The organism is Paenarthrobacter sp. PH39-S1 (assembly GCF_030063245.1).
Taxonomy (GTDB): domain Bacteria; phylum Actinomycetota; class Actinomycetes; order Actinomycetales; family Micrococcaceae; genus Arthrobacter_M.
Window position 1 is genome coordinate 42,570 of sequence record NZ_JASISR010000016.1, and the last position, 57,671, is coordinate 100,240.

Below are 57,671 nucleotides of genomic sequence, written 5' to 3' on the forward strand. Positions count from 1 at the left end.
TTGTTAATCTTTCTGTAAGACAGACTCTCCGACTGCCGGAGGGTCTTAGCCGCGGTGTTCATATTCCGCTTTTACAGAAAAGCGGCTGGCCCTTTTGGGTTTCGCCGCTTGAACTTCAAAATGCGCAACACTACAACTTCCACCAGCATACAGATATTTGGCCTTCGTTTCCACTGCTCGAGTTGATTCACTCGAGTTGATTCACCAGAGATGCCCGTGCAGCCCCATTTTAGGGAGCGGCAGCTTGTCCCGCATAAACGATGGAATGAGCCTCAGCGTTCAGGTTGGGCGGGCTTCCCGACCCGAGGCCCGGCTGCAGCCTCCCGAACGGTGTCGTCGTGACGCCGTACGGGAAGGTTCCGTTCTCAGCCGGCTAGCGGCCGCCATCCCTCCTGCGGCTGCGCTGTTCCTTGGCCGGCAGGCCGTAGGGGTAGACGCCGACGCGGGGTTCGCTGACTTCGGTCAATTTCGCCGTTTCTTCTGCCGTCAGAATAAGATCCGCGGCGGCGAGGTTATCGGTGAGCTGCGCGGTAGTCCGGACCCCAAGGATCACCGATGTCACCCCAGGGCGGTCCGCAAGCCATGCCAATGACACCTGCGGCGCACTCACCTCACGTGCCTTGGCGATTTCTTCCACGGTTCCGATAATCCGCCATGTCTGTTCCTCCGCGTTACGCTGCTTCCACGCTTCCATACCGCGCTCCGGATTCTCCCCGAGCCGCGTGGCGCCTGTCGGAGCCTGATCGCGCCGGTACTTTCCGGACAGCCATCCACCACCCAGAGGGGACCAGGGAAGCAGCCCGATACCGGCGTCACGCGATGCCGGGACAACTTCGAGCTCGATCTCACGCACCAGAAGGCTGTATTGCGGCTGCAGTGTCACCGGGGGAGCCCAGCCGTGTTTTTTGGCAACGTGCACCGCCTTGGTTAATTGCCAGCCCGTGAAGTTGGAAAATCCGTAATAGCCGATTTTCCCGCTGCTGACTGCATCGTCGAGAAAACGCAAAGTCTCCTCGATGGGCGTGAGCGGGTCCCATGCGTGCATCTGGTAGAGATCAATCTGCTCGACGCCCAGTCTTAGCAGGGAAGCATCCAGTGCGCGCCGCAGGTGCCGGCCGGAAGTACCCGCGTCATTGGGACCTGCACCCATGGGGAAGCGGCCCTTGCTGGCAAGGACAACCTGATCCTTTGCCTCGGGACGCTGGGCCAGCCAGCGACCAAGGATCTCCTCTGCGACGCCGGAACTGTAGACGTCGGCGGTGTCAATGAAGTTGCCGCCCGCCTCGACATAGCCATCCAGGATCCGATGCGACGTCTCCTCAGTTGCCTCTGCGCCGAATGTCATTGTTCCCAGCGCGTGCTTGGACACCACCGCTCCGCTGTTTCCGAGATTGCGATACTCCATGGTCCTCCTTATACGTCGGGAACCCGCGGGTCCCCGCCGATGTGAACATTCGATGGGATAGCAGTTGGTGTAACGCGGTTCACTGGTCATTTATTCTCCTGACCGTCCGCGCGCCGAGATCCCCGAGTGCAGCAGCACACGGACTATCGTGCCAACCCAACTCCCGGAAAATGGTCCCTCCGGGCCGTCCCCTTCGGTCGAAACGACGCTTGCCAAGGCCATGAAACGAAGCCTGGCGCTGTCCGCAGGTCTGGTGATGGTTGCTGTTGCTGTCCGCCTGCGATGCTCCCAGCGACATCGGCCACAGAGTGCTGGGCAGGAGGACGAGATTTTCTCGGCTCGCTGTCCTCCACACTGATGGCCTGCGGCTCGGCCGCCGGTCGGCCGCCAACGCATAGGTGACGGGCAATCCCGGGGTCTTAACCGGATTTGAGGCCAGGCGGCCGGCCGATCCTCCCTTGCTGGGCTCCGGGCCGGGCACAGGCCAGCCGTAAACCCGCCGCCCCGAGCGCTGGTTCAGCTCCCGCCGTCGTCGCCCATTCACTGATCACCGCGCCGAGGCTGGCAGCAGCCGTCGACGGTTTGGTTGTCGTTGAGCAGGAACTTGCGGGACGTCCACGCGGTTGGCAGCCAACGGCGGCAGAACCGATGTCCAGCAACGGTGCTGGCGGTGGCCGGGATGGCGATGTTTACCTCGCCGGCTCGTTCGGCAATAGGGTCTCCGTCATCCCCGCGTCGACATTCGCAGTGGGTCTGTACTTCGCCGCACCGGTAGCAAGGACGTTGTCAAACCTGGAAATCCATGCGCGGACGCGGAAAAACCCCGGCGGATCAACGATCCTCCGGGGCTTTTCGTCTGTGCGCGGAAAGGGACTTGAACCCTCACCCCGTTTCCAGGACTAGCACCTCAAGCTAGCGCGTCTGCCATTCCGCCACCCGCGCAGGTGATTTTGCGGCAACGAAACCCCCGTCAAACCGGGTTCGATACGCACAAATGCAGCGAGAAAAACGATAGCACGACTTGGCCGTGAACCTTGAATCGGGACGACGACGGACTCCGCTGTAGTCTGTTCAGATACCCGGAAGTAAGCGAAGGAGCCCGCCGTGAATGCCGTTCGGCCCGAAGATGAAGTCGTCAAAATCTGCCAGGACCTGATCCGGATCGACACCACGAATTTTGGTGACAACGAAGGACCGGGGGAGCGCAAAGCCGCGGAATACACCGCAGCACTGATCGAGGAAGCCGGCCTCAAGACCACAGTCTTTGAATCCGCTCCGGGGCGCACCAGCGTGGTGGCGCGGATGTCGGGCGAAGATCCCGCTGCGGGTGCGCTCGTGGTGCATGGTCATCTGGATGTGGTTCCGGCGCTCAAGGACGACTGGACCATTGACCCATTCGGCGGCGAGGAAAAAGACGGCATGATCTGGGGACGTGGGGCCGTGGACATGAAGGATATGGACGCGATGATCCTCTCGGTACTGCGGGGGATGGCCCGGGACGGTCGCAGGCCCAAGCGGGATATTATCTTTGCATTCTTCGCCGACGAAGAGGCCGGTGGTAACTATGGCGCGTCTTGGGCCGTGGATAACAAACCCGAACTCTTTGACGGAGCCACCGAGGCCATCTCCGAGGTAGGCGGTTTTTCCACCGAGATCGGCGGCCAGCGCGCGTACCTGCTGCAGACGGCGGAAAAAGGCCTGTCCTGGCTCCGCCTGACCGCGCACGGCCGGGCCGGGCACGGCTCGCAGATCAACACGGACAACGCGGTGACCCGGCTGGCTCGTGCCGTCACCCGTATCGGGGACCACCCGTGGCCGGTGGAACTAACCGCCACCACACGGCAGTTCTTGGAAGGCGTTTCCGAGCTCACCGGCGTCGAACTGGATGAAAGCAATCCGGAGAATCTGCTCCGCGAGCTGGGCACGGTGGCCAGATTCGTCGGTGCCACGCTGCAGAATACTGCTAATCCGACATTGCTGAAAAGCGGGTACAAGCACAACGTGATCCCCGGCAGGGCGGAGGCGCTCATCGACGTCCGCACCCTGCCCGGTCAGCAGGAGGAAGTCCTTGAGATCATCAAGGGGCTGGCCGGGGACGGCGTTGAAATCAGCTACGACCATAAGGATGTGTCATTGGAGGTTCCGTTCGCCGGAAATCTGGTGGATTCCATGATTGATGCCCTGCACGCGGAGGATCCCGGTGCAAAAGTGTTGCCCTACACGCTGTCCGGCGGCACGGACAATAAGTCGCTGAGCCGGCTCGGCATCACCGGCTATGGTTTTGCCCCGCTGCGGCTGCCCCCGGAACTTGATTTCACCGGCATGTTCCACGGCGTGGATGAGCGCGTACCCACCGAATCCCTTAAGTTCGGCACCCGGGTGCTGGACCGGCTGCTGAGCACATACTGAGACAGGCTGTCCATGAACATCGACGAATTACTGACCGATGACCTGCTCGCGAGATTCCGGAGCCGCGCGGGCGGTTACGACGAGCGCAATGAATTCTGTCACGAGGACCTGCAGGAGTTAAAAGGCGCCGGATATCTCAATTTGTTTGCCGCGACGGACGACGGCGGTCTCGGCTTTGGTCTGCAGCAGGCCGCTGCTGCACAGCGCCGGCTTGCCACGGCCGCCCCGGCAACCGCTTTGGCGATCAATATGCACCTGGTATGGACCGGCGTCGCCCATTTGCTCGCCGAGCGCGGCGACGACTCGCTGCTCTACGTGCTACGGGAGGCTGTTGCCGGGGAAGTTTTTGCTTTCGGCAACTCGGAGGCCGGAAACGATTCCGTGCTCTTTGATTCCACCACGGTTGCGGTGCCGCACGCGGACGGCTCGTATGCCTTCACCGGCACCAAGATTTTCACCAGCCTGAGTCCGGCCTGGACCCGGCTCGGAATTTTCGGCAAAGACAGCACAGGACCGGAGCCGGTGCTGGTCCATGCCTTCATCAGCCGCGGCACTGCGGGCTATTCAATCAGGAACGATTGGGACACGCTGGGGATGCGCGCCAGCCAGTCCAACACCACGGTTCTCGACGGGGCATCTGCCCCAGCGGACAGGGTATTCCGGAAACTGCCGGTGGGGCCGAACGCCGATCCGCTGATTTTCGCCATCTTCGCGTGTTTTGAAACGCTTCTGGCGGCCGTCTACGCGGGCATCGGCGAGCGGGCACTGCAGTTGGGTGTCGAAGCGGCGCACCGGCGGAAATCGCAGAAATACGGAGGCAGGTCCTATGCTCAAGACCCGGATATCCGCTGGAAGATCGCGGCCGCCGCCATCGCGATGGACGGGCTGTACCCGCAGGTCGAAACGGTGGCGCGCGACGTCGACGAACTGGCAGAGCACGGGGCCCAATGGTTTCCCCGCCTGGTGGGGCTTAAGGTCCGGGCCACGGAAACCGCACGTGACGTGGTGGACCTGGCCGTCCGGGTGTCCGGCGGCGGCACCTACTTCGCAGGGAACGAGTTGGGGAGGCTGTACCGGGATGTGCTGGCCGGGATTTTCCATCCCTCCGACGACGAGTCGGCGCACAATACAGTGGCCAATGCATGGCTTGGACCATTGGACAGCTGACGGGACCGGGGTCCGGACTGCTGGAGGACAGGCGCGCGCAGAGCGCTAAGCCGTCCGCTCCACCCGCAGAATTTTCCTGCGAAGCCAGAACTGCCGTCCGCCGCCAGTATAGATACAGCTGCGCTCCAGCTCCCATTTACCGTATTCGGCGTGCTCGGTCAGCCGCTGCCGAGCCACGGGAAGCGGTTCGGAGGGCGCCACCGTCAGCACAAGGTACTCGTATTGCCGCAGGTAATCGCGTTCCCTGCTGATGGAGCCAGTGCTGAATTGTTCCCTCATAACACTCCATTCTGCCCAAATACGGGACCGAATCCAGCATCCCGACTTGGGATTTTGCGGGGGATTTTCGAGCCTCCGATCGGGCTTACAACTTGTCCAGCGCACTGGTAGCGTTCACCCTATGAGTCTAGATCCTCGCGCCGCCTTGCAGTCCCTTACATCCGCATTCGAGGAACATCTGGTGGCCGCCTCTGCCCGTCGCGGAGACGACGATCCTGCCGTTGAGGCCGCCTACCTGGCGATCGTTGATGCCTTTGAGATCTACGAAGAAGTCCTTTTCGAAAGCTACAACGAAGTTACCCCGTTGGTCATCTACGAGGATGAAGAGGACGCCGAGGAGGACGAGGAAGATTCCGTCGGCGACGACGACGATCTGGAGCCGATCGACGACTGACATCGAACCAGCCCACCGAATCCGCTGCCGATTGGTGAGGCCTGCCCCAGCGCGCATGGCGTTCGCTGCCCTTCGCACGGCCACCTCGGCGTCATTCCGGTGGATATCACCGCCGCCCACCTGTTGATATAGGGCGACCAATAATGTCGGTCGGCGGTGGCAGTGTTGGGGTATGGACGGTTCTACGGGAGCACCGGGCACACCGGGCGGGTCAGGAGCAGAGCCGCCGCGCCTGCATCCGCCGCGCCCGCGTCTGGCGTGCACTCATCCTCAGCGCCCGCGCCCGCGTCTGGCGTGCCTGCGTCTGGCGTACCCGGGCCGGTGGTTCCGGTTTGGAAGGCGGACCGCCCGCGGCGGCCCGAGCCCGTGTTACCGGCCCTGGACCCTCTGTTCACGGCCGTGGTCACGGCAGCCGATGACTGGCTCACCGGTTTGGAGACCATCTACGACAACACCGTCGACGCCCTGACCCAGTGGGCGCGTCTGGAGGCCCGGGTCACGGCCGGGAAAGCCCGTGAGGTTGAACAGTTGCCTTGGCCGGCCACGCAACGATTTACGTGATCGTCAACAAGGTCTTTCGTGCGGCCGGGGTGGAGGATATGAGGGTTGGAACGCGGGTCCTTCGCTACAACGCGGCGTCCAAGCTGTTGCGGGCGGGCACGGCGTTGCCGACGATTTCGGCGATCCTGGGCCATGCCCATTGCGACTCGACCAATGTGTATCTGATCGCCGACACCGAACGATTACTCTCGTGCGTCCTTGCGCTGCCGGAGAGGGTAATCCGATGAGCACGTACGAGTTCACCAGTGTTTTTGCCGGGGAACTGAGGCGGCGTCTCGCCTTTAAACAGGGCATGGGGTGCTACGGAGCATCGCGAATCTGGTACCTGCGCAGCTTCGACGCCTACTGCACGGAACACGGGGTGACGTCTTGCGACCAGCCAGCCGTCGAAGGTTGGGTCATCTTCAAGAAGTCCTCCCAGCCGGGCTCCAGTCCGTCTTGGATGTCATACATCAGGGACTTCGGGCGCTGGATGCGGACGCATAACGATTCGGAAGCGTAGGTGCTTACCGGATCCTGGAAAAGCGGTTTCGTCCGCTCTCAGCCCTACTTGTTGAGCCGCGAGGAAATCTCGTCGTTTTTCTGCTCCGCTACCGAGCTGGAAAACACTTCGCCGTGGAGGTGGCAGTCCGTCGCGTTTTTCGGGCTGATGCATTCGTGCGGGCTTCGGACCTGTGAAACCCGCAGGCTGCGACCCCGGGACGTTGACCTCGTCAAAGGGGAAATCGATGTGCTGTGGTCCAAGGGCAATAGAAGTCGACGTCTGCCGATCAGCGGCCAGGTCATCGATATCCTCGCCGACTGCGACCGCATATCCCGCCGGGAGTTCGGGCAAGAGCCTCCCAGGTTCTTTGTCTCCTCGACCCCAACGCCGGTCTCACCGGCCTCGACCGGGGTTACGTTCAACCGGATCTGGGACCGGGCCGGGTTGCCGCACGCAATCGGTGGCAAACAGCCCCGCCCTACGATTTCAGGCATTAGGCGGACGGCGGGGTTATGTTCCCTGTCTTGGTGTTGTGGCTGGTGGGCGCCATTTCGGGCTGTGGTTTTGGGCACATAATCCCAGCGACCGGCGTCAGCGGGCCAGCGGGCCAGCGGCTCGAGCTGGCCTGCAAGGTACTGTGCGGGGTCCTTTGTATGGTGTCGGTCGCTGCGGGCACCGATGGAGAATCGCTTTGTTAGTTCAGTGCATGAGCAAAGAGTGGGTGATTCTCGTGGGAGAAGCAGATGTCAGATACGCCGTTGAGCGGTTGGCGGCGGTGTTGCTTGAGGCCGGGAGGGCTGAGGCCACGGTCCGGCGCCACAAGGTCATGTTGGAGCGGTTTGCCTTGTTTGTGGGCGGGCGGAGCGTGGAGTTGGTGAGTGATCAGCTGTGTGTCGATTTTATTGCGAAACAGACTGGGGTCAGGTTGGGGTCGTTGCGCGAACCGGTCAAGGACAGTGCCGTCCAGGCGGTTCGTCGGCCGGTGGTGTTGGTGGCGGACGCACTGGCTGGCCGGCCGGTGGAAGTCGACCGGCCGGTGGTGCCGGTGAAGGATGGTTGTCCGACGATGTTTCGTCCGCTCCGGGACGACTACCTCGTTGCCTGTCGTGGGCGTGGCAACGCAGCGGCGACGCACCGACGTAGCGGCTGCGAAAGATCAGCTCAAGGCCGTTGGTTGAGGCCGCGGATGGTCGGAGGCGAACAGGGCCACCGCTGAGGAAACGTGAAGAGCCGGTTAAGTGGCCCCCGCCAAAAATGGTCGCTATTTCCACTCAGAACTGGTTCTGCCTCTCTTGAGCCGAGCAATCGCTACTCCGCCAAATCCATCCTGTGACCGGAAACTGGCACCTTTCAAGGGGAACGAACTGGTCCTGTCGTTGATGGTATACCAGAACTAGTGTTAGCTCCACTTGAGATACGGACTCTGAACAATAGGCAGCCTAACGTTGCTCTTCGTTATGTTTCAGCTCCCCTCATGGCATAATCGCCCATTTTAGGAGTAATTATGATAGGAAGTCGGTGGTCCTTGGCCGTGGCCATGGGAATCCCTGCGCTAGCAATACTTGTCGGAGTTCCCTTAGTCAGCAACAGTCCTCATTCAGTCTTTGGTATACCGGTGGTCTTTGCGTGGTTGTTTGCCTGGCTACCTCTGACAACTCTCTGTTTCTGGATCTCTTGGCGGTACTTCGAAAGCGCCGAATACAATCGGTTGGAAGGAGAAAAGGAATGATTGCGGTTGTCTTTTTCAGTATCATTGCCCTCTCAATCGGTGTGGCTTTGGCCGCGCGGCGCGGATCCACAAGTCGGGGACCGTTGGCTACGTTGATTGCAGGCCGATCCCTGCCGGGCTGGCTGATTTTTTTCCTCGCCGTAGGCGAAATATACAGCGTCGGAACGATGCTCGGATTCCCGGGTGGCATCTACGCCAAGGGAGCGTCATACGGAGTATGGTTTATTGGCTACATTCTCTTGGGCTATGTCTTCGGGTATTTCCTTGCACCTCTGGTCTGGCGTGCTGGCAAGGTGTACAACGCAGTCACTGTGCCGGACGTCATGTACGGCCACTACCGCAGCCGGTCACTCGAAAAGTTAGCCGCTTTGACTTTCGCACTGGCCCTTATACCTTGGGCCGTGTTCCAGTTCGTGGGACTGCAAACAGTCCTCAGCGGGCTCGGACTGCCGGTAAGCCGCCTTGGCATCATTGTCGGATCAGCAGTGATCGCCTTCCTGTACGTAGCTATTTCTGGCATGCGGTCAACTGCTTTTGTTGCAATCGTCAAGGACTTGTTTATGTTCTTGGGTATAACCCTTGTTGGAATTGTTGCCGTAATCGCGGCCAAGGGCGTCCCAGGGGTCTTTGAAGAGGTGGCCACGAGACCAGACATGACCACGATTACTGGCGGGGCTCTGGTATTTGCCATGACGACGATATTTGTACAATCGATCCAATTTTACCTAACTTTTCCCGCGCAGTTCCTTTTCTCCGCAAAATCTGAAAGTTCCATTAAGAAGTCTGTTATTTGGATGCCTTCGTACATGCTCATGTATCCGCTTCTGGTATTCGCGGCATATTACGGCATCAGTCACGCACCCAACCTGGCTAAGCCGGACGGCATCTTTTTAGCGGTCACTCGGGATCTCGCGCCCGAATGGATTGTTGGCCTGGTAGCCGCGGGCGCCGGCTTGTCTGCGCTGATCGTGCTTGCGGGGAACTCATTGATGTTTGGGGGTGTGCTTACACGCAACCTCGTCCCCGCACTTTCCAATTCCAAGACTTCACATAGCGTCAAGTTGGTCATGGGGCTCTTCCTAGTCTTCACAGCAACCCTTTCCACCTTCACTTCGTCAATAATGCTCACATTCCTGAACCTTGCTCTGGCTTTGACGGCCCAGCTCGTACCGGCCTGGTTCGGCGTCATGTTCTTTCGGAAGTTCAAGGCCCCCGCCTTATCGGTGGGCTTGGTCGTCGGGTGTGCCCTTGTGGCGTTCTTTTACTTTTCGAAGCTTGTTCCCGGCAATATCAACACCGGGCTCATTGCGCTGGCAGCAAATCTATCGGTTGTCATCATCCTCAGCATGATCTTCAAGGGAAGCACCTCCGAACACATGCCAGTGGCCAAGCGGGCGAAAGAGATCCTCGGGAAACGCGCTGAAAGTCTGAAAGTTGCCGACCACGATACCGACAAAGTCACTATTTCAAGTACCGGCGCAGCCATGAACGAGGAGGGCTAATGCAGCCAAACACCAGCCTGCTTTTGCGAAATGTCCGTCGCCCATCCGACGCCGACCCGGTGGACATACAGGTCGCTGACGGACACATTGTCACAATCGGGAAGCGACAGCGCGAACAACCCGGGGTAGAAGAAATCGACTGTCAGGGGGCACTCCTTCTGCCTGGACTCATAGACAGCCATTGCCACATCGATAAGACGCTCTGGAGCGGGTCATGGATTCCTCATACCGCAGGTCCAACCGTTGCCGACCGTATATCGGACGAGCGACTCCGCCGTTTCGATGTTGGCTATCCCTCCCGGGAACGCATCACCGCACTGCTGGAGCAAATGTCCAATTGCGGAACGACGAGTATCCGAACTCATACGGACGTTGATCCAGAAGTCGGACTGACTGGAATAGAAGCGGTACAGAAAGCGGCATTCGCTCTCAGAGAACGCATTGATGTTCAGCAGGTGGCCTTCCCCCAGCAAGGAGTCGTAACTCGTCCGGGAACAGCAGCGTTGCTGAAGGATGCAATTGATATGGGGGCTACGGCTATCGGAGGTGTCGACCCTGCCGGATTTGACGGCGACCCTAATGGACAACTGGATGAAATTTTCAACATTGCCTGCAACACCGGTTGTGAAATAGATATCCACCTTCACGACCCCGGCGAACTCGGCGTCTGGCAAATCGTACAAATTATTCAACGGACCAAGAGTATGGGTATGGAAGGCCGGGTCACGGTCAGCCATGCATTCTGCCTTGGTGATATGCCGGCCCCCGTGCAATCAAGAGTATTTAATGGGTTGGCTGAAACACGGATTTCATTGACGACGGCGGCGGTTTTCAGCCGGCCTGTGTTGCCACTGAAAATACTTGCTGATGAAGGAATAAACGTCGGATCTGGAAATGACGGCATTCGAGACCTGTGGTCCCCATATGGAAACGGCGACATGCTCGAACGTGCCATGTTCGTTGCCTATCGCGGCGACCTTCGCCGTGATCAGGACATTGAGTTGGCCCTGGACACGGCCACTCACAACGGCGCGAAAATCTTGGGTCTTGAGAACTATGGTTTGGACGTCGGATGCAAGGCGGACCTTGTCGTGGTCCAGGCACACAACGTTGCTGAAGCTGTGGTCAGCCATCCTCTGCGGGGCTTGGTTATAAAGAATGGACAGGTTGTCATGAGCGGGACAAGTCCGACAAAAGGCTCTGGGGAGGGTAAACAGCAGCTTCAATCACGCCGCTTTAGCACAGCACGGAGCTCAGGACCTAGGGTTGACGCCCTGCTTGCCCCTCCCGAATCCCTGAGAGACGAGTACGTTTTCGCCCACCTACAAAAAGGACCTTGAGATGACACTTATCCGGCTCTTCAGAATTGAGAGTGTAGTCAGCGTTGCCGTGTGAGGAGTCCGGGGCGGGAGGTTGTTTCGGCTGAGGTGAGGGCTTTGGGAGAGAATCGGATTGTCTAGATCGTGATTCCTCGTGCCTCTTGGCCCTCGTGTTCCACGCTACCTTCCATAGCCCTGACCTGACCACATTCTGCCGCATCGATGAGCTCCAGGGCTCTGGACATGTCGGGTTGGGGTTGGGGGGATGTGCTGGCAAATACGGCGTGATGGTACGGGTAGTCCGGGTAGGTGGTACCGCTGGTTTCGGGGACTCGGTACTGGCCAGAAATCGTTGTCCTGGATTTCTGGCCAGTATTCGGGGTGACCGTCGCCGGCAAGGGCGTTGGTGTCTACGGGATGTTGTGTCAGAACGACCCGGTCGTATGGTTTCGCGGCTTCCCGCGAAGTCCATCCCGAGGGAGAAGCCTCTGGCCGGCCGGGAACTCGGGGCCGAGTTGACGTCGCCCGATGAGACTCCTCCGGCCGAAATCGAACCGCCGTTCTAGAAGCACCGCTGGAGGATTTCTGGAAACTCCAATGTCGGCTGGTAGGCGGCATCAGGGTCCTGCCTGCCATGTCGGGACTGCCGGGCCTCAATTGCACGAGCGGGCCCGTCGTGTCGGGTGGCTCCGGACTGCCGGGCCGGGACTAAGGAGCCGGGACTAACGGGCCGGGGTGGAGATTTCGTCGAGAACCGCTTCAATCTGCTCGGGTAAGGGCTCCAGGGTCGCATCGAGGATCTGCTTAAGCTGCCCTGCCGTGCGGGCCCCGACCACGGTTCCCGAGACGGCGGGGCGGCTCAGCAGCCAGCTGAGTGCTACGTCCAGGGGTTGCCGGTCGAGGCCCTTGGCAGCGGTAACAACCGCCTCCGTGACCCGGGCGGGAAGCCCTGAAAGATAAGGCTGGACATACCCGGCCAGCGCATCGTTCGCGCCCCTGGAATCGGCCGGGATCTGGCCCCGGTATTTCCCGGTCAGTGCGCCCCGTCCCAGCGGTGCCCAGCACAGCAGGCCGATGCCCAGATGTTCCGCAGCAGGCGTCACTTCCGCTTCGGCACCTCGTTGCAGCAGCGAATATTCCACCTGATTAGCGACCAGCGGCGTTCGGGATAACGTAGCAGCGCGGGCGAGTTGCCAGCCGCTGTAGTTGGAGACTCCGGCGTAGCGGACCCGACCGGATGTCACGGCGTAATCCAGGGCGCTGAGAGTTTCCTCCAGCGGGACGTTATCGTCCCAGGCGTGCGCCAGCCACAGGTCCAGATGGTCGATGCTGAGCCGGGCCAGCGATGAATCCAGGGCTGTGAGCATCGCCCGCCGGGAGGTGTCCACCATCCGTTTTCCGTTGCGTCGGGTAATTCCGGCCTTCGAGACCAAAACAACCTCGCTGCGGGCTACTACGTCGCCGACCATCGCGCCCAGGATTGCTTCGCTTCGACCTTCACCGTAGGTCACTGACGTGTCGATGGTGGTGCCGCCGGCAGCGGTGTAGGCACGGAGCTGGTCGCGCGCGGTTTCCTCGTCAGTGTCCGTTCCCCAGGACATGGTGCCGAGGGCCACGGCGGAAACACGCAGTCCGCTGGTGCCTACGTATCGTTGCTGCATAACGCCAGCTTACGTGCCGGAAAGACAATGTTTTGTGCGTTACGGGCGTTGCGGCAGGGACCTCGCGATTTGTGCCTTAAGGTCGGAAGGTGAACTGGTTTGAAGCTGCCTTCCTCGGCCTGGTACAGGGCCTGACCGAATTCCTTCCCATCTCCTCAAGCGCGCATCTGTTTGTCGTCGGGAAGTTCCTGCCGACCGGTACCGATCCGGGTGCCGCATTTACCGCGGTGAGCCAATTAGGCACCGAGACCGCCGTGATCGTGTTTTTCTGGAGGGACATAGTCCGGATCATCAAGGCGTGGTTCGGCGCCTTGCGGGGTCGGGTGCCGCGGGACAACCCGGATGTGCGGATGGGCTGGCTGGTGATTGTCGGAACCGTGCCAATCGTGGTCCTGGGCATTCTGTTCCAGAACGCGATTGAATCATCGCTGCGGAATCTGTGGATCGTGGCGACGACGTTGATCGTTTTCGGCCTGATCCTGGCGGTTGCCGACGCGGTCGCGAAACAGGAACGCGACCTGAAGGATCTGAGCGTGAAACACGGCATCCTCTTCGGCTTCGCCCAGGCGTTGGCGCTGATTCCCGGCGTGTCCCGTTCCGGCGGAACCATCACGGCCGGCCTGCTGATGGGTTACACCCGGGAAGCGACCGCCCGGTACTCATTCCTGCTCGCCATTCCCGCTGTCTTTGGCAGCGGTCTCTACGAGTTGTATAGGATCTTTGCCAAGCACGAGGGCGCGCAGGGGCCATTCGGGGTTGGTGAAACGGCCTTGGCCACCGTCATCGCGTTTGCGGTGGGATATCTGATCATTGGCTGGTTCCTGAAATACATCTCAACCAGAAGCTTCCGGATCTTTGTCTGGTACCGGATCGCCCTGGGTCTTTTGCTGTTCGTGCTGCTCGGGTTCGGCGTGATCACTCCCGGCCAGTAGGCTAAAGCGGTGAAGTCTTGGAATTCCCGTCCCGTTCCGCAGCTCGCCGGATCGATGGCCGCCCTTAGTCTGCACGAAACCAGTTCAGGAGCGGTCCGTCCGCTGCCCGTCCAGGATTCGGCCAGCATGTACGTTTGCGGCATCACTCCCTACGATGCGACGCACATTGGCCATGCAGCCACCTACGTTGCGTTCGATCTGCTGAACCGTGCCTGGCGTGACGCCGGCCAAAGTGTCAGCTACGTTCAGAATGTGACGGATGTGGACGATCCGCTGCTGGAGCGTGCGGTCCGCGACGGCGTGGATTGGCGCGAGTTGGCCGTCGAACAGACGGATCTGTTCCGGGCGGACATGGAAGCGCTCAACGTTCTCGCACCGGAACATTACATCGGCGCCGTGGAATCCATTGAGTGGATTGTTCCGCAGGTTGAACGGCTCGTGGCAGCGGGCTTGGCGTACTCCGTGCCAGGGTCGGATGGGGAGCCTTCCGGAGATATCTACTTCTCCGTCGAGGCGGCTTCCACGCCGGCCGCAGGCGGCACTCATGACGGCGGCTCGGTTGCTGTCGGCGGGACCCGTGAGGGCGCAGCGGTTGCCGTCAGGGCAGCCGACGACGGCGCATGGTGGCTTGGGCAGGTCAGCGGGCTGACGCCGCAGGAGATGTTGCCCGTTTTTGCCGAGCGCGGGGGAGACCCCGACCGGGCAGGCAAGCGTAATGCGCTGGATCCGTTGCTGTGGCGCGTGGCCCGCGAGGGCGAGCCGTGCTGGAGTGGTGCGACCCTCGGCGCGGGGCGCCCCGGCTGGCACATCGAATGCACGGTCATTGCCCAGCGTTTTCTGCCCGTTCCGTTTACGGTCCAGGGCGGCGGTTCCGATTTGGTCTTTCCGCACCATGAGATGGGAGCGGGGCATGCCTATGCCCTGAGCGGTATTGAGATGGCGCGGCACTACGTGCATACCGGAATGGTGGGGCTGGACGGTGAGAAAATGAGCAAGTCAAAGGGGAATCTCGTCCTGGTCTCCAAGCTGCGGGCTGGTGGTGTTGACCCTGTTGCCATCCGGCTGGCGATCCTGGCCCATCACTACCGCAGCGACTGGTGCTGGACGGACGGGGTCCTGGCGGAGGCAAAGGAACGGCTGCTGCGCTGGAGGCAGGCACTGGTTGATACACGCCCCGGGTCCGCAGCTGCGCTGGTTTCCGGGGTGCGGGCGGCGCTGGCCGCTGATCTGGATGCTCCGCGGGCACTGGCGGTCGTGGATAGGTGGGCGGCCGCTCAGCCGGCCTCCGGAACGCGACCTGCTGACCGGCATTCCGGGTTGGATTCCGCGGTCGTTACGGACGCGCTCGAGGCGCTGCTCGGCGTCGTCGTCCAGCCTTAAGGCATGTCCTTGCCGCGTCGTTTGAGGTAACGCTCGAATTCGCGGGCGATGGATTCCCCGCTGGCCTCGGGCAGTTCCGCGGTGTCCTTTGCCTCCTCCAGTTGCCGGACGTAGGCGGCGATTTCCGGGTCCTCAGTGGCAAGCTCGTCGACCCCCCGTTCCCAAGCCTGGGATTCCTCTGCCATTTCCTGCGTGTCAAAGGTAATCTGCAGCAAGTCCTCGATCTGGTTCAGCAGGGCCAGCTGCGCCTTAGGTGATGGCGCCTGCGCGACGTAGTGCGGGACGGCGGCCCATAGCGACACCGTGGGCAGCCCCGCGAGCAGGGCCAATTCGGCCAGCACCCCGACAATGCCAATCGGGCCTTCATACTGTGAGGATTCAAGATTCAAGCGGGTCCGCAGCTCGTCGTCGTCGCTGGTGGTGGTCACGGGGATCGGCCGGCTGTGCGGTACATCCGCCAGCAGGGCACCGACCAGCACGACATAATTCACATTCAGTCCGGCGGCATGTGCCAGCAGCTCGGCCGTGTAGGCGCGCCACCGGTACGACGGTTCGATGCCGTGCACAAACACCACGTCCACATTTGATCCCGGCACCGAGGCCTTAGTGAGCTTCGTGGTGGGCCACTTGATTTTGCGCGCTCCGGCGGCGTTGCGTCTCACGGCGGGCCGGGTGAACTGAAAGTCGTAGTACTCATCCGGGTTGAGCGTGGCGACTTTTTTGGCGCCCCACAGCCGGTGCAGGTACTTGAGGCAGTCACTGGCGGCTTCGCCTGCGTCATTCCAGCCTTCGAATGCCGCGAGCATGACAGTGACCCGTTCGCCGTCGGGCACGGACTCGATCAGCCGGCTCACGGGAGACGTGGCGCCTTCGTCGTAACTCATCACGCCTCCACCCTACGACGGCGGGGACTTGACGGGCACCAATTACGGCTAAGAGCTTAGCGGCGCTCCAGGCGGCTGGGTCGGATGCACATTCGCGCTGAGCATAGACGCCACTGGCTTCCCGTGGCGCCCCGTAGACTGGATCCATGCATTCTTCGGCGGTTTCCAGCGTTCAGTCCAGAGATTCGGGGGTGCCCGGTGATGCCGGGCAGAGGCCTCGGACGGCCACCCTCAAGGCTGCGCTCTGGGACATGGACGGCACCTTGGTGGATACGGAGCCGTACTGGATCAGCGCGGAATTTGCTCTGGTCCACGCCCATGGTGGTACATGGAGCCAGGAACAGGCCATGGGCATGGTGGGGCAGTCGTTGGTGCACTCTGCCGGTGTGCTCCAGCAGGCCGGCGTCCGGATGGAGATCCGTGAAATCATCGATCATTTGACCGCCGAGGTGATCCGGCAGGTGCGGCAGGAAATTCCATGGCGGCCGGGCGCGCGGGAACTGCTGCATGGACTCTTCGAAGCCGGCGTGCGCTGTGCGCTGGTGACGATGAGCGAGACCCCGCTGGCGGCTGAAATTGTTACTGGTTTGCCGCAGGAGTATTTCGAATTCATGGTCACCGGTGACGCAGTCACACACGGTAAGCCGCATCCGGAACCCTATCTGACCGCGGTGCAGCGGTTGCGGGTGCTGGATCCGCAGCTGAGTATCCACGAGTGCCTGGCACTGGAGGACTCCATACCCGGCGTCGCCTCCGCGCAGGCTTCAGGCGTGGTGACGCTGGCGATTCCCCACTCGGTGCCGCTGCCCGAGGATGCGGGCCGTACCACCTGGACGTCGTTGGCCGGACGTAGCGTGGAAGACCTGCGTGGATTGGTCTGCGACCGGGCTGTCCAACTCGCCGCCGGATTGATCCCCACAGTCGGGGTCGCCGCCGCTTCCGCACCCGTCGGTTCCACAGCCACTGGTAGCGCAGAGTGAGTACGCCCGCGACCGGTGCGAGGATAGTGCGCGAGGGGATTCCGATGGGCAGGATTGCGGGCATCCCGATCGTCTTGGCCTACTCCTGGTTTTTGATTGCGGCGGTTACCGTGTTCCTCTTCGGCCCGCAGCTGGCCCAGGGCTATCCCGGCTTGGGCGCCGGCGCCTACGGTGTGGCTTTCATTTACGCCCTGCTGCTGCTGTTCTCGGTACTGGTCCACGAGCTTGCACACGCGCTGATGGCAAAGGTGTATCACTGGCCCACGCAGAAGATCGTGCTGAACCTCTGGGGCGGCCACACCCAGTTTGAGAATTTCACAGCCACTCCGGGACGTTCGCTGTTGGTGGCGTTTGCCGGACCGGTGGCCAACATCGCGCTGGCCGGGCTGGGCTGGCTGCTGCTCAATAACCTTGCCGTACCGCAGACCCTGCAGGCGGCAGTGCTGAGCACGCTGGTCAACATCTTCGTGTGGGCCAATCTGCTGATCGGCGCGTTCAATGTGCTGCCCGGTTTACCGCTCGACGGCGGCCGGTTGGTTGAGTCGATTGTCTGGAAGGCAACCGGAAGCCAGGAAAAGGGAACAGTCGCGGCGGGCTGGGCCGGTCGAATCATCGTGGTCCTGCTGGTCCTCGCCGTCGTTGGGTTACCGTTGCTCAACGGTGGCCAGCCGAGCAGCACCAACATTTTGGTTACGGTGTTCATTGCCGGTTTCCTCTGGCTGGGCGCCACCGCTGCGATCAGCAATGCCCGGATGCGGCTGCGGCTGCCGGAGATCAGCGCCGGCCGGCTCAGCGACAGGGCTGTCGGCATGCCGGACGGGTCCTCCGTGGCGCAGGTGCTCGCCGTGGGCGGGTCAAATCCTGGGCTTTCCATTGTGCTGTGTACGCCCGACGGCAGGCCCTCGGCGATCGTGGACCAAAACGTGCTGGCCAGTGTTCCCGGTGCCGTTGCAGTTAACACGCCGGCCACGGCGGTGGCCAGAAATCTTGCTGCCGGTGCGTATGTGCCGCAGTCGGCCTCGGGACAGGAACTGGTCCAGTATCTGGCTCAGCTGGCCGGCAGCGAATACGCTGTGATCGATCAGCGCGGTCAGGTGACGGGGGTGCTCAGCCAGGCCGTGGTGGTCGCTGCCATTACCGGCAAACCCGACCCCCGGCTGAGCAGTTGACCAGCTGACAGCCGGAGGGGCCGACGCGCCCGGCGGGGTGGTGGCATCCGCTGAAGCGCGGGGCGGCCCGGCGGAGTCGGCTGGACCGGGGGTCGCCGGGCGGAATTGGCTGGCCCGGGGAGGGCGGCCGGCAACGGCTGACCGCGGGGCGGGCTGCGGGTCTTCGCTGAAGCAGCGGCCGGTTGGACGACGGTCTTCCGGCCTCCGTCGACGCACAGGAATTGTTCACTTAACTTTCATCAGTAAGGACCTTGAGTATGAGCCAGATCCACGCCAAGCCGGCCCCCGGCGTCCGGGCAGAACCGCACGGTGCCGCGGCCAGGCGCGGGCCCTTCAGAGCCGGTGAGCGGGTGCAGCTGACGGATGAGCGCGGCCGGATGAATACCATCACACTCACCGAGGGGTCGGCCTATCACACGCATAAGGGCTTCCTTAATCACGATGCGGTGATCGGCATGCCCGAGGGCTCAGTGGTGACGAACAACGTCGGCCAGCTCTACCAGACCTTGCGCCCACTGCTCTCGGATTTCGTGCTGTCGATGCCGCGCGGCGCAGCCGTTGTCTATCCAAAGGATGCCGGGCAGATCATTACGATGGCGGATATTTACCCTGGCGCTCGTGTGGTCGAAGCCGGTGTCGGTTCCGGCGCACTGTCCATCTCGCTGCTGCGCGCAGTCGGCGACGGCGGTTACCTGCACTCCTTCGAACGCCGGGAAGAATTTGCCGATATCGCCCGCGGGAACGTGGAGACCATATTCGGCGGTTCACACCCGGCCTGGAAGATCTCGCTGGGCGATTTCCAGGATGAGGTGGTCCGGCAGGAAGCAGCCGGCAGCGTCGACCGCGTGGTGCTGGACATGCTGGCGCCCTGGGAATGCGTCGACGCGGTGGCTACGGTGCTGGCTCCTGGCGGAGTCTGGATCAACTACGTGGCCACTGTGACACAGTTGTCCCGTACGGCGGAGGCCATCCGTGCCGATGGCCGCTTCACCGAGCCGGACGCATGGGAGTCCATGGTCCGCGGCTGGCATCTGGAGGGCCTGGCCGTCCGTCCCGACCATCGCATGGTCGCTCATACCGGATTCCTGCTGATTACCCGCAGGCTGGCCGATGGCGTTACGGGGCTGACGCCTAAGCGGCGGCCCTCCAAGACCGAGTTCAGTGCGGAAGACCTGAATGCCTGGACTCCGGCGAACGTTGGAGAGCGGGCCGTCTCGGACAAGAAACTACGCCGTGCCGCCCGCGAGGCGACCTCCACGGTTCCGGTGCCCGGGAGGCCGGGAAACACTTCCGTGCCGCCGGACGTTGAGAACGGGGAGGGCGCGGAATACCATCACGACGTCGAGCCCAGTGCCGTTGAAATCAGTAAAGAACGCTAGGGTCTTAGACAAGAACCGATGGCAAGCCAGGGAAGAGGCGTTGCCTCCTAACGGAAGGATTTGACCATCGTGGGCGAACCGATGAATGCAGATACTCCTCAGACTCCGGATCTGCAGGCACAGCCGGCGGCGGTGGAGCGTCAGCTTAACCTGCTCCGGGATAAGCTGCGCAATGTGGACCGGCAGTTGGCTGCGGCTACGGCGAACAACTCGCGTCTGGTCACGATGCTCGAAACCGCTAAGGCCGAGATCGTCAAGCTCAGGAGCGCGCTGGAAAAGGACGGCCAGGCCCCGTTCAGTTTCGGGACGCTGCTGCAGATCAACGCTCGCCGGCAGTCCGTCGCAGGTGCTACCGGCGTTGCCCAGACGGAGGAGAGCGTTGACGTGTTCAACTCCGGCCGGAAGATGCGCGTGAGCCTGAGCCCCCTGGTGAATGTCCGCTCACTCAGCGTCGGTCAGGAGGTGCTGCTCAATGAGTCGCTGACAGTGGTGGCGGCGCTGGGCTTTGACCGGGTCGGAGAGCTGGTGACGATCAAGGAACTTTTGGGTACAGACCGTGCGCTGGTGATCGGAAGGTCCGATGACGAGCGCGTGATCCGGCTTTCCGGCGCTTTACAGAGCATGAAGCTGCGTGTGGGGGACGCACTGTCAGTGGACACGCGGACAGGCTACGCGCTGGAGAAGGTTCCCCGTTCCGAGGTGGAGAATCTGATCCTCGAGGAGGTGCCGGACATTTCGTACCAGGACATCGGCGGGCTGGGGCCGCAGATCGAGCAGATCCGTGACGCGGTGGAACTTCCGTTCCTGCATCCGGGCCTGTACCGCGAACACGGTCTAAAGCCACCGAAGGGGATTCTGCTCTACGGCCCTCCAGGCTGCGGAAAGACGCTGATCGCTAAGGCCGTGGCCAACTCGTTGGCGGCCAGGGCGGCGGAGCGTTCCGGGTCGAAGGACCAAAAGAGCTATTTCCTCAATATCAAGGGACCCGAGCTGCTCGACAAGTATGTCGGGGAGACCGAGCGGCAGATCCGGATGATCTTCAGCCGGGCCCGCGAAAAGGCCTCCGACGGCAGTGCAGTCGTCGTCTTCTTTGACGAGATGGATTCTCTCTTCCGCACCCGGGGGACAGGCATCTCCTCGGATGTGGAGACCACTATCGTGCCGCAGCTGCTCAGTGAGATCGATGGAGTGGAACGGCTGGACAACGTCATCGTCATCGGTGCGTCCAACCGCGAGGACATGATCGATCCCGCGATCCTGCGGCCGGGACGGCTGGACGTCAAGGTCAAGATTCAGCGGCCGGATGTTGAAGCCGCGGCGGATATTTTTGCCAAATATGTCACGGTTGATTTGCCCTTCCACGCCAATGACGTGGCCGCCAATGGTGGGGACCGGCAGGCAACCGTGGAGGCCATGATTCAGCGCACGGTGGAGGCGATGTACTCCACCGAAAAGTCCAATGAGTATCTCGAAGTGACGTACGCCAATGGCGACACTGAGATGCTCTATTTCAAGGATTTCAACTCCGGAGCCGTAATTCAGAATGTGGTGGACCGGGCCAAAAAGTACGCCATCAAGGACCTGCTGACCACGGGGGAGCGGGGCATCCGGATCGACCATCTGCTCCGCGCGGTGGTCGATGAGTTCCGTGAGCACGAGGACATGCCGAACACCACCAACCCGGATGACTGGGCAAGAATTTCCGGCAAGAAGGGCGAGCGGATAACCTACATCCGCACCATTGTGCAGGGTAAGGCTGGCCAGGAGCCCGGCAAGACGCTCGAGACCATGTCCAACACCGGGCAGTATCTGTGACCGCTGTCCGGGTGATGGGCGCGGAGACCGAATATGGTATCCACGCGCCCGGAGCGCCCGGGAGCAACGCGACCTGGCTCTCCAGCCAGGTCGTGCATGCTTATGCCCTGCTGACCGGTGAGCGTGCGGCGGGCGGCAGCGAAGCGCGCTGGGATTATACGGATGAGGATCCGTTGGCGGATGCGCGCGGCTGGTCGGTACCGCGGCAGCAGGCACATCCGTCCCAGCTCACGGACCAGCCGGAGGAGTTGACGGCCGCCCAGATTGCTTTGGAAAATGGTGAGCCGGATCCGGATCAGGACGGTGCGGGCAACACCGGCCCGCTGATGATGAACATGGTCCTTGGCAACGGTGCCCGGCTCTACGTGGACCACGCGCATCCGGAGTATTCCAGTCCGGAAGTGACCAACCCGCGTGATGCCGTGGTATGGGACGCGGCAGGGGACCTGGTGGCTCTGGCTGCGGTGCGGCAGATCGCCGGAACCCCAGGGTTGCCCGCGGTGAACCTGTATAAAAACAATACGGACAATAAGTCCGTCTCCTATGGCAGCCACGAAAACTATCTGATGCCGCGGGCGGTGCCGTTCGGCCATATCGTTTCCGGGCTCACACCGTTCTTTGTCACCCGTGCGCTGATCTGCGGCGCCGGACGCGTCGGACTGGGGCAGGACGGAACCGGCAAGGGATTCCAGCTAAGCCAGCGAGCGGACTTTTTTGAGGCGGAGGTGGGCCTCGAAACCACGATCCGCCGGCCTATTATCAACACGCGCGACGAACCGCATGCGACGGCGGAGAAATACCGTCGACTGCATGTGATCATCGGAGACGCAAATCTCAGCCAAATCTCAAATTTCCTGAAATTTGGCACCACGGCGCTGGTGCTGGACATGATCGAGCACGGCACGGCACCCGATCTCAAGGTCCAGCGGCCGGTGGAGTCGCTGCGCCAGGTCAGCCATGACACCGGGATGAGCGCCTTGATCGGGCTGTCCGAGGGGCGCCGCGTCACGGCCCTGGACATCCAATGGATGTATCTTGAGGCGGCGCAGCGACATACGGCGCAGACCGGAGCCGCAGGGCCCTGCGGCGACGGCCATACGGACCAAGTGCTGCAGCGTTGGGAGAGCGTCCTCACCCAGCTCGGGGCAGGCCCGTCGGCGGCTTCGCGATCGGTGGAGTGGGCGGCCAAGCTGTCTTTGCTCCAGCAGTACCGCGACAGGGACTCGCTGGAGTGGGACGACCCGCGGCTGGGGCTGATTGACCTGCAGTGGTCTGATGTCCGCCCCGAAAAGGGACTCTATTATCGCCTGCTGTCCCGAGGTCGGCTGGACCGACTGGTGCCGGAGGCAGACATCACCCGCGCCGTCGCGCAGCCGCCCGAAGACACGAGAGCTTATTTCCGGGGCCAGTGCATCCAACGCTATGGCGCGAACATCATCGGTGCCAGCTGGGATTCGGTGATCTTCGAACTGCCCGGCCAGCGCCGTCTGCAGCGCGTGCCGACCCGGGAGCCTTTGCGCGGGACCCGCGCATTGACAAGCGGACTGTTCGATCGGCACCGGGACGCCGCGGACTTCCTGGCCGAGCTACTCGACCTGCCCCGGTAATGCGCTGCGGCGCAGGAATACGGCTAGGCAGGAAACGGCGCGGAATCCAGCCTCGGGAAACCCGGCACCCGGCACACACCCGTGGCGTGGACAGTTCGTGGCAGGATGAGAGAAGGACGAACAGTTGAAAGGGGATCACGATGGCCGGTCAGGAACAAAAGAACACAACGGGTCGCACTGAGGAGGACGAGGCTCCCGAGGCGCCGGCTCCGCCGGCGGGTGCGCAGACCTCTGCCGCCACCGAGGGCCTGGACGATCTGCTGGATGAAATCGATGGCGTGCTTGAATCCAATGCCGAAGAATTTGTCCGCGGCTTCGTCCAAAAGGGCGGGCAGTAGGACAACCGCATGGGCAATCTGGCACATGAGTCCACGGCCGGGCGCGTAGCCGCAGCGGCGACGTCGTCCTTCAGCGAACACTTGGCCCAATCGCGCCCCGATCTGCTCCCTTATGGCAGGACGCTCCCGACAGGTTCCCTGCCGCCCCTACCGCACGCGACCACCATCGTGGCGCTCTCGTTTGCCGGCGGCGTGTTGATGGCCGGGGACCGCAGGGCCACCATGGGCACCATGATCGCGAGCCGGCACATCGAGAAGGTCTTCCCGGCTGACCAGTATTCGGTGCTCGGAATAGCGGGCACCGCCGGCATAGCGATCGACATCACCCGGCTGTTTCAAGTGGAGCTTGAACACTACGAGAAGATCGAGGGAACGCTGCTGAGCCTCGATGGCAAGGCCAACCGGCTGGGAGCGATGATCCGGGCAAACCTGCCCATGGCGCTGCAGGGTTTGGCCGTCATTCCGCTCTTTGCCGGCTTTGATACCGGCCGCTCCATTGGACGGTTGTTTTCCTACGACGTGACCGGCGGCCGGTACGAGGAACTGGAGCATCACAGCGTCGGCTCCGGGTCTGTCTTTGCCCGCGGGGCGCTGAAGAAACTCTGGAAACCAAATCTGGGCGAATCTGATGCGGTGCGGGTCGCGGTGGAATCACTCTACGATGCCTCCGACGATGATTCCGCCACCGGTGGCCCCGACATCGTCCGGCGGTTGTGGCCGATCGTCTACACCGTCACGCGGGCCGGGGCCCGTAAGGTGAGCGAACGTGAACTCGGGGCGACGGTCGAGATCGTTGTCGCCACACGGACCGCACAGGCACGGGAGGCCTAAAATGACGCAACAGTTCTATGTGTCACCGGAACAAATGATGAAGGACCGGGCCGATTTTGCCCGCAAGGGGATTGCCCGCGGACGCTCGGTCGTGGTCATCAGCTGCGCCGACGGGATCGCACTGGTCGCCGAGAATCCCTCGCCGTCGCTGCATAAGATCGGCGAAATCTACGACAAGATAGCCTTCGCTGCCGTCGGCAAGTACAACGAATTTGAAAGCCTGCGGCAGGCTGGGGTGCGTTACGCGGACGTCCGGGGGTACTCCTACGACCGGGAGGATGTGACCGCCAGGGGACTGGCCAGCGTTTACGCCCAAAGCCTGGGGGCCGTTTTCACCGCCGAACAGAAACCTTTTGAGGTGGAGCTGGCGGTGGCCGAGGTGGGCCGCAGCCAGGAACTGGATCATCTGTATCGGCTGACTTTTGACGGTTCAATCGCCGACGCCTATGGGTTTGTGGCGATGGGTGGTCAGGCCGACGCCGTCCAGGATGCCGTGGCCACCGGATGGAACGCGGTCGCTGGCTTTGCCGATTCCATCCGGCTCGCTGTTGACGCGCTGGCCTCGGCCAGGACCCCGGACGCGGCTCAGGGACCGGGGGCCGGGAACCTGGAGGTTGCGGTACTGGATCGGGAGTCGGAAACCAACCTGGGCGTGCGGCGCGCCTTCCGCCGGCTCCGCCAACAGGACGTGGCGGACATTCTCGAGGGAAAGGCGGTGCGCTGAGCATGGATAAGCGGATCTTTGGGATTGAAACCGAGTTCGGCATTGCGTATTCAAGTCCGGATTCCCGCCCGCTGTCGCCGGAAGAGGTGGCGCGCTACCTGTTCCGCAAGGTCGTCAGCTGGGGCAGATCCTCCAATGTTTTCCTCACCAATGGCTCCCGGCTGTATCTGGATGTCGGTTCCCACCCGGAATACGCCACGGCCGAGTGCGATGACATTGCCGAGTTGATCGCCCAGGACCAGGCCGGCACGCTGATTCTCGACGACCTGGTGCAGGAAGCCCAGAACAGATTGCAGCAGGAAGGCTTTAACGGCAAGGTCTTCCTCTTCAAGAACAACACGGATTCTGCCGGGAATTCCTACGGCAGCCATGAAAATTATCTGATCCCGCGGCGCGGCGAATTCACGCGTTTGGCCGAGATTCTGATTCCGTTTCTGGTCACCCGGCAGTTGATCGCCGGGGCCGGCAAGGTGCTGCCCACCCAAAGCGGCGCCGCTTATGCCTTTTCCCAGCGGGCCGATCACATCTGGGAGGGCGTGTCGTCGGCCACAACACGTTCGCGCCCCATCATCAACACCAGGGATGAGCCGCATGCAGACGCGGAGTTTTACCGGCGGCTGCACGTGATCGTGGGGGACTCCAATATGTCCGAGACGACCGCCCTGCTGAAGGTGGGCACGGTGGATCTGATTCTGCGGATGGTGGAGAAGGGAGTCATCATGCGAGACATGCGGATGGAGAACCCCATCCGCAGCATCCGTGAGATCTCCCATGACCTCACCGGGCGTCAGCCGATAAAGATGGCCAGCGGACGCGAGATTTCGGCGCTGGCGGTCCAGCGGGAGTTTTTCGCTGCCGTCACCGCCTTTGTCGCCCGGGAGGGCGCACATAACGAGTATGTCCCCCGGATTATGGACCTGTGGGGACGGACGCTGGATGCCATCGAATCCGAGGATTACCGCAGCATCGACACCGAGATCGATTGGGCCATTAAGAAAAAGCTGCTGGACGGCTACCGGGCCCGCAACGGCCTGGAATTGAACTCGCCGCGGGTGGCACAGCTGGATCTGACATACCATGACATTTCGCCCACCCGGGGCCTGTTCAACATCCTCCGTGCCCGCGGATCGGCGGCCCGCGTGGTGACCGAGGCCGAGGTGAAGTCTGCGGTGGACACTCCGCCGCAGAGCACCCGTGCCAAGCTGCGCGGCGATTTTGTCCGCAAGGCGCAGGAAGCGGGGCGGGATTACACCGTCGATTGGGTGCACCTGAAGCTCAACGACCGCTCGCACCAAACGGTGCTGTGCAAGGACCCCTTCGCCAATTCCGACGAGCGGGTCGATGCCTTGGTCAGGTCCATTGACTAATCGGCCGGGTTCCAAAGGGCAATTCACAGGCACGGAGGCTAAGCTGGACGCGGTCCGGTGCGCTTAGCTGCGCCTCGGCCCCCCACTGACATCGACGAAAGTGTTTCTGTGCGCCGAATTCTTGCAATACTTCTCCCCGCGCTGCTGCTGCTGACGGGCTGCGGCGCCGCCAGCTCCACGGACACGGCGTCGTCGTCGTCCACGGTCAGCGTACCGCCCGCCCATGCCGAAGCTCTTGACTCGGTCAAGGTGACCAAGGGTGCCGATGGCAAGGCCCCCACCGTCGACTTCGCGAAACCGCTGAAAATCGCCAGCGAGTCAATTAAGGTGGTCTCCGAGGGCGACGGCGCCAAGGTGGCCGATGGTCAGGCCATGATCCTGCGGTTAGCGGCCTTCAACGCCGACGACGGCACGGCCTTGGGCGATACGTATGCCGAAGCCTCTGGCCAGTCGTACGTGGTCGACGCCAAGTTCCAACAGCAGTACCCGCTGATCTATGCAACCTTTGTCGGTGCCAAGGTTGGCTCGGACATCGCTTACGGGGTCCCTGGGACACCTGCCGTTGCGGGCAGCACCGCCGCACCGGCGCAACCTGCCGCCCCTGCGCAGCTGGTTGTCTACCACATTGAATCGGCCAAAGACGTTGCCAAGCCGCTCGCCAAACCCGAAGGGGACACGGTGACTCCTCCGGACGGACTGCCGACGGTCAAGGATGATGACAAGGGCGTTCCGCAGATCACCATTCCTGCCACGCCGGCGTCGACGACACTGGTCTCGCAGGATTTGATCAAGGGCAAGGGCCCGGCAGTCAAGGCTACCGACACCATCGTAGCCAACTATGTTGGCGTCACCTACAAGGATGGAAAGACCTTTGATTCAAGCTTCGACCGCGGCAAGACGGCCACTTTCTCGCTCAGCGGGGTCATCCAGGGCTGGACGCAGGGCCTGACCGGCAAGACCGTCGGATCACGCGTGCTGCTGGTCATCCCCAAGACCCTGGGCTACCCGACACCTACCGCCGGTCAGCCCGACGGCGATCTTGTGTTCGTCGTCGACATCCTCGGTATTCAGTAACCCGGTCCGCAGGACAAAAAGTTCAATTTACCATTCACCTTGAGGAGCACCATGTCGTTTGGACAGCGCGAGTACGACCGGCAGAAGCCGGAAATTGATTTTCCGGATCACGGGGTCCCCACGGATCTGCTGATCGTGGACCTGATTGACGGTTCCGGTCCGGAGGCGGAGGCTGGGAACACCGTTTCGGCACACTATGTCGGTGTTGCCTTTTCCACCGGTGAGGAGTTTGACTCGTCGTGGGGCCGCGGCGCCCCGCTCGATTTTAAGGTCGGCGTGGGCCAGGTCATCCAGGGCTGGGACCAGGGCCTGCTGGGCATGAAGGTTGGCGGCCGCCGTCGCCTGGAAATCCCCTCCGACCTTGCCTACGGCGAGCGCGGTGCGGGCGGGGCCATCGGACCGAACGAAGCGCTGATCTTTGTGGTTGACCTGGTCGGCCTGCGCGCCTGAGTAAAGGCACCAGAAGAACGGTGTCCGGGACATCCCGGACACCGTTCTTTCATGAACTGCCGGATCGTGTCCGTTCTCCCTGCCAGGCTTGGACGGGTCGGGACCCTCATCTCTAGTACTCTGGCGGTTGTGTCTGCTTCTTCCACTGAACGCCTCATGAACCTGGTCATAGCGCTGCTCGGCTCCCAATACGGGCGGAGCCGTGAGTTTCTCCGCACCCGGATCCAGGGCTATGACCCGAAGGTCTCCGACGAAGCCTTCGGCCGGATGTTTGAACGCGACAAGGTGCACCTCAAGCGCCTCGGCATTCCCATCAGTACCGTGCGGGATCCTTATGCCGAGGACGAGAATTCCTGGAAGTACCTGATCCGGCCCGAGGACTACCGGTTGCCGGAGATCCGGCTGGAACCCGAAGGCCTGGCGGTGCTCTCGTTGGCTGCGCGCGTCTGGGAGCAGGCTTCGCTGGGGTCGGCGGCGGCGCGCGCCCTGCGAAAGCTGGAGACGGTCGCCGGGACGGAAGCCGCCGGCGCCGGGCCGGCCATGGAGTCGCGTATCCGCACCAAGGAGCCCGCTTTTGATGCCTTGTGGGATGCCTTGCTACATCATCGGCGGGTCAGCTTCTCTTATCGTAAATCCCAGGATGTTGCTGCCGGGCCGCGGCACGTCGAACCATGGGGGCTGGGCAATAGGTACGGTCAGTGGTATCTGAGCGGTCGCGACGTCAGCAGGGGAGAGCCGCGCCTCTACCGGCTGTCCAGGATTGCCTCTGACGTCACCATCGACCCGGGCGCTGGGTTCGCCCCGCCGGTGGATTATGACATTGCGGAGGCCCTTGACTCCCTGGGCACCGGCCCGCAGAGCGAAGCGGTTCTTGAGGTTCCGGCCGGACGAGGCCAGCTGCTGCGGGAACTGGCCGGCGGAGCCGTTCCGGCGCCCCGCCCGGGCTGGGACACGCTCACCGTGCCCTACCGTGAACCGGAACTGCTGGCGGATGATCTGGCCTCAATGGGCCCTGCGGTGGTGGTGCTTGCTCCTGCCGCGTTGCGGGATGCGGTGGTACGCCGTCTTAGCGGTGCGGCAACCGCGGCCGGGGCGCCGCTGCCGACGGTGGACTTTTCCATACCTGCGGCCCCGGTCCGGCACAAGCCGACCGGCGAAGACCGGCTGCGGCGGCTACTGGATCTGGTGCCCTATTTGGTCCAGAATTCCGGAATTGAGGCCGCAACGGTGGCCGAGGAATTCGGCATCAGCCGTAAACAGCTGGACGAGGATCTGGCCTTGCTTTCCGTCTGCGGCCTCCCTGGCTACCAGCACGGGGAGCTCATCGACGTCCAGTGGGACGAGGGCGTCGTCTTCATTCGTGATGCGGATGAACTGGCCAAGCCCCTGCGCCTGACCCAGGAGGAGGCCTGTGCGCTGCTGGTCGGGCTCGAGTCCCTGCAGTCGCTCCCGGACGAGGCGGGCAAGGAGACGCTGCGGGAGGTGCTGGACAGCGTCCGCAGGGTAGCCGGTCCGGACGCATGGATGGCCGACGTCGTAGAGGCCAGGATAGCTCCGGAGACCTCACTGGAAACGCTCTCTATCCTGCAGCGGGCGGTCATGGGCAGGGGGCGGGTGCGGATCACCTATTTGGTCCGCGGCCGCGACGACGTCACGGAGCGCGTGATCGAGCCAATGCGGATCTACTCCCTCGACTCTCTCTGGTACGTCGAGGCGTGGTGCACGCTGTCCGAAGGCATGCGCAATTTCCGGATGGACGGTATCCGGACCGCGGTGGCTGCCCCCGGAACCGCCCCGGTCCGGGAACTGCAGCTGGAGTCGAAGGGCCCGGCACGGATGTCGTCGCCGGGAGTGTTTATGCCCGGGGCCGGCGATCTGAAGGTCGTGCTTGCCCTGGATCCGGATGCCCGCTGGGTGGCGGATGCGTACGGTGCCCGCGCTCGTGCGGCACTGCCGGACGGGCGTACCGCGGTGCGGATCACGGTGGGCCGGGCCCAAACAGTCCCCGCGCTGATGGCACGACTGGGCGGAGGCGGGCAGGTCCTCGAACCGGAGGAGCTGCGCAAAGCCTCCGGGGACTGGCTCGCCCGCGCCTTGGCGGGCTATCCGCTTCCGGGCGCCGTCCCCGGGGCGGCGGGGGAAACCGGATAGACTCTAAGCATGCCTTGGTGGTCATGGATTGTTATCTGGATTGCGCTCGGAGCGTTGTCTCTGGCGTATTTTCTGCTGCTCGGAATCAAGGTCTGGCGGGGCTTTTCCTCGACAGTCAGTGCTTTCCATGAGGCGGGCACGACGCTCTCGCAGCACCGCCGGACGGCGGAGGAGACGTCCGACGGCGGCCAGGTCCCGGCCGCGCGCCCGTCACCTGGCTGGGCGGTCTTTGCCTCGCCGGAGCAAATGAAGGATGATTACACCGCTGCCAAGGCCGCACGGCAGTGCGAGCGACGCCGCCGGCGCGTTGCCCGCAGGGCGGCGCGGGGGCAGCTCCAATCCTTGCGCGACATCGAATCAGCTTAAGACGTAGGATGTACCAAAAGGAAGGGACTTATCGTGGGCAAACTTTTTGAAAACCCTTGGGTTGTTCTCATTATCATTATCGTCATTGTGCTGCTTTTTGCCGCCCCCAAGCTCCCGGGCATGGCCCGCAGCCTGGGCCAGTCGATGCGGATCATCAAGTCCGAGGTCAAGGAAATGAAGAGTGACTCAAAGACCGAAGGCACGGGAGCCACGGCGGCTGCTCCGGCTGAGCAGCCCGTCGAAGGCAAGATCGTGAACAATCCGCCACATTCCGGTGGCCAGGTTAACGGTGACGGCCGCACGCCGGGCACCGGCAATCCGTCCTAGCTAGGACCAGTGAGCGGGAAGACGGGGCGCAAATCCAACCCTGAGGGTCGGATGGCCCTTAAAGACCACCTGATTGAGCTGCGCAATCGGCTCGTCAAGTGCGCCATCGCACTGCTTGTCGCCGCCGTCGTCGGCTGGATTCTGTATGACCGGCTTTTTACCGCCGTCGCCGAGCCACTGATGGAGATCAGCAAGCAGCGCGGCGTGGTTGCCTCGCTGAACTTTGACGGCGTTTCCACGTCGTTTGACCTGAAAATCCAGAGCTCGTTTTTTCTCGCCGCGATTTTCTCCTCACCTGTGTGGATCTATCAGCTGTGGGCGTTCATAACGCCCGGCCTGACGAGCAAGGAACGCCGTTACACGCTCGGTTATATGTTCGCAGCGATTCCGTTGTTCCTCGCCGGCATCTGGACCGGCTGGCTGGTCCTGCCCAACTTAGTCGTCGCGCTCACCTCGTTCACGCCTGTGGGCGGGTCCAACATCATCCACGCGACGGATTACCTGACCTTCGTCATGCAGCTGATGCTGTTCATGGGTATTTCGTTTCTGGTTCCGGTGGTGCTGGTGGCGGTGAACATGGCCGGGTTCATCCGCGGCAGGACGATGTTGAAGGCCTGGCGGATCACCATCCTGGCCGTGACCGTGGTCTCGGCGATGGCAGCTCCCGGGTCGGATGCCTTTTCGATGTTCTTCCTCGGGGCGCCGCTGCTGGTGCTCTATTTCAGCGCCATCGGCCTCTGTATTCTCAATGACAAGCGGCGGGACCGGAATACCGCCAAGCGCGTGGCGGAAACGGAAAGCACCGCTGACCGTGCGACACCGCTGACGGATCTGGATCAGCTCTAGCTACCGTAGGCTAGTAGCATGTCCTCGCCAGCGCAGAGATACCAGGCGGCCATGGCCCGTTCCGCACGGGCGCACACCAGGCTGGGTGACTTCCAGGAAACTTTCGCGTTCGAGCTTGATGAGTTCCAGCGGCAGGGTTGTGCCGCCCTCGAGGCCGGCCGCGGAGTGCTGGTGGCCTCACCGACCGGGTCAGGGAAGACCATCGTGGGCGAGTTCGCCATCTATCTTGCGCTGGCGCGTGGGCTCAAGGCGTTCTACACCACTCCGATTAAAGCGCTCAGCAATCAGAAGTACAGCGATCTGGCGGCAAAATACGGAGCGGAAAACGTCGGGCTGCTCACCGGTGACACCACTATCAACCCGGACGCCGCGGTGATAGTGATGACCACCGAGGTGCTGCGCAACATGCTTTATGCCGGTTCCGAGGCGCTCGATGACCTGGCCTACGTGGTGATGGACGAGGTGCACTATTTGGCCGACCGTTTCCGCGGGGCCGTCTGGGAGGAGGTCATCATTCACCTGCCCAGCGAGGTACAGCTGGCCTCGCTGAGTGCCACCGTTTCCAATGCCGAGGAATTCGGTGCGTGGCTGGATACCGTCCGCGGGGACACCGATGTGATTGTCACAGAGCACCGGCCCGTTCCGCTGTGGCAGCACGTCATGGTGGGCCGCGACATCGTCGACCTGTTCGCCTCCGACACCCCGTTCAGTGAGCTCCCCGACGGGCCCGTGCCCGATCCCGGTGCTGCGGATCCCTTCGAGGTCAATCCCGAACTGACCCGGCTGGCGCGTTCGGAAGCCGGCTCCCTGCGGGGGAGCTACGCCCACCGGGCCGGCCGGGGCAAGCAGCATCGCGGGAACCTGCGCGGCTCCGACCTCCGTGGCCAACAGCAGCCCGTGGTGCGTAAGGCCAGCCGCGCGCAGGTCATCACTGCGTTGGACCGGCAGGGTCTGCTTCCGGCCATTACGTTTATCTTCTCCCGGGCCGGCTGCGACGCTGCGGTGAGGCAGTGCGCGCAGGCCGGCCTGTGGTTGACCACCGAGGACGAACAACGTCAAATTGCCGGCCGCGTCGATGCGGCGTGCCAGGAGATCCCAGCGGACGATTTGGATGTGCTCGGTTACTGGAGCTGGCGCGACGGACTGATCCGGGGATTGGCAGCGCATCATGCCGGCATGCTGCCGACCTTCAAGGAAGTAGTGGAACAGCTTTTTGTGGACGGCTTGGTCCGTGCTGTCTTCGCCACCGAAACCCTGGCGCTGGGAGTGAACATGCCGGCGCGGTCGGTGGTGCTGGAGAAGCTCGATAAGTTTAATGGTGAAGCGCACGTGGCGATCACGGCGGGGGAGTACACGCAGCTGACCGGGCGAGCGGGACGGCGCGGCATCGACGTGGAGGGCCACGCCGTCGTGCTCTGGCAGCCTGGGACCGATCCAGCCGCCGTAGCGGGGCTGGCCTCGCGCCGGACGTACCCGCTGAATTCCAGCTTCCAGCCCACCTACAACATGAGTATGAATTTGCTGGCGCAGTTCGGCCGGTCCCGGGCGCGGGAGATCCTGGAATCCTCGTTTGCCCAGTTCCAGGCCGACCGTTCCGTCGTGGGCCTGGCGAGGCAGGTCCGCTCCCGGGAGGAATCACTCAAGGGATACGCCGAATCGATGCACTGCCACCTCGGGGATTTCGTGGAGTATGCCCGGATGCGCCGGGACCTGTCGGACCTGGAAAATGCCGCCGCCCGGCAGAAATCGCACCTGCGCAGATCCTCGGCCGAGGACTCCCTGGACCGGCTCCGGCCCGGCGACGTTGTTGAGGTGCCGGGCGGACGCACCCCCGGCGTCGCCGTCGTGGTCAGCGCCGATCCATCCTCCCATGAACCACGGCCGACGATTCTGACCCTGGAAAAGCAGATACGCCGGCTGAGCATCCACGACCTGACCGGTCCCATCACACCGGTCACCAGGATCCGGATTCCCAAGGCGTTTAACGTGAAGCTGGCCAAGGACCGCCGTGACTTGTGCGCCGCCGTGCGCCACGCCTTGGTGGAATCGTCCACACGGTCCCAGACACAGCCGCAGGAATTCCGTGGCGGGTCCGGCAGGGCCCCCGAGTTTGTCCTGTCTGATGCCGCCACCGGGCAGGAGCGCGCCATCAGCGAGGTGCGCCGCCGGCTGCGGACGCACCCCTGTCACGGCTGCAGCGACCGCGAGAGCCACGCCCGCTGGTCCGAGCGCTGGTGGACACTGCGCCGCGAGACGGACGGATTGCTCCGGCAGATCCAGGGACGCACCAACACCATCGCCAAGACCTTTGACCGGGTCTGCGAAGTGCTCTCCGGCTACGGGTATTTGGAGGCCATGCCCGACGGCGGACTGCGGGCCAGCGCCGACGGCCAGCGGCTGCGCCGGATTTACGGTGAAAAGGACCTGCTCGTCTCATTGTGCCTGCGTGACGGTGCATTCTACGATCTGGACGCGGCGGAGCTGGCAACGCTGGCGTCCACGCTGGTCTTCCAGGCCAAGCGTGAAGACCGGGGCCTGCGGCCGCGGATGCCCAGTGTCGGCCTGGAATCCGCCGTCGACGCCGTGGTCCGGCAGTGGTCTGTACTGGAGGACGTTGAGGAGGCGCACAAACTGCCGCTGACCGGCGAACCCGAGCTCGGGCTGGTCTGGCCGATGTACAAATGGGCCCGGGGGCGCCCGCTGCAGGACGTGCTGGACGGGACCGAACTGGCGGCAGGGGACTTTGTCCGCTGGGCCAAACAGGTCATTGACCTGCTCGATCAGGTGGCCAAGGTGCCGGGGCTGGAGCCGTCCTTCGCCCGACTGTGCATAGCCGCGATCGGCGCTGTTCGCCGCGGCGTCGTAGCCTACTCGGCCGTCGTCGAATAGCCTGCGTTGAATCGACCTTTCTCATGGACCGGTCGGCCGAAGAGAACTGTCATTCCTCCACCGACCGGCACGCGTTGTCCGGGCTCTTCTTTGAAAGGATTAACACCTCATGCCGCTGACTCTTTACCGGAATGGTTCCGTCTACAGCGCCGCTGATCCACTGGCCACGGCCATGCTGATCGACGGGGACACGGTGGCCTGGATCGGCACCGAGCACGCCGCGGAATCACTGGCAGACGCCCGGATGAAGCAGGTGGACCTGCAGGGTGCGCTGGTCACTCCCGGGTTCGTGGACTCGCACGTTCATGTCACTGAAACCGGGATGGCACTGGCTTCGGTTGATCTGACCCATGCCCGGTCGCTGCGGGAGGTGCTGGTGCTCGTGGCCGCAGCCCGATCGGCCACAGCTGGTACGTTGCTTGGCCACGGCTGGGATGAAACGGGATGGCCGGAACGCCGGACGCCGACGGCCGCCGACTTGGACCGCGCCGCAGGCGGGCAGGACGTGTACCTGTCCCGCATCGATGTGCACTCCGCAGTGGTGTCATCGTCCCTGGCCGCCCGGTGCGCCCTGCATGGCCTCGACGGTTGGCTGGGGGACGGCCTGGTGGTTCGGGCGGCGCACGCCGTCGCCCGTGACGCCACCCGCACCTTCACGGACGCCCAGCGCAGCGCCCACCAGCTGCGGGCGCTGCGCGCGGCCGCAGCGGCCGGCTACGTGGCCGTGGCGGAGATGAGCGCCCCGCATGTGGGGTCCGCGGAGGACCTTCGTCTGCTGGCCGACCTGACGGATGGCACATCGGCGGCCCCGGCTGACGGTATGGCGCACACCCTACCGCAGGTACTGCCGTACTGGGGGCAGGCCGTCAGCTCGACCGAGGAAGCGCGGGCCGTACTGGCCGGCCTCGGAACCCCTGTACTTGGTCTGGCCGGGGATCTGAACATCGATGGCTCGCTGGGATCCCATTCGGCCCTGCTCCGCACACCGTATTCCGATACCCCGGACACTCGGGGGATGCAATACCTTACCGTGCAGCAGGTCGCCGAACACCTCGCCGCCACATCGGAGCTGGGAATCCAGGCCGGCTTCCATGTGATCGGCGACGGCGCCATGGACATTGCCGTGGAGGGGCTGCGGCAGGCCGCGCAACGGGTCGGCATCGAGGCGGTCCGGTCGGCCGGACATCGATTCGAGCATGTCGAAATGGCCGACGCCGCAGCAATAGCGGCGCTTTCGGAGCACTCCGTGACGGTCTCGGTCCAGCCGTCCTTCGATGCCCTCTGGGGCGGTCCCGGCGGGATGTATGAAACACGGCTCGGTTCGGACCGCTTCGCGGAACTCAACCCGATCGCGGCGTTCTTCGCGGCAGGCGTGCCGGTCTGCTGCGGCTCGGATTCCCCCGTCACCGGGCTCAATCCGTGGGCCAGCGTGCGTGCGGCCCTGCAGCACCACCGCAGCGACGCCAGGATCTCGGCTCGCGCAGCCTTCATCGGACACAGCCGCGCGGGATGGCGTGCGGCACGGGAGCGTGAGCCGTTGCTGGGACAGCTGGTTCCGGGCGCGCCGGCCAGCTTTGCCGTCTGGGACGTAGAGGAACTGATGGTGCAGGTGGCCGATGAGCGGGTCCAGTCCTGGAGCACTGATCCGCGCGCCCGGACACCGCTGTTGCCGGCCTTGGATACGGAGAGCGACCCGAGGTGCCTGCAGACCGTGCACCGAGGGACCGAGCTGTACAGCGGTCCGGGATTCAGTGATGAGGCCGCCGGTTTCCATCAATAGCGGCCCGGTTTTTACGACAGTAATCGCCGGTGGTATATCCCTGCTTTATATAACTTTCTGTTACCAATGACCCGCTCCTGACCTGCGGAAACATCAGAAACCGCAGGTCAGAGGCGTGTTGACACCTCCACCACAGCCCGTAGGATTTTAGCTCAACGGGTTCTTCCGGAGAATACGAAAAAGACCTGGTCTGGCAAGACCACACACCACTTAATGGTCCGTCCGTTAAGCAGCCGTGTGCCGCGAGGGAAAAGAGCCCGCAGTGGCTCCAGAAGCGGGTAGGTTCACGCGTCAGTAGAAAACAGCTTTGCTGCCACCGCGACGGCGGCAGCGACACTGGCCCGAAGGCGCGTGAGCCTACCCATTTTCTGCGCCGTATAATGGACATTTGTTGTCTGCGCGCGGGCGCTCCGGCTACAGCCCCTGTCCCGAAGTCCGGTCTACCGGCCTTCTCCTGCAAGGAAAGGCACCCACCAGTGCGCGTCCTCACCATCATTCCCACCTACAACGAGCTCGAATCACTGCCGAAGACGCTCGGCCGGCTGCGCGCTGCGGTGCCCGAGTCGGACGTTTTGATCGCAGATGACAACAGCCCCGATGGGACCGGGGAGCTGGCGGACCGGTTCGCGGCGGAAGATCCCGCCGTCCACGTCCTGCACCGCGCCGGCAAACAAGGCCTGGGCGCGGCATACATCGCCGGATTCACCTGGGGTCTGGAGGCAGGCTACGACGTCCTGGTGGAGATGGACGCCGACGGCTCGCACAAGCCCGAGCAGCTTCCCCGTTTGCTGGCAGCGCTCGAGGAGGGCGCAGATCTCGTGCTCGGCTCACGCTGGGTCGCCGGTGGCGAGGTGGTCAACTGGCCGCTGAGGCGCAAATTGATCTCCCTCGGCGGCAGCTTTTACTCTCGGGTCCTGCTCGGCGTCCGGGTCAAGGATGTCACCGGTGGTTACCGTGCCTTCCGGCGCTCCACCCTCGAAGCCCTCGATCTGAAAAAGGTGGATTCGGTCGGCTATGGGTTCCAGGTGGACATGCTCTGGCGGGTCGCCCAGCTCGGGCTGAAGATTGTTGAAGTTCCGATCACCTTCGTGGAGCGTGAATTTGGCGCCTCTAAGATGAGCGGCAACATCGTCCAGGAGGCCATGATCAACGTGACCAAATGGGGACTTACAGCCCGCTGGAGGAAACTTACGGGCAGGACAAGCCGCAGTTAAAAACCAACGGGCACGAAGTCCGAGTCTACTTAAACGATACGAAGTCCGAGTCTGCTTAAACGACAGGGCCGGGCAACCTTGCTGGTTGCCCGGCCCTGTCATTTTACTCGCCTGCCACCTATCCGCTAGGCGCTGCGGCGCTCTCCGCGGCGCTCCCGGAGAATGGTCAACCGGTCGGCCAAAATCGTTTCCAGCTCCGGCAGGGAACGACGTTCAAGCAGCATGTCCCAATGCGTGCGGACCGGCTTTTCATTGGAATCTACGGGCTTTTCTCCGTCCACCAGCAGTGCCTCTTTGCCGGTCTTGGACACCCAGATGGCCGGAATCTCCGCCTCCGCGGAGAACGTCACGAACACCTGCTCGCCGTCGGCGCAGCGGTATTCAATCCGCTGGCGCGGTGCCGGCTCGACGCCGGACTCAGTTTCCATGCTCTGGGCTCCCAGACGCATGCCCCGAAGGCTGCGATCGCTCATGACTTCTCCTTAAAATGTACGCGGGCCCGACTACGCCGGAACCGCTGTTGTTTGCAAGCCGCGCTGAGGATGGAACCACGCGTCTTCGGCTGCCGCCGGGATAGTCCCCTGGCGGCAGCCGGATAAGTTCAGTTGATTCAAGTGTATTAGGTCCAACGCGCTACCGCGTCTTATTGTTCCCAGTTACACCGTCCCGGTTGTAGTGTTCCCGGTTGTAGTGTTCCCGGTTGCAGTGTTCCCGGTTGTAGTGTTCCCGGTTGCAGTGTTCCCGGTTGCAGTGTTCCCGGTTGCAGTGTTCCCGGTTGCAGTGTTCCCGGTTGCAGTGTTCCCGGTTGCAGTGTTCCCGGTTGCAGTGTTCCCGGTTGCAGTGTTCCCGGTTGCAGTGTTCCGCGCGCCGTTATCCCAGCGGCCCCGGCGGAGTCGGCCCGTAGATCCATTGTACCCGGATCCGCGCTCCCATTCCCCTTATCCACAGCCACCAGCCGCTGCCCCGGATTACGCCGGTGCGATCGTGGTCGTCGGGGATACGTCAACACTCCCGATGCGGGACCTTAACAGGCGCACCGAGGACCAACGAAGCGGGCTGCATGTGCGTTGCCATCGAGGGTCGGACAGGCGCTGGCTACGGCGGGTTCACCCGTCCTCCGAAGAAGACTTGCGTCTGGACGAGCCGGCCGCCGCGGACCGTGATGAACTCCGCATTACGGTACCGTTCGCCGTTTTGCAGTACATACTCATAGAGCAGGAAGACGCCGTCCTCTCGCACGGTGACAAGTTCGAGAATCTCGTGGAAGGTGAAGCGGTCCGCGGTGGGAAAGCAGTGCTCGAGATAGGCCGACTTGCCGATGTGATCGTCCTGTGGGCTCGTGAACTCGAAATCCTCTGCGATGAGAGCCTCCGCTACGTCCAGATCCTGCGCCAGATAGGCCTCAATGGAAGCACGCACGACATCGGTGTCAGACATGTCCTCATTCTACGGCCGATTTAGACGGCTCCAGTTGGCCGTCATGAGGCCCATCGGGTTTCGGCGGCAGCCGGCGACGGGGTTCAATCCGTCACGGATTCCGTCGTCGGTCCCGTCCCCGGGTGTCGCCCACGCAGGGACCGGGTGCGCACACGGTCATCCGGCAAGGTCCTCGGCCGAACGCAGCTGTGCCAGATTCAGCCGGGCATATATACCGCCGTCCGCCAGCAGCTGCTCATGGGTGCCCTGCTCGGCCAGCTGCCCCCTGTCCAAAACGAAAATACGGTCTGCTGATATCACCGTTGAGAGCCGGTGGGCAATGGCGATGGTGGTGCGGTCCGCCATGACTGCTTCCAGGGCGCCCTGGACCAGCCGTTCACCGGTGGTATCCAGCGCGCTCGTCGCTTCATCCAGAATCAGCAGCGGAGGATTCTTCAGCACCACGCGCGCAATCGCCAGGCGCTGCTTTTCCCCGCCGGAGAGGCGGTACCCCCGTTCTCCCACCACCGTTTGGTAACCGGCCTCGAAGCTCATGATCCGGTCATGGATGTTGGCCACCTTTGCGGCGCGGACCAGCTCGGCGTCGGTGGCGGACGGTCTGGCATAGCGAAGGTTCTCCGCGATGGTGCTGTGAAAGAGGTAGGTTTCCTGGGTGACCATCCCGATGTTCTGCCGCAGCGATTCCATGGTCAGGTTCTGAATATCGGTACCGTCCAACAGGATTCTGCCCCGCGTGGCCTCATAAAGCCGGGGGATCAGGTAGGACAGTGTGGTTTTGCCGGCGCCGGATGCGCCGACGAACGCGGCAAACTCGCCGGCCCCGATGGTAAGGCTGACGTTTTCAAGGGCCCACGTTACCTCGCCGGTCACCGGCGAAGGGGAGTAGGAGAATGATACGCCATCCAAGGCCAACCCGCCTCGGATGGTGCCGGCTGGAAGAGTCACGGCACCCCGGCGGTCTGTGATTCCCGGCCGGAGATCCAGATATTCGAAAATCCGTGCGAAGAGAGCCTGCGACGTCTGCACATCCAGGGAAACACGCATCAGGGACAGAATTGGCATGCTGATGCGTGCCTGCAGGGTCGTGAAAGCCACCAGCGTTCCGGCGGTGATAGGCCAGCTCTGGGTCAGCAGCCAACCTGCGCTCAGATAGACAATGGCAGGGGTGATGCTCATCACGATCTGGACGGAACCAAAGAACCACTGGCCCGTCATCTGCTGTTTGATCTGCAGCTTCAGCTGCTTGTCGTTCTCGGCGCGGTAACGTGCGGTTTCCGCGGCCTCCTGGTTGAAGACTTTGCTGAGCACGATCCCGGAAACCGACAGCGCTTCCTGCGTGATCGAGGTCATATCGGAGAGCGATTCCTGCGTTCTGCGGGCGATCACCTGGCGGACCCGTCCGATCCGGATCTGCAGAAGTACCAGGAAAGGCAGCAGGATCAGTGCCACTACGGTCAGCTGCCAGGACAGCAGCAGCATGGCGGCCAGCGAGGAGATGACCGTGACCGTGTTGGCCAGAATCGAGGGGACCGTATTAGTCAGTACGCTCGCGACGCCGCCGACGTCGTTAGCCAGCCGGGACTGGATTACTCCCGTTTTGGTCCGCGTAAAGAAGGCCAGTTCCATCTTCTGCAGGTGCGAAAACAGCTGGCTGCGCAGATCTGCCATGACCTTGTTTCCGACGCTGGTGGTCAGATAGGTCCGCAACACGTTCAGCACGGAAGCCGCGATGCTCAGCGCTATCATGAGCCCCACCAGCTGAGCGAGCAGCGCAAGCCGCACGCCGCCGTCGTGCGGGAAAAGCGCATCGTCGAAGGCCCGCTGCGTCAGCAGCGGCACCGCAACCCCCAGCGAGGATCCGACCAAAACCAACACGGCGGTGCCGGCAAGTTTCCCACGGTAGTTGCGCAGCAGCGCCCAGATCCGCCGGCCCAGATGACGGATGGTGGGCGCATTCAGGTCCCCGGGACCACTCAGGAGGCGGCCACCGCGGCCGCCTCCTGTCATTCCTGCGGTAATGCTAGACGCCCGTTGCGGCGCTGTGACCGGGGAAGGATTCGCTGTCTTCGTTCTGGGCCAGCTTTACGGAAGGCCGGTCCGGTGTGCTGTTGCCCAGAACATCGCCGATGCCTTTGAGCGCTTCACCGATCTCGCTGGGAATGATCCACAGTTTGTTCGCCGAACCGTTCGCCAGCTTGGGCAGCGTCTGCAGGTACTGGTAGGCCAGCAGCTTCTGGGTGGGATTCCCCTTGTGAATGGCGTCGAAGACCTTCTGGATCGCCTGGGATTCACCGTCGGCGCGCAGAATCGCGGCTTTGGCATCACCCTCGGCCTTGAGGATCGCGGACTGCCGCTCACCTTCGGCCGTCAGGATGGCGGATTGCTTCGTACCCTCTGCGGTCAGAATCGCCGCACGCCGGTCGCGTTCGGCCCGCATCTGCTTCTCCATCGAATCCTGGATCGACAGGGGCGGATCAATGGCCTTGAGCTCGACACGGCTGACACGGATTCCCCAGCGCCCGGTGGCCTCGTCCAGTACGCCGCGCAGCTGGCCGTTGATCTGGTCACGGGACGTCAGCGCCTCTTCGAGGTTCAGTCCGCCGACGACGTTACGCAGCGTCGTCGTCGTCAGCTGTTCAACAGCCTGGATGTAGTTCGCGATTTCGTAGGTCGCAGCGCGCGGGTCCGTCACCTGGAAGTAAACGACCGTGTCGATCGAGACGACCAGGTTGTCCTCGGTGATGACCGGCTGCGGTGGGAAGGAGACCACCTGCTCACGCAGATCGAGCAACGGCAGCAGCCTGTCGACGAACGGAATCAGAATCGTCAGTCCCGGATTCAGTGTCCGTGCATACTTGCCCAGACGTTCCACCACGCCAGCGCGGGCCTGCGGAATGATCCGGACGGACCGGACCAGCACGATCACCACAAAGATGATCAGGACCAACAGCACAATGGTAAGCGCTACGGCCCCTGCGTTGTCACCCATATTTCCCCTCTTTTCATTTCTACAAAGCGTATGTGACGGTTCGTGGCCAGCTTGCACCGCACGATCAGCCGGGGGCCGGAGCACCGAGTGGCAGTCCGCCCGGCGAAGATCAGTGGCCGGCTGCCGCGCTGGGGGAGCCGGGTGCAAAGGAGGTTCCGGGGAGGTCGACGACGGCGGTGGCGCCTTCGATGGCGCCCACCACGACCGCTTGGCCTGCAGGAAGCGCCGCGGCGCCGCGTGTCCGGGCGGTCCAAGTATCACCGCCGATTTTCACAAGCCCGGTATGGGCAGTGACCGGTTCAATGACGACAGCGCTGTGGCCGATCAGCCGGTCCACGTTGGTGCTGCGTTCGTCCGGGTCCTTGCGCAGGTGGCTGAGCGCAATGGGGCGGATAAATACGATCGCTGCCAGCGCAACCACACAGAACACCACGATCTGCAGCCATAGCTGGGCCCCCAGGAAGGAGCTGGCCAGTGCCGCCAGGGCGCCTGCGGACATCATGATGAAGAACAGGCTCAAGGTCAGCATCTCGATGCCGGCAAGGAGCAGGAAGACGACGAGCCAAAGTGCCCAGCCGTTTTGTACCAACCAGTCAAACATTGCAGCCCCCTAGATGGTGAAGGTAAATTTCAGCCTACTACGTTCGGCGTGTTCCGGATCATATAACGGCCTGCAGCGGCAGACGGAACGGAATTCCCCCCGTCCGCGCCGCGGCACCTGACAGGATGCGGACGCCTTCGGTCAGTTCCTCGTTGCTGTAGCAGAAAGGGAACCGGAGGAACCGTTCGAAGGCGCCGTCTAGACCGAACCGTGGTCCCGGGACAAGTGCCATCCCCTCGGCCCGGGCCGCCAGCGAGAGCGCCGAAGTGGAGAGATTTCCGGTGTTGATCCACAGTGACATGCCGCCGTCGGGAACCGGCCAGGTCCACTCAGGAAAGGCAGACGCGAGCAGTCCGCTCAGATGGTCCCGGCCGCGGCGCAGGTCCCGGGTCCGGCTGGCGGCGAGCAGCGGCAGTTCCCTTAATAGCAGGGTTGCCACCAGCTGCTCAAACAACGGAGTGCCAAGGTCTGTTGACGGGCGATGCCGACGGACCCGGTCCAGCAGTTCCCGTGGGCCCCTGATCCAGCCGATCCGCAGGCCGCCCCACGCGAGCTTTCCTAGTGACCCTAAGGTCACCACCCCCGGCCCATATGCCGCCAGCGGAAGCTCGGGCCCACGGTCAATATCCAGCATCGCCGTGGTCTCATCCGCCACCAGAACCATTCCTTCCCGGGCTGCCACGGCCGCCAGGCGTGCGCGGTCAGCCGCCGGCATGCTCAGCCCGGTGGGGTTCTGGAAATCGGGCATCAGGAAGGCCATGCTCGGCGCCGACCGGCGGATCAGCTGCGCAGCTTCGGCGATATTCCAGCCGTGTTCAGAGGTGACCGGCGCGGAGAGCATCCGGGCACCCGCCACGGCGAACGTATCCAGTGCGTGGGGGTACGTGGGCTGTTCCACCAGGATCCGGTCGCCGGCCGAATAGAGCGTTCCGGTCAGCAGATTCAGTGCATGCTGGGCCCCTATGGTCACCATGATCTGAGCCGGAGAGGTGGGCAGGCCACGCTGCGCGTAACTGCCGGCGATCTCTTCGCGCAGCTCCGGCAGCCCGTCCATATCGAAACCATGGTGGTGCAGGTATCCCGGCAACAGGTCCGCCGCCTGCCGGTAGGCCGCCGCCATGCCTGGGTAGGCCGCGCATGTGGCCTTGGTGAAGTCCAGTCGAAGATCGATCGGGGAGGTGTGGGCGCCCCGCCGGCCACCGGGGAGCGCCAAGGTACTGCCGGAACCGCGCACACTGCTCAGATAGCCATGGTCGCGGAGCGCCGCATAGGCGGCCGCCACAGTCGTCCGGCTCACCGCCAGGGACTGGCTCAGCTCACGTTCCGCAGGCAACGTGATGCCGCTGCCGAGCCGACCGTCCAGCAACAGCACACGGATCCGATCGGACAAGGCGCGGTACGCTGGCGCTGAAGTCCGCCAGTCGCCGAGCTCGCGGGCCAGCCGGCGGCCGCTGAACGATTGTGTCATAGTGCCACTTTATGGTGATTGGCCCTTTTACATAAGACCACTTGGGGCGAATAATCGACACTGAAGCCGCCGGTCCCAGCCGATTTGAGCCGGTCCCAGCCACGCCCCAGGTCTGCCACCCTAATGCTGCGTACCTCCATCCCACCGACCTCGAACGGCATCCATGAACGAGTTTCTGACCACGCAAAACCTGGCCGCCCGGATAATGCGCCTGCTGGCGGGCCTGTTCGCCTACGGCATGGCCATCGCCCTGATGATCCGCGGAAACATTGGCGCGTCACCTTGGGACGTTTTTGGTCAGGGTGTCTCCCGTAGCACCGGATTGAGCTTCGGTCTGTGCACGATCATCGTCAGTGCAGGGGTGCTGCTGCTGTGGATCCCACTGCGCCAGCGCCTGGGTATGGGCACGATAGCCAATGCCGTCCTGGTAGGTGCTTTTGCAGATCTGGGCCTGGCATTCATCCCGCAACCCGGACACATTGTCCTGCAGGCACTGATGTTCATGGCCGGGCTGTTTCTGCTGGCGCTGGCCACGGCACTGTACATCGGGGCAGGTCTCGGACCAGGGCCCCGGGACGGACTCATGACGGGTCTGGTCAGGGTAACCGGACGGCCCGTTTGGCTGATCCGCACCGGGATTGAGCTAATCGTCGTCGTCATCGGGTTCTTCCTTGGAGGTGTTGTTGGCGTCGGGACGGTGGCCTTTGCGGCCGCAGTCGGTCCGCTGACCCAACTGACGCTGCGCTGGCTGCACGTGGATCTGCACCGCTCGCCGGCATCACGGCGTCGGCCAACAGGCGTTAAGGGTCTCCGCCCGGAGTCGGGAGCCGCGGGTGCGGACCCGAAGGGCGGCGGAACGGCGAGCTCCGGTGCGGACCCGAAGAGTGCCGGAACGGCAGGCGCGGGAGGTGCGGGTGGGGACCGGGACAGGCCTGGTGTTGGCGGCGCTGGGGCCGGCGCCACCGGAGTGCGCGGCACGGGATTGGGAAATCCACTTCAAGGCAGTGCGGAGCCTGGCTGCAGGGGGCCAGTCTGCGCCGATCCCGTTAGCTAGCTGGCGCTCTGAATAGCTGGCGTTTGAAATGGCAGTCGAACCGGGAGGAAGGTGCTGATCTGGAACCTTACCGTGGCCACGGTGCGTTCATCGAGCGCAGCCACCCGATCTTGCAGTTGCGCCGGAACAAGATGATGTCCCGCTGGTCCCATCAGCGCCGCGCGCGCCACATCATCCCGGGTCAATTCCAGTGTGTACTCAAGATCACTGGCTGCCCCGGCGCTGAAGAAACCGGACAGCGATGCCTGCAGCCCGATCTGTTTGTCCCCTTGAATGCCAAGCATCCCGGTCACTTCGGCTATCTCGGCCAGATGCCCGGGTAACGGCGTGACGACGACAAGTTTCCCGTCCGGTTGCAGAATCCGGGCAAACTCGGCGGGATTGCGGGGTGCGAAGACCACGACGACGGCGGCGGCCGTGGCGGCAGCGATCGGGAGCGGCTGCCACACATCCCAGACCAGATTCACCGTGTCCGGGTTGGCGCGGGCGGCACGCCGAAGTGCGTATTTGGAAATATCCAGCCCGATCGACGAGACCGCGACCGTAGTATTGTCCGCTGCACGATGGAGTTGCCGCAGGTAGTACCCGGTGCCGGTTCCGGCGTCCACCACTAGTTGATCATTTTCCAGCCCGTCCAGCACCGTATCGGCCAGCTGCTCTGCCAGCGGCAGATAATGGCCGGCTGTCAGAAACCCATCCCGCGCCGCCACCATTTCCGAGGTGTCCGGGATGAAGCGGGTTCCTGGCCCCGTCAGCAGGTTGACGTAGCCCTGCCGCGCGATGTCGAAGCTGTGGCCGGAGTCGCAGACCAGCGCTGTGGCCCGCTCCACGGGCTTCGCCGATGGTTCGGCATCCGCAGGGCCAGTCACAGTATCTGAGAGAACACCCGAGACAGTAGACGGCGAGTCCGCCCCAGCGGATGGGACCGTCTGGACAGGGTTGGCCGGCACCCCCCTACAAGCGGGTAAGGCAAGGAAAGAGCCGGCACAGAGGGGACATAGCAAGGCGGCGACGGCGGAGGGATACATAGCTTTATCCTAAAGGGACTCCCGCCGCCGCCCTCCGACGATAAAAACACCCCGCCGCCCCCATCGATGTCGCATCTAAGGCCGTCTCGGGCCGCAACATGGGCCTTCTCGGGCCGCAACATGGGCCTTCAACGCGGCATCGATGAGTGAGCGAAGCGCCGGTGGACTGTCCGGGATACGATCCAGGGGGCTGCTCTGGTAGGTCAGTCCGGACGCCCACGCTCGGCGTCGATCTTGGCGGATAACCTGTGGCCGCCGAACAGAAAAAGATATTGGCAAAGCTCGGTTGAAGCCTGCATCAACCGCCATCGCTTAACGCAAACGGGTCTCGTGCCAGCGGGGGTCTTGGTTGGTCTTAGCTGGTTGGGCCACCGGACTGCTGTCCCAGTTTCGCCACCGTCAGGACGACGACGGAATCCTCCACCGCTTGCAGCGCATGCCGCCCCTCGGGCATGGTGAGCAGGTCTCCGGCCGAGCCGGTGCATTCGGAGACACCCGCGGTCAGCAGTACCCGGCCGGAGAACACATAAACGGTCGCTTCACCAGGGTTGGCATGTTCGCTCAAGGCCGCTCCCGCTCGCAACGCGATCATGGTCTGGCGGAGGATCCGCTCATGGCCGCCGTAGACGGTTTCAGCGCTCCGGCCGCTGGAGCTCTGAAGGGCAATGTCCAGCTGATGCCTCGCCAGTGCGGTCAGTGATGTCTTCTGCACAATTTTTCTCCCTTGTCGTTACCGTACGATCTACTGGCTACGGTGCGAAAAGCACAGCAGGTTTTGAACACTTCGTTGAAGCGCATTCCGCTGAATCGCACCCCGTTTTGGACTACCGCCTTCATTGGGGTCTGACCTGTAGCGGAACAGTGGTTAGCGCTAAGCCTTCGGGGTTGGCTTTAGATTGGTGTCATGCCAGTTGATTTTCTCATTGATTATCAGGTAGCGGTGTATGGCCAGTTTCGCTGGTCCGGTTTCGCGGGCTGAGCTGGAGGGGTTTTTTAAGGACGTTTCTTGACGATCCAGTGGCTACCGGGGTCGGTTGCGGTTTCCGTGGCAACGCAACTCGGGATGGTCGACGGTTCTGCGCTGGGGGAGTTATGCAGAGCGGTCGAAGACGCCGTACGAGCACCGGTGGGAGATTGCTCAGGCCAATGGGTATATCGGTGGCTGTCTGTGCCCGGGACTGCCGCCGAATTCAGGAGTTTCCCCGCTCCAATGCCAGGGTGCCGCCTAAGGCACCCGGCTCGATCACTCAGACACGCTCCGCTGCTCCTGTCCGGGCGGGTTCGCTATCGTTCGAAGCGGTATCCGCGCCCGGGCTCGGTGATGAGGTGCGCGGGGTGGGCGGGGTCCGGTTCGAGTTTCCGCCTCAGTTGGCCGATGTAGACGCGCAGATATTGGGATTCGCTGGCGTATGCGTTTCCCCATACGTGGGCGAGGATCTCCTGCTGACTGACAAGGCGGCCCGGGTTCCGGGCGAGGAGTTCAAGGATGTTCCATTCGGTGGGTGTGAGGCGGACGTTCTCTGTGCCGCGGCGGGCAACCTGGTTTGCCAGGTCAACGGTGAAGTGTGCTGTTTTGACCTCGGGCAGGTCGGGGCTTTGGGCTCTGGCCCGCGATGCGGCCCTGACCCGGGCCAGGAGTTCGTCGATAATGAAGGGTTTGGTGACGTAGTCGTTGGCTCCGGCGTCGAGTGCCTGGACCTTCTCTCGGGAGCTGTGCCGGGCGGAGAGCACGATGATTGGTGTGCTGGTCCAGCCGCGCAGGCCGCGGATGACGTCCATGCCGTCGATGTCCGGGAGCCCCAGGTCCAGGATGATGATGTCCGCCGGTGTCCGTGCAGCAGTCTTCAGCGCCGTGGCGCCGTCGGCGGCGGTGATGACCGTGTAACCGTGGGCACGGAAGTTGATCTCGAGGGCGCGCAGAAGAGGCCGTTCGTCGTCGACAATCAAGACGGTGCTCATGCTCGGGGTTCTTCTCGTTGGGCGGAAAGACCTTCCGAGGGCAGCCGTCGGAGGAGCATGGATTGGGGCACCGCCGCGGCGGTACTTGGGAACGGGGGCTGCTCGGTACCGGTGGACAGGGGCATCCGGATGATCATTGTGAGGCCTCCTCCAGGGGTTTGCTCCGCAGTGAGGGTGCCGCCCATGGCTTCGGTGAAGCCTTTGGCGACGGCCAGGCCGAGCCCGATGCCGGTGGCCGAAGGGTTGTCGTTGAGCCGCTGGAAGGGGTTGAACATGGCGAGGGTTTTTTCGGAGTCGACGCCCTGCCCGTGATCGATGATGCGCAGTTCGCTGGCGGGTTGGCCGTGGATGGTGGCCTCCCCTTCGCCGCCGACGACGCCGACGATCGCGATGTCCGATTCGGGGGCGTATTTGACGGCGTTTTCGGTGATGTTGGCGATGACCCGTTCCAGCATTCCGGGATCGGCGTCGACAGGCGGCATGTTTGCGGGCAGGTCGATCCTGACGCGGTCAGGCGGGATGCCTTGGAGGGATGCCGGCAGGATGTCGGGCCAGTGGAGCGGCTGCAGGAGGGGCGTGACGGAGTCGCTGGTGATGCGGGACATGTCCAGCAGGTTCCCCACCAGAAGGTCGAGCCGGTCGGAGTAGTTCCCGATGGTGGCCAGCAGCTCCTCCTGTTCGTCCGGGCTGAATCTGACGTTGTGCTGGCGCAGGCTGCTGACGCCGAGCTTGATCCCTGCCAGCGGTGTGCGCAGGTCGTGGGAGACGGCGCGGAGGATCGAGGTCCGCATCTTGTTGCCCTCGGCCAGCCGGAGATTGTCGCGGTTGCTTGCGACCAGCTGCTGTCGGGCGCGCATGGCCGTGACCTGAGCGCCGAATGCAGCGAGGAGCCGGCGTTCGCCGGCGGAGAGGGTCCGGCCACCGAGGACCAGTGCGGTGTCCGGATCAATCTCCTCCACGGTCTGGCCGTTGTTGGGTGAGGCTGGCACCGGTCCGCCGGATGCTGCTGCCAGCCGCCAGGGGGCCGGGCTGGTATTCCGTGGGTGGTTCCGGTTGGCGGTGCTCCCTACGGGCGGCGGGTCGACCTCGTTGGTGCGGGTGAACAGGGCGGCGCTTTGGACCTGGAAGACCTCCCGGGCCTGCTCAAGGAGAGGCTGCAGGGAGTCGTCGGTGGCCATGGCCATACGGGTCAGTTCGCTGAGGGTGGTGGCTTCGGCCCGCGCCCGCGCTGCCTCTTGGGCGCGCCGGGCGGAGGCGTCGACGATCACCGCGACCACCGCTGAGACTGCCGTGAAGACGACGAGTGCGACGATCGTCTGAGGATCGTTGATGGTGAGTGTGCCTTTGGGGTCGGTCATGAAATAGTTCAGCAGCAGGCTGGACCACAGGGCTGCCAGGACCGCAGGGCGCAGGCCTCCGATCAGCGCTACGGTGACGGCACCCGCGAGCTGGATAAGGGCTCCGGTGGTGAGGCTTAGGCCGGGCTGCAGGTTCAGTACGAGCTGTGTCAGGGCCGGCAGCAGGATGGCGAGCAGCAGGCCGATGATGATCCTGCGGCGGCTCAGGTTACGGGGCCGGGGCCCGCTTCCGCCTGGGGTGGTGACGGAATGGGAGACCATGTGAACATCGATGTCTCCGGAGTCACGGACCACCTTGGATCCGACGCCGGCAATGAGTCGTCCCAGTCCGCGGCGGCGTGAGACACCGATGACGATCTGGGTGGCGTTAACGTCCCGGGCGAACTCCAGAAGCGACACCGCCGGCTCTTCTCCGGCGACCACATGGTAGCTGCCTCCGAGATCTGTGATGAGGCGTTTTTGCGCTTCCAAGGCCGCAGGAGATTCTTCCATGACGCCGTCGGAGGGGCGGACGTGCAGGGCCAGCAGATCGCCACCGCTGACGCGGGTGAGGATCCGCGCGGCGCGGCGGATCAGCAGTTCTCCCTCCGGTCCGCCGGTCAGTCCGACGACGACGCGTTCGCGCGCTGGCCAGCTGGCGCTGATGCCCTGGGCGGCGCGGTAACGGGCGAGGCCTTCATCGACGCGGTCGGCGAGCCACAGCAAAGCCAGTTCCCGGAGGGCGGTGAGGTTTCCGAGGCGGAAGTAGTTGGCCAGCGCCGCGTCTACCTTTTCCGGGGCGTAGATTTTGCCGGCCCCGAGGCGCTGGCGCAGCAGCTCCGGGGTGATGTCGACAAGTTCAATCTGGTCCGCGCGCCTAACCACCTCATCGGGAACGGTTTCGGCCTGCCGGACGTCGGTAATGGCGCTGACGACATCACCGAGGGAGGCCAGGTGCTGGATGTTCACGGTGGACAGGACGTTGATTCCCGCGGCGAGTAGCTCCTCGATGTCCTGCCACCTCTTCGCGTTCCTGCTGCCAGGGATATTGGAATGGGCATATTCATCAATGACCGCGGTCGCCGGCCGGCGCTCCAGGACCGCGTCGATGTCCATTTCCTCGAAGTCAGACCCGCGGTAGTGGATGGTCTTCGAAGACACGGGTTCCAGTCCCGTCAGCAGCGCCGCCGTGTCCGGGCGTCCGTGGTGCATGGCGAAACCGACCACCACGTCCTCCCCGAGGGATACCAGCCGGTGGGCTTCTTCGAGCAGGTCGAAGGTCTTTCCGACCCCAGGGGCTGCGCCCAGGAATATCCGCAGGTATCCTCGTGCCATATACCGATCCTTTCAGGTCTTGTGCGCGCGTCTAGCCTTTTGCGGCGGCGAGGTCCAGATTCAGGGATGTCACGTTGACGGAAGCCTGGCCAGGAAAGGCCGCCAGTCCATTGGAGGTGTTTTTCTGTACCAGCGCCCTGACGGTGTCCTGTGAGAGTCCGCGTTCCCTGGCGGCTCTGGGGATCTGCAGTTGCGCGTAGGCGACGGAGACGTCCGGGTCCAGCCCGGATCCGCTGGCCGTGACAGCATCGGCGGGGCCGTAGGTGATGGTGCCCGTCTTGTCCAGCAGCAGGGTGGTGATGTCCCCGGCCGTTTCCACGGCCCGGCCCGAGGTGGCCAGGACGTTGTGCTGCACCAGACGGTCCATCCCGGCGATGTCGATGGCAGGGACCAGGGCGCCGATGGTCGTCGGGATCAGGCACACCAGCAGGGCCACCAGGACGATCGGGGAGGGCAGCGCGCCGGCCAGTGCGGCGAAGGGGGCCAGGGCCATGGTCACGACCATGAAGACGATGGTCAGGGACACGAGCAGGACGTGGAGGGCGATCTCGTTCGGTGTCTTTTGCCTCACGGCGCCTTCAACGAGTTTGATCATCCGGTCGATGAAGGTTTCCCCGGGCTGGGTGGAGATCCTGAGGGAGATCCGGTCCGAGAGGACCTTCGTGCCGCCGGTCACGGAGGAGCGGTCCCCGCCGGATTCGCGGATCACGGGAGCGGATTCGCCGGTGATGGCGGATTCGTCCACGCTGGCCAGGGCGTTGCCCTCGGCGCGGGTGCGAATAGAGGCAAGCAGGCGGGTTGTGCTCATCATGCCAGTCCTTCTGCGAGGGGCCCCAGAGCCAGGGCCGGGAAATACGTCAATGCGGTCAGGATGAGGGTCACGGCGAGTAGCAGTGAACCGAACTCCCAGCCGTGGGTCGGGAGTGTACCTGCCGTTGCCGGGACGTGCCGTTGCCGGGACGTGCCTCTGCCGGGCCAGGGAGCCGGCCAGCGCCAGGACCAAGGCCATCGGCAGGAACCGCCCCAACAGCATCGCCGCGGCCAGGAGCGTGGCCATGGCCGGGCCGGAGGTGGTGATTCCGCCGAACGCGGAGCCGTTGTTGTTCGCCGCGGAGGTGAAGGCGTACAGCAAGCTTCATCTCGGCCGGCCCGATTTTCTTGCCCAGGAACTCCGGCGTGCGCCCGACCATGAGTCCGGCAATGAACACGGCGATGATCGCCAGCACGAGCATCCCGTACAGCCCGGACCCGGTCCCGCCGGGTGCCACTTCGCCGAGCATCATGTCCAGCATGGCCACGCCGCCAGCCAGTGGCGGCAGCGAATCGTGGGCCACGTTCACGGCACCCGTGGAGGTCAGCGTGGTGGACGAGGCGTAGAGGGCGCTGGCGGGGGGCGCCGAAGCGCTGCTCGAATCCTTCCCCCAGTCCGCCGGCAGCCGCCGTCGCGGTTCCCGCCCCGATGGCGACGCTCGCGCCCATGAGCACGACGGCCGTCAGCCACAGCGTGCCCATGACGGCGGCAACGGTGTGTCCCTGCCGCTGGTCACCGACCATCCGTCCGTACGTGTAGGGCAGAGCGGAGGGGATCAGCAGCAGCAGGAAGACCTGGAAGAGACTGATGAAGATGTTCGGGTTTTCAAACGGGTGCGCGGAATTGGCGTTGAAGTAGCCGCCGCCGTTCGTTCCCACGATCTTGATGGCCTCCTGCGAAGCCACAGGGCCACCCGGAATTGTCTGCCGGACACCCATCGCCTGGTTGACGACATCGGTGCTCCAGAAGTTCTGCACCACACCCGAGAGCACCATGGCTACGGCGGCGACCGCGGCCAGGGGCAGGAGAATGCGGAAGGACGCACGGGCCAGGTCGACCCAGAAATTGCCGATCCAGTCTGTGGCGGTCCGGGCCAGCCCGCGGATGAGGGCGATGACGACGATGATGCCGACGGCGGCAGAGAGGAAGTTCTGCACCACCAGCAGGCACATCTGCACGAAAATCCCCACCGTGCTCTCAGGGACGTACGTCTGCCAGTTGGTGTTGGTGACAAAAGACACCGCAGTGTGCATGGCCACCCACGGATCAACCCCGCTGAGCCCGTTGCGGCCGGGGATCAGGCCCAGGAGCCGCTGGAGTGCGAAGACCGCCGCGATGGAGACCGCCGAGAAGGCCAGGACACTGCGCACATATACCGGCCAACGCTGGTCCGCTGCATAGTCGACCCCTGCCAAGCGGTAGAACACGCGCCCAGCTCGGCTGTTCCGTTCGCCGGTGAACACGCGGGCCATGTACAGCCCAAGCGGCTTGTGCGCTGCCACCAGCAGGACCAGGAGAACGGCGATCTGTGTCAGGAACGAGACGGTGCTGAAACCCACCAGGTCACCACCGTTCCGGACGGATCAGGGCGGCGAGCAGGTAGCCCAGCAGCCCGATGGCCGCCACGGTCAGAACCGCCCACATCACGGCGTCGAAGCTCATGGCTTCTCCACCACGGACTCAAGCAGCTTGGCAGCCCACATCACCGCACCCATGGAGACGGCATCGGCTGCAATGACCACAAGATCGGCCATTACGACTGCCTTTCATGCTGTCCGGACGGCGGCCCCGACAGATCCTTCTAATGGCGACGGGGAGGTCAAGCCCCCGGCAGGGAAGGGACCGGCTACGGGGCGCAGGTTTCCCGGTACACCAGAAAATGCCGGTCCGTCAGTGCAAGAGGGCTCCGGTGCTGGCGGATCGGCCGATAGAAGTGTCCGTAGGGGTCGCGCACGACCGCATTCGACAGGTCGCCTTCTTTGAGAAGCTGTGCGCCGGCTTCGCGAAGAGTTTCAACGTGAAATTTCCGACGGTGCAGTTGAACGCTCCAATTGCCGTCGCCGGCGGCCGCCGCCGTTAGTACTTCAAAGAGCGCGGCCAGGAAGCCGGCGTCGCTGGGCGGCGCGTTCCGGATGAGCGGATACTTGCGGGGCTGATCCTGTTGGGCTTCGGCCCAGGCGTGGCGGAGCCAGACAAGGTCCGCCTTGCCCATCGATGCTCCGAGGATGACCCCGCCCCGTTCGTCGGCAAACAGCGGGTAGTTGTTGCCCGCCCGGTCCACGATGCACTGCGCCTGGCCCGAGTATTCGAAGCTCCTGGCCACGGCGGTGGCCGAGGGGGCGTATTCGAACGTCCCGCCATCGACCGTGATGAAATCGCGGCCCCCTTCCGCGCGCGTCCCGGTGTCGAAATTATCCGGTACCGGCAGCCAAGGGTCAGTCGGCCACAATGACTTGATCAGCTGGAACATTCGCGTGCGTTTCTTTCTTCCGGTCCCCGGCCACGGTGCGTGTTCTCGCCTTCACCGCGGCGTGGCCGTTGTGGCCACATCATGAGTAGACACCGCAAAAACGGCCGGGAACCGGTTATTTGCACAACCCTTACGGCCAGGGCACAGATCTTTATGCATCCTTAACGGGCATCCTGATTTGCCGTCTCAGGCACAACTCTGCGGCCGGCTCAGGACATGAGATTTTGCGTCCGGCATGGAAGAGCCGTCCCCGCCGATCCGGCGCGGACGCGGGTTCATGGGGGCTGGCAGCAGCGCTCCACGCTTGGTTGTCAGCCGACGTGGACCCAGGGTCGCCGGGTGACGTCGGGTTCGGCTTCGCGCAGCACCTCCCGGGTGACGGGTGCGATCTCGCCTTCGCCCAGGAACAGGAAGCGCAGAAGGTTGACCACCGGGTTGCCTTCGGTCCACCGGAAGTAGATGTGCGGCATCAGGCCTGTCACGTCCCGGATGTGCAGCAGGACCGAGGCGATCGTGTTCGGAACGACCGGCCCGTGGACTTCCAGGATCCGGTATCCGTGCCGGACCACGCCCCGGACCTCCAGCTCCGTTTCGAAGTCGGAGGAATCGTCCACGATGACTTCCAGGAACAAGGCCTGCTGGTCCACGGGCAGATGGCTGACCTCGATCGCTGAGGTTAGTTTATCCCGGTATGCTGCGGCACTGAGTCGGAGCGGTTCATGGGAGATGATCCCCAGCGGTCCGTCCAGCACCTCGGACATGAACTCAAGTGCCTGCCGGTCCATGTGGACGTGGGTGGCGTGCAATTCGAAGGAACGCCGGACCCGTGAGAGCAGCGAGATCACGATGATGCCCGCGATGAAGACGGCGGCGATCCTGATGCCTTCAGGACGTTCAAAAACGTTCGCGATCGTGGTGTAGATGAACACCACCGCGATGATCCCGAAACCCACCGTGCGTTTGCGCTGTTTCCGGCGTCGGGCCGAAAGCGTTACGGCGACCGCTGCCGAACTCATCAGCACGAGCACGCCGGTGGCGTAGGCGCCGCCCTGCGCGTCGACGTCGGCGTTGAAGAGGAACGTGATCAGGAATCCGATCAGCGTAAACACGAACACCAGCGGCCGCACCGCCCTGGCCCATCCCGGGGCCATGCCGAACCGGGGCAGGTAGCGGGGTACCAGGTTCAGCAGCCCTGCCATGGCCGATGCGCCGGCGAACCAGAGGATGGCGATGGTGCTGATGTCGTACACGCTGCCGAAGCCGACGCCCAGGAACTCGTGGGCGAGGAAGGCCAGGGCACGTCCGTTGGCCTGTCCGCCGGGCCCGAACTCCCGGGCCGGGATCAGCACCACGGTGATGAAGCTGGTGGTGATCAGGAACGCGCTCATGATGACCGCGGCTGTTGTGAGCAGCCTGCGGGCGCCCTTGATTCGGCCTACGGGATTGTCCTCGGTGTCGCTCTCGTGGCCCTGGATCTGGGGCATGACAGCGACTCCGGTTTCGAAGCCGGACAGGCCCAGCGCCAGTTTGGGAAAGACCAGCAGGGCGATGCCGACCACCATGAGCGGATTTCCGTGGGAGGTGGACAGTGCCCGCCACCACTCGTCCACGGCGACGGGGTGGGTGAATACCTCGAGGAGCGTCACGACCACCACCACGACATTCAGGCTGAGGTACAGGGCAACAAGGGTGACGGCGACGCCGATGGCTTCCTTGAAGCCGCGCAGGAAGACGGCGGCCAAGAGGGCCAGCAGGAACAGGGTGACGGCCACGTTCTGGCCTTGGAGCCAGCCGGAGGCTACCGGGTTCTGGATCACGTGGGCGGTCGCGTCTGCTGCGGAGAGGGTCATGGTGATCATGAAGTCAGTCGCTGCGAAGCCGAGCAGAACCAGGACGAACAGCTTGCCGCCCCACCGCGGCAGAAGGCGCTCGAGCATGGCAATGGACCCCTCTCCGCGGGGACTTTCCCCGGCCACCCGGCGATAGACGGGAAGCGCCCCCAGAAGGGTGACGGCCACCAGCACCAAGGTTGCAAGCGGGGAGATCACTCCGGCGGCCAAGGCGGCGATCGCCGGCTGGTAGCCGAGTGTGGAGAAGTAGTCGACACCGGTCAGGCACATCACCTGCCACCAGGAGTGCTTCTTCAGATGAGATGACGTAGCCGCGCCCGGGCCCTGATGGGAGCCCTTGCTGTCCTGCAAACCAAACAGCAGCCAGTCCCTCAGCGCCGCCTTGCCTCCTGGCTTGGGTGCCGACGGATCTGCCGGCGGCCTGCTCAACGTAGTCATCAATGCCTTTCCGCGCGGCACACCGCGCCGCGATCGATCAATGCCGAACGTAGCACCGTGCAAGACCGGCCACGGATGATTCAGACGGATCTTGATGAATCCTTTACGCCGGAGCTGGCCGGGCTTCGCGTACGTCCATGGGGAGCCCATTCCCAGGGCGCGCTACAAACGTTCCGGCCCGCAGTTTCGCCGATGACGATCCCTGGTCCGCCACGGAAGGCAAACCCTGAGGTCGCATCCGCGCCCCCGTTACCCCGGGCCTCACGCAGAGCCCGTATTCTGAAGTTGATCGACGACAACGGATAGTAGGAGTGCTACTACTCCTACTGGCAGCTATTACGGACTGCCGCGGGTTATGGTGGGCGGCTGGCGATGCATGAGGATTCAACGACCGCCTGCGCGTTGAGGATTGCCGGGAAGCCCACGATGTCCCCGTTCGCGGCCCTCCGCCTCCGGATGAGCGCCGGGACGCCGGGCGGTATGGCTCTGAAAAGGCTCGCCTTGTGTGTTCCGGATTACTGAACAGCGCGGGGTTCCAGCCTCAGCGTGGGCGGGTAGACACACCCGCTGAGGAAAGGCACCCCCATGAGCACCGCACCAGCTCTTTCACACCATGCGTTTTCCACCGGCCTCGGAGGGCGCGCCGCCACCGGGGTGGCCGGAGGCCTGGTCTTCGGGGTGCTCATGGCCATGATGGGCATGTCTCCCGTGGTCGCCTCCCTGGTCGGCTCCAGCTCCGCCCTGACCTTCCACCGCGCCGTCCAGGTCCCTGTCCAACGCCGTACGTCCCAACAACCCGCGCAGGACTTCGGCGCCGATGTCAGCAAACCCGGCACTGTCGCCGGCCGCCAGGCGAAGCCGTCCCGCAGCAGCGCGGCAAACAATGACCGGATCTCAACGGGATCTCATGGTCTTCCGGTCGGGCGTTGTGCCAGTGCTGCCTGCAGGGCCCGGGTCAGGTCCCCGTCGGGGTTGCGCAGTGCCAACGCCCAGAAGCCGCCGTCACCGGCGAGGCCGATCGAGCTGTCGACGCCGGGTGCAGGTCTGAGGCAGGCGCGGAGGTGATCGGCTCGAAGCTGGGGCACGTCCATCCCGATCAGGAGCGTGGTGCCCCATCCGTATCCACGGGCGGCATCGAAGACGGCGGCGAGTCGCTGGTCGAGGTCGCCGTCGGGCTGTCGAAGCAGTTCAAAGCCGGCAGCCAGGGCCGGGTGTCGGTCGGTAGTGTAGGCAAGGACGCGGCGTGCAACGGGCACGGCCGCGACCGTGGCCAGTGCGTCATCCAGGCTCGCGGCGGCTACGTCCGCGGCCAGGGCATGGCTCAACGCCGGCGTCAGCCGGGTCTTGACCTGTCCGGGTATGCATTACTTGGCCATGACGACGACGGTGAGCGGGGAGGCCGGGTGCACCAGCTGCTCCGCAGCTGGAGTGACATGTCGGTCACGGCCGTGATGGTGCCCCGCACGGTGCCGGTGACCTTG

Annotated in this window: 51 protein-coding genes, 1 tRNA gene and 2 pseudogenes; 33 read left to right on the forward strand and 21 right to left on the reverse strand. The window is 63.5% G+C overall.

Annotated elements, in window-relative coordinates; all coding sequences use genetic code 11:
* Window positions 1-200, forward strand: a 200-nt coding sequence (locus tag QMG52_RS11790) for a hypothetical protein (protein ID WP_283560594.1), incomplete at its 5' end; no start/stop codon positions are given.
* Window positions 201-373: 173 nt separating this feature from the next.
* Here the strand turns inward: QMG52_RS11790 and QMG52_RS11795 are convergent.
* Together QMG52_RS11795 and QMG52_RS11800 are read right to left on the reverse strand one after the other, a co-directional pair.
* Window positions 374-1,405 carry an aldo/keto reductase gene (locus QMG52_RS11795; protein ID WP_283560595.1) on the reverse strand — a complete coding sequence of 344 codons (1,032 nt, stop codon included), beginning with the start codon at window positions 1,403-1,405 and terminating at the stop codon, window positions 374-376.
* A gap of 859 nt (window positions 1,406-2,264) precedes the next feature.
* Window positions 2,265-2,347, reverse strand: a tRNA-Leu gene (locus QMG52_RS11800).
* A gap of 162 nt (window positions 2,348-2,509) precedes the next feature.
* Between QMG52_RS11800 and QMG52_RS11805 the strand changes: the two genes are divergently transcribed.
* Entirely contained in the window at window positions 2,510-3,814 is a 1,305-nt protein-coding gene (locus QMG52_RS11805; RefSeq protein WP_283560596.1) for a M20/M25/M40 family metallo-hydrolase, read from the forward strand.
* A 12-nt stretch (window positions 3,815-3,826) separates the two neighbouring features.
* Complete coding sequence (locus QMG52_RS11810) at window positions 3,827-4,981, forward strand: acyl-CoA dehydrogenase family protein (protein WP_283560597.1); 1,155 nt, start codon at window positions 3,827-3,829, stop codon at window positions 4,979-4,981.
* A 45-nt stretch (window positions 4,982-5,026) separates the two neighbouring features.
* Here QMG52_RS11810 and QMG52_RS11815 read toward each other — a convergent pair whose 3' ends face one another.
* On the reverse strand, window positions 5,027-5,260 hold the full coding sequence (locus QMG52_RS11815; protein ID WP_283560598.1) for a DUF5703 family protein: 234 nt from the start codon (window positions 5,258-5,260) through the stop codon (window positions 5,027-5,029).
* 121 nt (window positions 5,261-5,381) lie between these two features.
* Here QMG52_RS11815 and QMG52_RS11820 point away from each other — a divergent pair, with 121 nt between their 5' ends.
* The 9 genes from QMG52_RS11820 (at window position 5,382) to QMG52_RS11850 (ending at window position 11,270) form a co-directional block, all read left to right on the forward strand.
* On the forward strand, window positions 5,382-5,654 hold the full coding sequence (locus QMG52_RS11820; protein ID WP_283560599.1) for a hypothetical protein: 273 nt from the start codon (window positions 5,382-5,384) through the stop codon (window positions 5,652-5,654).
* A gap of 399 nt (window positions 5,655-6,053) precedes the next feature.
* Entirely contained in the window at window positions 6,054-6,215 is a 162-nt protein-coding gene (locus tag QMG52_RS11825; RefSeq protein ID WP_283560600.1) for a hypothetical protein, read from the forward strand.
* Window positions 6,212-6,442: a tyrosine-type recombinase/integrase gene (locus QMG52_RS11830; RefSeq protein ID WP_283560601.1), complete on the forward strand. Its 231-nt coding sequence runs from the start codon at window positions 6,212-6,214 to the stop codon at window positions 6,440-6,442. Before QMG52_RS11825 ends, QMG52_RS11830 begins: the two co-directional genes overlap by 4 nt.
* Entirely contained in the window at window positions 6,439-6,717 is a 279-nt protein-coding gene (locus QMG52_RS11835) for a hypothetical protein (protein WP_283560602.1), read from the forward strand. The genes QMG52_RS11830 and QMG52_RS11835 overlap by 4 nt, the downstream gene beginning before the upstream one ends.
* A 147-nt stretch (window positions 6,718-6,864) precedes the next feature.
* Entirely contained in the window at window positions 6,865-7,275 is a 411-nt protein-coding gene (locus QMG52_RS22295) for a tyrosine-type recombinase/integrase (protein WP_502920513.1), read from the forward strand.
* Window positions 7,276-7,405: 130 nt separating this feature from the next.
* Window positions 7,406-7,915 (forward strand): hypothetical protein, encoded by a 510-nt coding sequence (locus tag QMG52_RS11840; RefSeq protein ID WP_283560603.1) that lies wholly within the window; start codon window positions 7,406-7,408, stop codon window positions 7,913-7,915.
* Window positions 7,916-8,236: 321 nt separating this feature from the next.
* Window positions 8,237-8,428 carry a DUF3311 domain-containing protein gene (locus QMG52_RS22300; RefSeq protein WP_502920514.1) on the forward strand — a complete coding sequence of 64 codons (192 nt, stop codon included), beginning with the start codon at window positions 8,237-8,239 and terminating at the stop codon, window positions 8,426-8,428.
* Window positions 8,425-9,930 carry a sodium:solute symporter family protein gene (locus QMG52_RS11845; RefSeq protein WP_283560604.1) on the forward strand — a complete coding sequence of 502 codons (1,506 nt, stop codon included), beginning with the start codon at window positions 8,425-8,427 and terminating at the stop codon, window positions 9,928-9,930. Before QMG52_RS22300 ends, QMG52_RS11845 begins: the two co-directional genes overlap by 4 nt.
* Entirely contained in the window at window positions 9,930-11,270 is a 1,341-nt protein-coding gene (locus QMG52_RS11850) for an amidohydrolase family protein (protein ID WP_283560605.1), read from the forward strand. The genes QMG52_RS11845 and QMG52_RS11850 overlap by 1 nt, the downstream gene beginning before the upstream one ends.
* Window positions 11,271-11,971: 701 nt before the next feature.
* On the opposite strand, the gene QMG52_RS11855 is transcribed toward QMG52_RS11850, so the two are convergent.
* Window positions 11,972-12,910 (reverse strand): aldo/keto reductase, encoded by a 939-nt coding sequence (locus tag QMG52_RS11855; RefSeq protein WP_283560606.1) that lies wholly within the window; start codon window positions 12,908-12,910, stop codon window positions 11,972-11,974.
* Between the two features lie 89 nt (window positions 12,911-12,999).
* Here QMG52_RS11855 and QMG52_RS11860 point away from each other — a divergent pair, with 89 nt between their 5' ends.
* Both QMG52_RS11860 and mshC read left to right on the forward strand, forming a co-directional pair.
* The gene (locus tag QMG52_RS11860) at window positions 13,000-13,842 is read left to right on the forward strand and encodes an undecaprenyl-diphosphate phosphatase (RefSeq protein ID WP_283560607.1); all 843 of its coding nucleotides are present in this window, start codon (window positions 13,000-13,002) and stop codon (window positions 13,840-13,842) included.
* A 9-nt stretch (window positions 13,843-13,851) separates the two neighbouring features.
* Window positions 13,852-15,222 (forward strand): cysteine--1-D-myo-inosityl 2-amino-2-deoxy-alpha-D-glucopyranoside ligase, encoded by a 1,371-nt coding sequence (gene mshC, locus QMG52_RS11865; protein WP_283560608.1) that lies wholly within the window; start codon window positions 13,852-13,854, stop codon window positions 15,220-15,222.
* Here mshC and QMG52_RS11870 read toward each other — a convergent pair.
* The gene (locus tag QMG52_RS11870) at window positions 15,219-16,106 is read right to left on the reverse strand and encodes a PAC2 family protein (protein ID WP_283560609.1); all 888 of its coding nucleotides are present in this window, start codon (window positions 16,104-16,106) and stop codon (window positions 15,219-15,221) included. The genes mshC and QMG52_RS11870 overlap by 4 nt on opposite strands.
* 146 nt (window positions 16,107-16,252) lie before the next feature.
* Between QMG52_RS11870 and QMG52_RS11875 the strand changes: the two genes are divergently transcribed.
* The 18 genes from QMG52_RS11875 to QMG52_RS11960 all read left to right on the forward strand — a co-directional run bounded on the left by QMG52_RS11875 (window position 16,253) and on the right by QMG52_RS11960 (window position 37,413).
* On the forward strand, window positions 16,253-17,086 hold the full coding sequence (locus tag QMG52_RS11875) for an HAD family hydrolase (protein WP_283560610.1): 834 nt from the start codon (window positions 16,253-16,255) through the stop codon (window positions 17,084-17,086).
* A 44-nt stretch (window positions 17,087-17,130) separates the two neighbouring features.
* Window positions 17,131-18,255 carry a site-2 protease family protein gene (locus QMG52_RS11880; RefSeq protein WP_283560611.1) on the forward strand — a complete coding sequence of 375 codons (1,125 nt, stop codon included), beginning with the start codon at window positions 17,131-17,133 and terminating at the stop codon, window positions 18,253-18,255.
* A 257-nt stretch (window positions 18,256-18,512) separates the two neighbouring features.
* A complete protein-coding gene (locus QMG52_RS11885; protein WP_283560612.1) occupies window positions 18,513-19,634 on the forward strand; it encodes a tRNA (adenine-N1)-methyltransferase in 1,122 nt (373 codons plus the stop codon).
* Window positions 19,635-19,715: 81 nt separating this feature from the next.
* A complete protein-coding gene (gene arc / locus QMG52_RS11890; RefSeq protein ID WP_283560651.1) occupies window positions 19,716-21,449 on the forward strand; it encodes a proteasome ATPase in 1,734 nt (577 codons plus the stop codon).
* A 14-nt stretch (window positions 21,450-21,463) separates the two neighbouring features.
* Complete coding sequence (gene dop, locus QMG52_RS11895; RefSeq protein ID WP_283560652.1) at window positions 21,464-23,056, forward strand: depupylase/deamidase Dop; 1,593 nt, start codon at window positions 21,464-21,466, stop codon at window positions 23,054-23,056.
* Between the two features lie 140 nt (window positions 23,057-23,196).
* Complete coding sequence (locus QMG52_RS11900) at window positions 23,197-23,394, forward strand: ubiquitin-like protein Pup (protein WP_283560613.1); 198 nt, start codon at window positions 23,197-23,199, stop codon at window positions 23,392-23,394.
* Window positions 23,395-23,403: 9 nt separating this feature from the next.
* Window positions 23,404-24,225 (forward strand): proteasome subunit beta, encoded by an 822-nt coding sequence (gene prcB, locus QMG52_RS11905; protein WP_283560614.1) that lies wholly within the window; start codon window positions 23,404-23,406, stop codon window positions 24,223-24,225.
* A gap of 1 nt (window position 24,226) precedes the next feature.
* Window positions 24,227-24,949 (forward strand): proteasome subunit alpha, encoded by a 723-nt coding sequence (gene prcA / locus QMG52_RS11910; protein ID WP_283560615.1) that lies wholly within the window; start codon window positions 24,227-24,229, stop codon window positions 24,947-24,949.
* 2 nt (window positions 24,950-24,951) lie between these two features.
* A complete protein-coding gene (gene pafA / locus QMG52_RS11915; protein ID WP_283560616.1) occupies window positions 24,952-26,316 on the forward strand; it encodes a Pup--protein ligase in 1,365 nt (454 codons plus the stop codon).
* A gap of 108 nt (window positions 26,317-26,424) precedes the next feature.
* A complete protein-coding gene (locus QMG52_RS11920) occupies window positions 26,425-27,390 on the forward strand; it encodes an FKBP-type peptidyl-prolyl cis-trans isomerase (RefSeq protein WP_283560617.1) in 966 nt (321 codons plus the stop codon).
* A gap of 51 nt (window positions 27,391-27,441) precedes the next feature.
* Entirely contained in the window at window positions 27,442-27,840 is a 399-nt protein-coding gene (locus QMG52_RS11925) for an FKBP-type peptidyl-prolyl cis-trans isomerase (RefSeq protein ID WP_283560618.1), read from the forward strand.
* 156 nt (window positions 27,841-27,996) lie between these two features.
* Complete coding sequence (locus tag QMG52_RS11930; RefSeq protein ID WP_283560619.1) at window positions 27,997-29,991, forward strand: helix-turn-helix transcriptional regulator; 1,995 nt, start codon at window positions 27,997-27,999, stop codon at window positions 29,989-29,991.
* A gap of 9 nt (window positions 29,992-30,000) precedes the next feature.
* Window positions 30,001-30,357 (forward strand): hypothetical protein, encoded by a 357-nt coding sequence (locus QMG52_RS11935; protein ID WP_283560620.1) that lies wholly within the window; start codon window positions 30,001-30,003, stop codon window positions 30,355-30,357.
* A 33-nt stretch (window positions 30,358-30,390) separates the two neighbouring features.
* Complete coding sequence (gene tatA / locus QMG52_RS11940) at window positions 30,391-30,684, forward strand: Sec-independent protein translocase subunit TatA (protein ID WP_283560621.1); 294 nt, start codon at window positions 30,391-30,393, stop codon at window positions 30,682-30,684.
* Between the two features lie 51 nt (window positions 30,685-30,735).
* Window positions 30,736-31,530 carry a twin-arginine translocase subunit TatC gene (gene tatC, locus QMG52_RS11945; RefSeq protein ID WP_283560653.1) on the forward strand — a complete coding sequence of 265 codons (795 nt, stop codon included), beginning with the start codon at window positions 30,736-30,738 and terminating at the stop codon, window positions 31,528-31,530.
* Window positions 31,531-31,548: 18 nt separating this feature from the next.
* Window positions 31,549-34,419: a DEAD/DEAH box helicase gene (locus tag QMG52_RS11950; RefSeq protein ID WP_283560622.1), complete on the forward strand. Its 2,871-nt coding sequence runs from the start codon at window positions 31,549-31,551 to the stop codon at window positions 34,417-34,419.
* Window positions 34,420-34,528: 109 nt separating this feature from the next.
* Window positions 34,529-36,199, forward strand: coding sequence for an amidohydrolase (locus QMG52_RS11955; RefSeq protein ID WP_283560623.1), 1,671 nt, complete (start codon window positions 34,529-34,531; stop codon window positions 36,197-36,199).
* A 476-nt stretch (window positions 36,200-36,675) separates the two neighbouring features.
* The gene (locus tag QMG52_RS11960; protein WP_283560624.1) at window positions 36,676-37,413 is read left to right on the forward strand and encodes a polyprenol monophosphomannose synthase; all 738 of its coding nucleotides are present in this window, start codon (window positions 36,676-36,678) and stop codon (window positions 37,411-37,413) included.
* 125 nt (window positions 37,414-37,538) lie between these two features.
* Here the strand turns inward: QMG52_RS11960 and QMG52_RS11965 are convergent, their stop codons facing one another.
* From QMG52_RS11965 to yczR, 6 genes are all read right to left on the reverse strand, one after another.
* Complete coding sequence (locus tag QMG52_RS11965) at window positions 37,539-37,886, reverse strand: RNA polymerase-binding protein RbpA (protein ID WP_283560625.1); 348 nt, start codon at window positions 37,884-37,886, stop codon at window positions 37,539-37,541.
* Between the two features lie 622 nt (window positions 37,887-38,508).
* The gene (locus QMG52_RS11970; protein ID WP_283560626.1) at window positions 38,509-38,850 is read right to left on the reverse strand and encodes a nuclear transport factor 2 family protein; all 342 of its coding nucleotides are present in this window, start codon (window positions 38,848-38,850) and stop codon (window positions 38,509-38,511) included.
* A gap of 156 nt (window positions 38,851-39,006) precedes the next feature.
* Entirely contained in the window at window positions 39,007-40,857 is a 1,851-nt protein-coding gene (locus tag QMG52_RS11975; RefSeq protein WP_283560627.1) for an ABC transporter ATP-binding protein, read from the reverse strand.
* A gap of 13 nt (window positions 40,858-40,870) precedes the next feature.
* Window positions 40,871-41,839, reverse strand: coding sequence for an SPFH domain-containing protein (locus QMG52_RS11980; protein ID WP_283560628.1), 969 nt, complete (start codon window positions 41,837-41,839; stop codon window positions 40,871-40,873).
* 109 nt (window positions 41,840-41,948) lie between these two features.
* The gene (locus QMG52_RS11985) at window positions 41,949-42,440 is read right to left on the reverse strand and encodes an NfeD family protein (RefSeq protein ID WP_283560629.1); all 492 of its coding nucleotides are present in this window, start codon (window positions 42,438-42,440) and stop codon (window positions 41,949-41,951) included.
* A gap of 58 nt (window positions 42,441-42,498) precedes the next feature.
* Window positions 42,499-43,908, reverse strand: a complete 1,410-nt coding sequence (gene yczR / locus QMG52_RS11990; protein ID WP_283560630.1) for a MocR-like transcription factor YczR — start codon at window positions 43,906-43,908, stop codon at window positions 42,499-42,501.
* Window positions 43,909-44,071: 163 nt separating this feature from the next.
* Between yczR and yczE the strand changes: the two genes are divergently transcribed.
* A complete protein-coding gene (gene yczE / locus QMG52_RS11995; protein WP_283560631.1) occupies window positions 44,072-44,962 on the forward strand; it encodes a membrane protein YczE in 891 nt (296 codons plus the stop codon).
* Here yczE and QMG52_RS12000 read toward each other — a convergent pair.
* From QMG52_RS12000 to QMG52_RS22305, 10 genes and pseudogenes are all read right to left on the reverse strand, one after another.
* The gene (locus QMG52_RS12000) at window positions 44,959-45,831 is read right to left on the reverse strand and encodes a putative RNA methyltransferase (RefSeq protein ID WP_283560632.1); all 873 of its coding nucleotides are present in this window, start codon (window positions 45,829-45,831) and stop codon (window positions 44,959-44,961) included. The genes yczE and QMG52_RS12000 overlap by 4 nt on opposite strands.
* Before the next feature lie 514 nt (window positions 45,832-46,345).
* Complete coding sequence (locus QMG52_RS12005; protein ID WP_283560633.1) at window positions 46,346-46,702, reverse strand: cupin domain-containing protein; 357 nt, start codon at window positions 46,700-46,702, stop codon at window positions 46,346-46,348.
* A 572-nt stretch (window positions 46,703-47,274) separates the two neighbouring features.
* Window positions 47,275-47,949 carry a response regulator gene (locus tag QMG52_RS12010; RefSeq protein ID WP_283560634.1) on the reverse strand — a complete coding sequence of 225 codons (675 nt, stop codon included), beginning with the start codon at window positions 47,947-47,949 and terminating at the stop codon, window positions 47,275-47,277.
* Window positions 47,946-50,621, reverse strand: a complete 2,676-nt coding sequence (locus QMG52_RS12015; protein ID WP_283560635.1) for a DUF4118 domain-containing protein — start codon at window positions 50,619-50,621, stop codon at window positions 47,946-47,948. Before QMG52_RS12015 ends, QMG52_RS12010 begins: the two co-directional genes overlap by 4 nt.
* Window positions 50,622-50,718: 97 nt before the next feature.
* Window positions 50,719-51,375: pseudogene (locus QMG52_RS12020) on the reverse strand (HAD-IC family P-type ATPase); the annotation flags it as partial.
* Window positions 51,376-51,428: 53 nt separating this feature from the next.
* Window positions 51,429-52,991 (reverse strand): annotated as a pseudogene (kdpA, locus tag QMG52_RS12025) (potassium-transporting ATPase subunit KdpA).
* A gap of 4 nt (window positions 52,992-52,995) precedes the next feature.
* The gene (gene kdpF / locus QMG52_RS12030; protein ID WP_283560636.1) at window positions 52,996-53,094 is read right to left on the reverse strand and encodes a K(+)-transporting ATPase subunit F; all 99 of its coding nucleotides are present in this window, start codon (window positions 53,092-53,094) and stop codon (window positions 52,996-52,998) included.
* 184 nt (window positions 53,095-53,278) lie between these two features.
* Window positions 53,279-53,902, reverse strand: a complete 624-nt coding sequence (locus QMG52_RS12035; RefSeq protein WP_283560637.1) for a hypothetical protein — start codon at window positions 53,900-53,902, stop codon at window positions 53,279-53,281.
* 311 nt (window positions 53,903-54,213) lie between these two features.
* Window positions 54,214-56,190, reverse strand: coding sequence for an APC family permease (locus tag QMG52_RS12040; protein ID WP_283560638.1), 1,977 nt, complete (start codon window positions 56,188-56,190; stop codon window positions 54,214-54,216).
* A 905-nt stretch (window positions 56,191-57,095) separates the two neighbouring features.
* Window positions 57,096-57,446 carry a DUF2064 domain-containing protein gene (locus QMG52_RS22305; protein ID WP_502920515.1) on the reverse strand — a complete coding sequence of 117 codons (351 nt, stop codon included), beginning with the start codon at window positions 57,444-57,446 and terminating at the stop codon, window positions 57,096-57,098.
* Window positions 57,447-57,671: the final 225 nt, after the last annotated feature.

Bases quoted from the DNA above. Each gene is read 5' to 3' on its own strand.
- QMG52_RS11795 (WP_283560595.1), bottom strand. From the start codon at position 1,405: ATGGAGTATCGCAATCTCGGAAACAGCGGAGCGGTGGTGTCCAAGCAC.
- QMG52_RS11810 (WP_283560597.1), top strand. From the start codon at position 3,827: ATGAACATCGACGAATTACTGACCGATGACCTGCTCGCGAGATTCCGG.
- QMG52_RS11815 (WP_283560598.1), bottom strand. From the start codon at position 5,260: ATGAGGGAACAATTCAGCACTGGCTCCATCAGCAGGGAACGCGATTAC.
- QMG52_RS11820 (WP_283560599.1), top strand. From the start codon at position 5,382: ATGAGTCTAGATCCTCGCGCCGCCTTGCAGTCCCTTACATCCGCATTC.
- QMG52_RS11835 (WP_283560602.1), top strand. From the start codon at position 6,439: ATGAGCACGTACGAGTTCACCAGTGTTTTTGCCGGGGAACTGAGGCGG.
- QMG52_RS22295 (WP_502920513.1), top strand. From the start codon at position 6,865: ATGCATTCGTGCGGGCTTCGGACCTGTGAAACCCGCAGGCTGCGACCC.
- QMG52_RS11840 (WP_283560603.1), top strand. From the start codon at position 7,406: ATGAGCAAAGAGTGGGTGATTCTCGTGGGAGAAGCAGATGTCAGATAC.
- QMG52_RS22300 (WP_502920514.1), top strand. From the start codon at position 8,237: ATGGGAATCCCTGCGCTAGCAATACTTGTCGGAGTTCCCTTAGTCAGC.
- QMG52_RS11845 (WP_283560604.1), top strand. From the start codon at position 8,425: ATGATTGCGGTTGTCTTTTTCAGTATCATTGCCCTCTCAATCGGTGTG.
- QMG52_RS11850 (WP_283560605.1), top strand. From the start codon at position 9,930: ATGCAGCCAAACACCAGCCTGCTTTTGCGAAATGTCCGTCGCCCATCC.
- QMG52_RS11855 (WP_283560606.1), bottom strand. From the start codon at position 12,910: ATGCAGCAACGATACGTAGGCACCAGCGGACTGCGTGTTTCCGCCGTG.
- QMG52_RS11870 (WP_283560609.1), bottom strand. From the start codon at position 16,106: ATGAGTTACGACGAAGGCGCCACGTCTCCCGTGAGCCGGCTGATCGAG.
- QMG52_RS11875 (WP_283560610.1), top strand. From the start codon at position 16,253: ATGCATTCTTCGGCGGTTTCCAGCGTTCAGTCCAGAGATTCGGGGGTG.
- QMG52_RS11880 (WP_283560611.1), top strand. From the start codon at position 17,131: ATGGGCAGGATTGCGGGCATCCCGATCGTCTTGGCCTACTCCTGGTTT.
- QMG52_RS11885 (WP_283560612.1), top strand. From the start codon at position 18,513: ATGAGCCAGATCCACGCCAAGCCGGCCCCCGGCGTCCGGGCAGAACCG.
- arc (WP_283560651.1), top strand. From the start codon at position 19,716: ATGAATGCAGATACTCCTCAGACTCCGGATCTGCAGGCACAGCCGGCG.
- dop (WP_283560652.1), top strand. From the start codon at position 21,464: ATGGGCGCGGAGACCGAATATGGTATCCACGCGCCCGGAGCGCCCGGG.
- QMG52_RS11900 (WP_283560613.1), top strand. From the start codon at position 23,197: ATGGCCGGTCAGGAACAAAAGAACACAACGGGTCGCACTGAGGAGGAC.
- prcB (WP_283560614.1), top strand. From the start codon at position 23,404: ATGGGCAATCTGGCACATGAGTCCACGGCCGGGCGCGTAGCCGCAGCG.
- prcA (WP_283560615.1), top strand. From the start codon at position 24,227: ATGACGCAACAGTTCTATGTGTCACCGGAACAAATGATGAAGGACCGG.
- pafA (WP_283560616.1), top strand. From the start codon at position 24,952: ATGGATAAGCGGATCTTTGGGATTGAAACCGAGTTCGGCATTGCGTAT.
- QMG52_RS11925 (WP_283560618.1), top strand. From the start codon at position 27,442: ATGTCGTTTGGACAGCGCGAGTACGACCGGCAGAAGCCGGAAATTGAT.
- QMG52_RS11930 (WP_283560619.1), top strand. From the start codon at position 27,997: ATGAACCTGGTCATAGCGCTGCTCGGCTCCCAATACGGGCGGAGCCGT.
- QMG52_RS11935 (WP_283560620.1), top strand. From the start codon at position 30,001: ATGCCTTGGTGGTCATGGATTGTTATCTGGATTGCGCTCGGAGCGTTG.
- tatC (WP_283560653.1), top strand. From the start codon at position 30,736: ATGGCCCTTAAAGACCACCTGATTGAGCTGCGCAATCGGCTCGTCAAG.
- QMG52_RS11950 (WP_283560622.1), top strand. From the start codon at position 31,549: ATGTCCTCGCCAGCGCAGAGATACCAGGCGGCCATGGCCCGTTCCGCA.
- QMG52_RS11955 (WP_283560623.1), top strand. From the start codon at position 34,529: ATGCCGCTGACTCTTTACCGGAATGGTTCCGTCTACAGCGCCGCTGAT.
- QMG52_RS11965 (WP_283560625.1), bottom strand. From the start codon at position 37,886: ATGAGCGATCGCAGCCTTCGGGGCATGCGTCTGGGAGCCCAGAGCATG.
- QMG52_RS11970 (WP_283560626.1), bottom strand. From the start codon at position 38,850: ATGTCTGACACCGATGTCGTGCGTGCTTCCATTGAGGCCTATCTGGCG.
- QMG52_RS11975 (WP_283560627.1), bottom strand. From the start codon at position 40,857: ATGACAGGAGGCGGCCGCGGTGGCCGCCTCCTGAGTGGTCCCGGGGAC.
- QMG52_RS11980 (WP_283560628.1), bottom strand. From the start codon at position 41,839: ATGGGTGACAACGCAGGGGCCGTAGCGCTTACCATTGTGCTGTTGGTC.
- QMG52_RS11985 (WP_283560629.1), bottom strand. From the start codon at position 42,440: ATGTTTGACTGGTTGGTACAAAACGGCTGGGCACTTTGGCTCGTCGTC.
- yczR (WP_283560630.1), bottom strand. From the start codon at position 43,908: ATGACACAATCGTTCAGCGGCCGCCGGCTGGCCCGCGAGCTCGGCGAC.
- yczE (WP_283560631.1), top strand. From the start codon at position 44,072: ATGAACGAGTTTCTGACCACGCAAAACCTGGCCGCCCGGATAATGCGC.
- QMG52_RS12010 (WP_283560634.1), bottom strand. From the start codon at position 47,949: ATGAGCACCGTCTTGATTGTCGACGACGAACGGCCTCTTCTGCGCGCC.
- QMG52_RS12015 (WP_283560635.1), bottom strand. From the start codon at position 50,621: ATGGCACGAGGATACCTGCGGATATTCCTGGGCGCAGCCCCTGGGGTC.
- kdpF (WP_283560636.1), bottom strand. From the start codon at position 53,094: ATGAGCTTCGACGCCGTGATGTGGGCGGTTCTGACCGTGGCGGCCATC.
- QMG52_RS12035 (WP_283560637.1), bottom strand. From the start codon at position 53,902: ATGTTCCAGCTGATCAAGTCATTGTGGCCGACTGACCCTTGGCTGCCG.
- QMG52_RS12040 (WP_283560638.1), bottom strand. From the start codon at position 56,190: ATGACTACGTTGAGCAGGCCGCCGGCAGATCCGTCGGCACCCAAGCCA.